Source organism: Kitasatospora sp. NPDC024654, from assembly GCF_055559155.1.
The window spans coordinates 58,010-102,745 of the sequence record NZ_JBVHLF010000013.1 but is presented as its reverse complement, the minus strand read 5'-3'; the positions used below and the strand labels follow the sequence as shown (position 1 = coordinate 102,745).

Annotated in this window: 43 protein-coding genes; 22 read left to right on the top strand and 21 right to left on the bottom strand. The window is 73.3% G+C overall.

The window, feature by feature from the left end; translation table 11 throughout:
- Nucleotides 1-145: 145 nt before the first annotated feature.
- From hemB to ACZ38L_RS10975, 6 genes are all read right to left on the bottom strand, one after another.
- Complete coding sequence (gene hemB / locus ACZ38L_RS11000) at nt 146-1,123, bottom strand: porphobilinogen synthase (protein ID WP_465691445.1); 978 nt, start codon at nt 1,121-1,123, stop codon at nt 146-148.
- Nucleotides 1,124-1,152: 29 nt separating this feature from the next.
- On the bottom strand, nt 1,153-2,796 hold the full coding sequence (locus tag ACZ38L_RS10995; protein WP_465691443.1) for a bifunctional uroporphyrinogen-III C-methyltransferase/uroporphyrinogen-III synthase: 1,644 nt from the start codon (nt 2,794-2,796) through the stop codon (nt 1,153-1,155).
- Nucleotides 2,793-3,803 (bottom strand): hydroxymethylbilane synthase, encoded by a 1,011-nt coding sequence (hemC, locus tag ACZ38L_RS10990; protein ID WP_465691441.1) that lies wholly within the window; start codon nt 3,801-3,803, stop codon nt 2,793-2,795. Before hemC ends, ACZ38L_RS10995 begins: the two co-directional genes overlap by 4 nt.
- Before the next feature lie 41 nt (nt 3,804-3,844).
- Nucleotides 3,845-5,200 (bottom strand): glutamyl-tRNA reductase, encoded by a 1,356-nt coding sequence (locus tag ACZ38L_RS10985; RefSeq protein ID WP_465691439.1) that lies wholly within the window; start codon nt 5,198-5,200, stop codon nt 3,845-3,847.
- The gene (locus ACZ38L_RS10980) at nt 5,197-6,018 is read right to left on the bottom strand and encodes a redox-sensing transcriptional repressor Rex (RefSeq protein ID WP_465691437.1); all 822 of its coding nucleotides are present in this window, start codon (nt 6,016-6,018) and stop codon (nt 5,197-5,199) included. Before ACZ38L_RS10980 ends, ACZ38L_RS10985 begins: the two co-directional genes overlap by 4 nt.
- Before the next feature lie 243 nt (nt 6,019-6,261).
- Nucleotides 6,262-6,540 carry a glutaredoxin family protein gene (locus ACZ38L_RS10975; protein WP_396555721.1) on the bottom strand — a complete coding sequence of 93 codons (279 nt, stop codon included), beginning with the start codon at nt 6,538-6,540 and terminating at the stop codon, nt 6,262-6,264.
- A gap of 82 nt (nt 6,541-6,622) precedes the next feature.
- Here ACZ38L_RS10975 and ACZ38L_RS10970 point away from each other — a divergent pair, with 82 nt between their 5' ends.
- The 3 genes from ACZ38L_RS10970 to ACZ38L_RS10960 all read left to right on the top strand — a co-directional run bounded on the left by ACZ38L_RS10970 (nt 6,623) and on the right by ACZ38L_RS10960 (nt 10,303).
- Nucleotides 6,623-7,546, top strand: a complete 924-nt coding sequence (locus tag ACZ38L_RS10970) for an HAD family hydrolase (protein ID WP_465691434.1) — start codon at nt 6,623-6,625, stop codon at nt 7,544-7,546.
- Between the two features lie 395 nt (nt 7,547-7,941).
- Nucleotides 7,942-8,790: an ECF subfamily RNA polymerase sigma factor, BldN family gene (locus tag ACZ38L_RS10965; protein WP_396555725.1), complete on the top strand. Its 849-nt coding sequence runs from the start codon at nt 7,942-7,944 to the stop codon at nt 8,788-8,790.
- 238 nt (nt 8,791-9,028) lie between these two features.
- Nucleotides 9,029-10,303, top strand: a complete 1,275-nt coding sequence (locus ACZ38L_RS10960) for a DUF5667 domain-containing protein (RefSeq protein ID WP_465691432.1) — start codon at nt 9,029-9,031, stop codon at nt 10,301-10,303.
- A gap of 84 nt (nt 10,304-10,387) precedes the next feature.
- Here ACZ38L_RS10960 and ACZ38L_RS10955 read toward each other — a convergent pair whose 3' ends face one another.
- From ACZ38L_RS10955 to proC, 8 genes are all read right to left on the bottom strand, one after another.
- The gene (locus tag ACZ38L_RS10955; RefSeq protein WP_465691430.1) at nt 10,388-11,401 is read right to left on the bottom strand and encodes a lysophospholipid acyltransferase family protein; all 1,014 of its coding nucleotides are present in this window, start codon (nt 11,399-11,401) and stop codon (nt 10,388-10,390) included.
- A gap of 7 nt (nt 11,402-11,408) precedes the next feature.
- Entirely contained in the window at nt 11,409-12,512 is a 1,104-nt protein-coding gene (locus ACZ38L_RS10950; protein ID WP_465691428.1) for an NAD-dependent epimerase/dehydratase family protein, read from the bottom strand.
- Between the two features lie 151 nt (nt 12,513-12,663).
- Nucleotides 12,664-12,762 (bottom strand): 30S ribosomal protein bS22, encoded by a 99-nt coding sequence (locus ACZ38L_RS10945; protein WP_003948845.1) that lies wholly within the window; start codon nt 12,760-12,762, stop codon nt 12,664-12,666.
- Between the two features lie 130 nt (nt 12,763-12,892).
- Complete coding sequence (locus tag ACZ38L_RS10940) at nt 12,893-13,102, bottom strand: helix-turn-helix domain-containing protein (RefSeq protein ID WP_396555733.1); 210 nt, start codon at nt 13,100-13,102, stop codon at nt 12,893-12,895.
- Between the two features lie 348 nt (nt 13,103-13,450).
- Nucleotides 13,451-14,560 (bottom strand): acetoin utilization protein AcuC, encoded by a 1,110-nt coding sequence (locus ACZ38L_RS10935; protein ID WP_465691538.1) that lies wholly within the window; start codon nt 14,558-14,560, stop codon nt 13,451-13,453.
- 106 nt (nt 14,561-14,666) lie between these two features.
- Nucleotides 14,667-15,902, bottom strand: a complete 1,236-nt coding sequence (locus ACZ38L_RS10930; protein ID WP_465691426.1) for an MFS transporter — start codon at nt 15,900-15,902, stop codon at nt 14,667-14,669.
- Between the two features lie 348 nt (nt 15,903-16,250).
- Nucleotides 16,251-16,904, bottom strand: a complete 654-nt coding sequence (locus tag ACZ38L_RS10925; RefSeq protein WP_465691424.1) for an HAD family hydrolase — start codon at nt 16,902-16,904, stop codon at nt 16,251-16,253.
- A gap of 7 nt (nt 16,905-16,911) precedes the next feature.
- Complete coding sequence (proC, locus tag ACZ38L_RS10920) at nt 16,912-17,739, bottom strand: pyrroline-5-carboxylate reductase (RefSeq protein WP_465691422.1); 828 nt, start codon at nt 17,737-17,739, stop codon at nt 16,912-16,914.
- A 183-nt stretch (nt 17,740-17,922) separates the two neighbouring features.
- Here proC and ACZ38L_RS10915 point away from each other — a divergent pair, with 183 nt between their 5' ends.
- Nucleotides 17,923-18,372, top strand: coding sequence for a hypothetical protein (locus ACZ38L_RS10915; protein WP_396555741.1), 450 nt, complete (start codon nt 17,923-17,925; stop codon nt 18,370-18,372).
- A gap of 206 nt (nt 18,373-18,578) precedes the next feature.
- Nucleotides 18,579-19,838 (top strand): SCO2583/SCO2584 N-terminal domain-containing protein, encoded by a 1,260-nt coding sequence (locus ACZ38L_RS10910; RefSeq protein WP_465691416.1) that lies wholly within the window; start codon nt 18,579-18,581, stop codon nt 19,836-19,838.
- A gap of 1 nt (nt 19,839) precedes the next feature.
- Here the strand turns inward: ACZ38L_RS10910 and ACZ38L_RS10905 are convergent, their stop codons facing one another.
- From ACZ38L_RS10905 to ACZ38L_RS10885, 5 genes are all read right to left on the bottom strand, one after another.
- Nucleotides 19,840-20,328 carry a hypothetical protein gene (locus ACZ38L_RS10905; RefSeq protein ID WP_465691414.1) on the bottom strand — a complete coding sequence of 163 codons (489 nt, stop codon included), beginning with the start codon at nt 20,326-20,328 and terminating at the stop codon, nt 19,840-19,842.
- Nucleotides 20,329-20,365: 37 nt separating this feature from the next.
- A complete protein-coding gene (ilvD, locus tag ACZ38L_RS10900) occupies nt 20,366-22,210 on the bottom strand; it encodes a dihydroxy-acid dehydratase (protein ID WP_465691412.1) in 1,845 nt (614 codons plus the stop codon).
- A gap of 97 nt (nt 22,211-22,307) precedes the next feature.
- On the bottom strand, nt 22,308-23,093 hold the full coding sequence (locus tag ACZ38L_RS10895; protein WP_465691410.1) for a class I SAM-dependent methyltransferase: 786 nt from the start codon (nt 23,091-23,093) through the stop codon (nt 22,308-22,310).
- A gap of 33 nt (nt 23,094-23,126) precedes the next feature.
- The gene (locus ACZ38L_RS10890; RefSeq protein ID WP_465691536.1) at nt 23,127-23,954 is read right to left on the bottom strand and encodes a sugar phosphate isomerase/epimerase family protein; all 828 of its coding nucleotides are present in this window, start codon (nt 23,952-23,954) and stop codon (nt 23,127-23,129) included.
- A gap of 229 nt (nt 23,955-24,183) precedes the next feature.
- Nucleotides 24,184-25,125: a Ppx/GppA family phosphatase gene (locus tag ACZ38L_RS10885; RefSeq protein WP_465691409.1), complete on the bottom strand. Its 942-nt coding sequence runs from the start codon at nt 25,123-25,125 to the stop codon at nt 24,184-24,186.
- Between the two features lie 107 nt (nt 25,126-25,232).
- Between ACZ38L_RS10885 and ACZ38L_RS10880 the strand changes: the two genes are divergently transcribed.
- Nucleotides 25,233-26,213 (top strand): helix-turn-helix domain-containing protein, encoded by a 981-nt coding sequence (locus ACZ38L_RS10880; RefSeq protein WP_465691407.1) that lies wholly within the window; start codon nt 25,233-25,235, stop codon nt 26,211-26,213.
- Between the two features lie 33 nt (nt 26,214-26,246).
- Nucleotides 26,247-27,083 carry a DUF3109 family protein gene (locus ACZ38L_RS10875; RefSeq protein WP_465691405.1) on the top strand — a complete coding sequence of 279 codons (837 nt, stop codon included), beginning with the start codon at nt 26,247-26,249 and terminating at the stop codon, nt 27,081-27,083.
- Between the two features lie 7 nt (nt 27,084-27,090).
- On the opposite strand, the gene ACZ38L_RS10870 is transcribed toward ACZ38L_RS10875, so the two are convergent.
- Nucleotides 27,091-28,245 (bottom strand): NADH-quinone oxidoreductase subunit D, encoded by a 1,155-nt coding sequence (locus tag ACZ38L_RS10870; protein WP_465691534.1) that lies wholly within the window; start codon nt 28,243-28,245, stop codon nt 27,091-27,093.
- Nucleotides 28,246-28,247: 2 nt separating this feature from the next.
- On the bottom strand, nt 28,248-29,270 hold the full coding sequence (locus ACZ38L_RS10865; RefSeq protein ID WP_465691403.1) for an SAM-dependent methyltransferase: 1,023 nt from the start codon (nt 29,268-29,270) through the stop codon (nt 28,248-28,250).
- Between the two features lie 93 nt (nt 29,271-29,363).
- Here ACZ38L_RS10865 and ACZ38L_RS10860 point away from each other — a divergent pair, with 93 nt between their 5' ends.
- From ACZ38L_RS10860 to ACZ38L_RS10790, 15 genes are all read left to right on the top strand, one after another.
- Complete coding sequence (locus tag ACZ38L_RS10860) at nt 29,364-30,563, top strand: sensor histidine kinase (RefSeq protein WP_465691398.1); 1,200 nt, start codon at nt 29,364-29,366, stop codon at nt 30,561-30,563.
- A gap of 17 nt (nt 30,564-30,580) precedes the next feature.
- On the top strand, nt 30,581-31,270 hold the full coding sequence (locus ACZ38L_RS10855) for a response regulator (RefSeq protein WP_396555760.1): 690 nt from the start codon (nt 30,581-30,583) through the stop codon (nt 31,268-31,270).
- A gap of 64 nt (nt 31,271-31,334) precedes the next feature.
- Nucleotides 31,335-32,261, top strand: a complete 927-nt coding sequence (locus tag ACZ38L_RS10850) for a Rossmann-like and DUF2520 domain-containing protein (protein ID WP_465691395.1) — start codon at nt 31,335-31,337, stop codon at nt 32,259-32,261.
- A complete protein-coding gene (gene panC, locus ACZ38L_RS10845; protein WP_465691393.1) occupies nt 32,261-33,157 on the top strand; it encodes a pantoate--beta-alanine ligase in 897 nt (298 codons plus the stop codon). The genes ACZ38L_RS10850 and panC overlap by 1 nt, the downstream gene beginning before the upstream one ends.
- 47 nt (nt 33,158-33,204) lie before the next feature.
- Entirely contained in the window at nt 33,205-33,630 is a 426-nt protein-coding gene (gene panD / locus ACZ38L_RS10840; protein ID WP_396555766.1) for an aspartate 1-decarboxylase, read from the top strand.
- A gap of 19 nt (nt 33,631-33,649) precedes the next feature.
- Nucleotides 33,650-35,326 (top strand): L-aspartate oxidase, encoded by a 1,677-nt coding sequence (locus tag ACZ38L_RS10835; RefSeq protein WP_465691390.1) that lies wholly within the window; start codon nt 33,650-33,652, stop codon nt 35,324-35,326.
- Between the two features lie 2 nt (nt 35,327-35,328).
- Entirely contained in the window at nt 35,329-36,303 is a 975-nt protein-coding gene (gene nadC, locus ACZ38L_RS10830; RefSeq protein WP_396555770.1) for a carboxylating nicotinate-nucleotide diphosphorylase, read from the top strand.
- A 25-nt stretch (nt 36,304-36,328) separates the two neighbouring features.
- The gene (locus tag ACZ38L_RS10825; RefSeq protein WP_396555772.1) at nt 36,329-37,120 is read left to right on the top strand and encodes a type III pantothenate kinase; all 792 of its coding nucleotides are present in this window, start codon (nt 36,329-36,331) and stop codon (nt 37,118-37,120) included.
- A gap of 131 nt (nt 37,121-37,251) precedes the next feature.
- Entirely contained in the window at nt 37,252-37,980 is a 729-nt protein-coding gene (locus tag ACZ38L_RS10820) for a hypothetical protein (RefSeq protein WP_465691387.1), read from the top strand.
- A gap of 97 nt (nt 37,981-38,077) precedes the next feature.
- Nucleotides 38,078-39,652 (top strand): bifunctional lysylphosphatidylglycerol synthetase/lysine--tRNA ligase LysX, encoded by a 1,575-nt coding sequence (lysX, locus tag ACZ38L_RS10815; RefSeq protein WP_465691385.1) that lies wholly within the window; start codon nt 38,078-38,080, stop codon nt 39,650-39,652.
- 4 nt (nt 39,653-39,656) lie between these two features.
- On the top strand, nt 39,657-39,815 hold the full coding sequence (locus tag ACZ38L_RS10810; RefSeq protein ID WP_465691383.1) for a hypothetical protein: 159 nt from the start codon (nt 39,657-39,659) through the stop codon (nt 39,813-39,815).
- 105 nt (nt 39,816-39,920) lie between these two features.
- The gene (locus ACZ38L_RS10805; RefSeq protein ID WP_465691381.1) at nt 39,921-40,349 is read left to right on the top strand and encodes a BlaI/MecI/CopY family transcriptional regulator; all 429 of its coding nucleotides are present in this window, start codon (nt 39,921-39,923) and stop codon (nt 40,347-40,349) included.
- Between the two features lie 9 nt (nt 40,350-40,358).
- Nucleotides 40,359-40,886 carry an amino-acid N-acetyltransferase gene (locus tag ACZ38L_RS10800; RefSeq protein ID WP_396555782.1) on the top strand — a complete coding sequence of 176 codons (528 nt, stop codon included), beginning with the start codon at nt 40,359-40,361 and terminating at the stop codon, nt 40,884-40,886.
- A 116-nt stretch (nt 40,887-41,002) separates the two neighbouring features.
- Entirely contained in the window at nt 41,003-41,353 is a 351-nt protein-coding gene (locus ACZ38L_RS10795) for a histone-like nucleoid-structuring protein Lsr2 (protein WP_465691379.1), read from the top strand.
- Nucleotides 41,354-42,091: 738 nt separating this feature from the next.
- Complete coding sequence (locus ACZ38L_RS10790; RefSeq protein WP_396555786.1) at nt 42,092-44,608, top strand: ATP-dependent Clp protease ATP-binding subunit; 2,517 nt, start codon at nt 42,092-42,094, stop codon at nt 44,606-44,608.
- The last annotated feature ends 128 nt before the right edge of the window (nt 44,609-44,736 follow it).

Sequence of the window (44,736 nt, the reverse complement as noted above, 5' to 3'; positions counted from 1 at the left end):
GAGGAGAGGGGAGGGAGAGAGGGGGAAACAATCAGGGGGGGGGGGGGGGGGGGGGGGTCGGGGGGGGGGGGGGGGGGGGGGGGCGGGGAGGGGGGGGGGGGGGGGGGGGGGACCCCCCCCCCCCCCCCCCGACCCACGCGTCCGCTCAGCGCAGCTGACGGGCCGCCTCGACCGCCCAGTAGGTGAGGATCTGCTCGGCGCCGGCGCGTCGGAGCGAGGTCAGCGTCTCCATGATCATCCGGTCCCGGTCGATCCAGCCGTTGGCGGCGGCGGCCTCGACCATCGCGTACTCGCCGGAGACCTGGTAGGCCGCCACCGGCACCGGGGAGGCGTCGGCGACCTGCCGCAGGACGTCGAGGTAGGCCATGGCCGGCTTGACCATCACCAGGTCGGCGCCCTCCTCGAGGTCCAGCGCGAGCTCGCGCAGCGCCTCCCGGGCGTTGGCCGGGTCCTGCTGGTAGGTCTTCCGGTCACCCTTGAGCGAGGAGCCGACCGCCTCGCGGAACGGCCCGTAGAACGCCGAGGCGTACTTGGCGCTGTAGGCCAGGATGCCGGTGTCCTGGTGCCCGGCCTCGTCCAGCGCCCTCCGGACCACGCCGATCTGACCGTCCATCATGCCGGACGGCCCGACCAGGTGGACGCCCGCGTCGGCCTGGACCACGGCCATCTCGGCGTACCGGGCCAGCGTCGCGTCGTTGTCCACGCTGCCGTCGGCCGCCAGCACCCCGCAGTGGCCGTGGTCGGTGTACTCGTCCAGGCAGAGGTCCGACATCACCACCAGGGCGTCGCCGACCTCGGAGACCACGTCCCGGATCGCCCGCTGCAGGATGCCGTCCGGGTTGGTGCCCTCGCTGCCGACGGCGTCCTGCACCTCGGGCACCCCGAAGAGCATGATCCCGCCGAGCCCGGCCTCGGCCGCCTCGACCGCGGCCTTCCGCAGGGTGTCCCGGGTGTGCTGGACCACGCCCGGCATCGAGGTCACCGGCACCGGCTCGGCGATCCCCTCCCGGACGAAGGCCGGCAGGATCAGCTCGGCCGGATGCAGCCGGGTCTCCGCCACCAGCCGCCGCATGGCGGGGGTGGAGCGGAGCCGGCGGGGCCGGATGGCGGGGAACGGGGTCAAGACTGACTCCTATCGGGTTCAGTGCTGTGTCAACGGGCCTTGCGACGGGAGCCGGGGCGGCGCTCGCTGGGCCGGTAGACCGGTTCGCCCGCCGCGAGGGCGGCGTCCCGGCGGCCCGCACCGAAGTCGGCCAGCGCCTGGGCCAGCGCGGTGGCGGACGGCATGGGCGCCATCACGTCGACCCGCAGGCCGTGCTCCTCGGCGGTCTTGGCGGTGGCCGGACCGATGCAGGCGATGATGGTGACGTTGTGCGGCTTGCCGGCGATGCCGACCAGGTTGCGCACCGTCGAGGACGAGGTGAAGAGCACCGCGTCGAAGCCGCCGCCCTTGATCGCCTCCCGGGTCTCGGCCGGCGGCGGCGAGGCGCGCACGGTCCGGTAGGCCGTCACGTCGTCCACCTCCCAGCCCAGCTCGACCAGGCCGGCCACCAGGGTCTCGGTGGCGATGTCGGCGCGCGGCAGCAGCACCCGGTCGATCGGGTCGAAGACCGGGTCGTACGGCGGCCAGTCCTCCAGCAGGCCGGCGGCGGACTGCTCGCCGGACGGCACCAGGTCGGGCTTGACGCCGAAGTCGACCAGGGCCTGCGCGGTGGTCTCGCCGACCGCCGCGACCTTGATCCCGGCGAAGGCCCGGGCGTCCAGGCCGTACTCCTCGAACTTCTCCCGGACCGCGCGCACCGCGTTGACCGAGGTGAAGGCGATCCACTCGTAGCGGCCGGTGACCAGGCCCTTGATCGCCCGCTCCATCTGCTGCGGGGTGCGCGGCGGCTCGACCGCGATGGTCGGCACCTCCTGCGGCACCGCGCCGTACGAGCGCAGCTGCTCGGAGAGGCCGGTGGCCTGCTCCTTGGTCCGCGGCACCAGCACGTTCCAGCCGAACAGCGGCTTGGTCTCGAACCACGAGTGCGAGGAGCGGTGCGCCACCTGCTCGCCGACCACGGCTATCACCGAGGTGGCCGGGTCGACCGGTGCGGAGACCGGCGAGGGCAGCACCCGGGCCGCCTTCAGTTCGGCCGCGATGGTGGCCAGGGTGGCGGTGAAGGTGCGCTGCCGGGTGGTGGTGCCGGAGAGCGTGGCGCAGAGCGCCGCGTCCGGCTTGCGGCCGTGGCTGACCAGTGCGTTCGCGGTGGCCGGCAGCTGGCCCAGGGTGGTGCGGACGACCAGGGTGGTCTCCGGGGCGCCGAGGTCGACCAGACCGCCGGCCAGCAGGGTGGCGGCGTCCACGAAACGGACGTCGGCACCGTTGCTGCCGCGCAGCGGGACGCCGGCGTAGGCCGGCACGCCGACCGACTGGGCGACACCCGGGATCACCTCGAAGGGCAGCCCGGCCTTGGCGCAGAGCAGCATCTCCTCGGCGGCCCGGCCGTCGAGACCGGGGTCGCCGTCGACGGTGCGGACCACGTGCTTGCCGGCCTCCACGGCGTCGGTGACCAGCTTGGCCAGCGAGGCGGCGTCGAAGGCGGCGCTCTCGCCGTCCACCGCGCCCGGGGCCTGCACCTGCACGCCCTCGGGGCAGTGGGTGCGCACCGCGGCGGCGGTGAGCGGGTCGGCGATCAGCAGGTCCGCCGAGGCCAGCACCTCGACCGCGCGCAGGGTCAGCAGGCCCGGGTCGCCGGGGCCGGCCCCGAGGAAGGTGCAGCGTCCGGACCGGTCGGCGGTGGCGGTGGGGCTCATCGGGCTCGCTCCCCCATCAGACCGGCCGCCCCCTCGGCGAGCAGCCGGGCGGCGAGTGCGTGCCCGAGGGCCCGCGCCTGCCGCTCGGCCGTCCCGTCGAGGACGAGCGGACCGGTGGTGGACATCGTCAGCAGGGTGGCGCCGTCGACGGTTCCGACGACGCCCTCCAGCCGCAGTTCGTTCTCGCTGCTCAGCGTCGCCAACGCGGCGACCGGGGCGGAGCAGCCCGCCTCCAGCGCGGCCAGCAGGGCGCGCTCCGCGACGACGGCGGCGCGGGTGGGAGCGTGGTCGAGGGCGCCGAGGGCGGCGGCCAGCTCCGGGCGGTCGGCCCGGCACTCGATGGCCAGCGCACCCTGGCCGGGGGCCGGCAGCATCAGCGCGGGGTCGAGCGCCTCGGTGCGGTCGGCGGCCCGGCCGAGCCGGTTGAGGCCGGCCGCGGCCAGCACCACGGCGTCCAGCTCGCCGGAGTGCACGAAGCCGATCCGGGTGTCGACGTTGCCGCGGATCGGGACGGTCTCGATCTCGACGCCGCGGGCCGCGGCCCAGGCGTTCAGCTGGGCCATCCGGCGCGGCGAGCCGGTGCCGATCCGGGCCCGGTGGCCGGCGCACTTCTCGACCAGCTGCTCCAGGGTCAGCCCGTCACGGGCGACCAGGGCGTCCCGGACGTCCTCGCGCTCGGGCACCGCGGCCAGCAGCAGCCCCGCGGGGGCCGCGGTGGGCAGGTCCTTGAGCGAGTGCACGGCGAAGTCGATCCGGTCCGCGAGCAGCGCCTCGCGCAGCGCGGAGACGAACACGCCGGTCCCGCCGATCTGCGCGAGGTGTTCGCGGGAGGTGTCGCCGTAGGTGGTGATCTCCACCAGCTCGACGGGGCGGCCGGTGACCCGGGTGACCTCGCGGGCGATCATGCCCGACTGGGCCATCGCCAGCGCGCTGCGCCGGGTACCCAGCCGCAGCGGTATCGCCTCGACCTCCAACTGGCCCTGTTGGGTGCTCAGTTGACCATTCATAACGTGATCATCCCGGTGGTGCTGGTGGGCTGGACGTGGGTTCATCGGGCCGCTCCGCCCGCGAGACTACCCTCGGCGGACGCGGCCTGCGGCCCGACCGGGGTGCCGGACACCGCGTGCACGGCGGCCGGGTCGAGGTCGAACAGCTCGCGCAGCGCCTCCGCGTAGGAGGCGCCGCCCGGCTCGGCGGCCAGCTGCTTGACCCGCACGGTGGGGGCGTGCAGCAGTTTGTCGACCACCCGGCGGACGGTCTGCGCCATCTCGGCGCGGGAGCGCTCGTCCAGGCCGGGCAGCCGGGAGTCGAGGCGGGCCAGCTCGGCACCGACCACCTCGGAGGCCATCGCGCGCAGGGCGACCACGGTGGGCGCGATCCGGGCGGCGCGCTGGGCGGCGCCGAAGGCGGCCACCTCGTCGGCGACGATCCGGGTCACCGCGTCCACGTCGCCGGCGCCGGGCGCGGCGGCGGTCTCGGACTCGACCTCGGAGAGCGACTCCAGGTCGACCAGCAGCGCGCCGGGCAGCGCGCGGACCTCGTGGTCCACGTCGCGCGGCATCGCCAGGTCGAGGAAGGCCAGCGGGCCGGCACCGGTGCGGGCGGCGACCGCCGCGGCGACCTCGGCCGCACCGATCACCACGCCGGCCGAGCCGGTGCAGGAGACCACCAGGTCGACGTCGGCCAGCGCCTGCGGGACCTTGCCGAACTCGACGGTCCGGGCGCCCAGCGTGGCGGCCAGCCGCTCCGCGCGCTCGGGCGTGCGGTTGGCGATCAGCAGGTCGCCGACCCCGGCCCGGGAGAGCGTGGCAGCGGCCAGCGAGCTCATCGAGCCCGCGCCGACCACCAGGGCCCGCTTGCCGGCGATCTCGCCGGCCCCGGCGGCGACCTGCTCCAGACCGAAGGTGACCAGGGACTGGCCGGCCTTGTCGATGCCGGTCTCGCTGTGGGCCCGCTTGCCGACCCGCAGCGCCTGCTGGAACAGCTCGTTCAGGCCCCGGCCGGCGGTGTGCTCGTCCTGGGCCCGGGCCAGCGCGTCGCGCAGCTGACCGAGGATCTGGCCCTCGCCGACCACCATCGAGTCCAGGCCGCAGGCCACCGAGAAGATGTGGTGGACGGCCCGGTCCTCGTAGTGCACGTAGAGGTGCTCGGTCAGCTCCTCCAGGTCCACTCCGCCGTGGTGGGCGAGCAGCAGCGAGAGTTCGGCGACGCCGGCGTGGAACTTGTCCACGTCCGCGTAGAGCTCGATCCGGTTGCAGGTGTTGAGCAGGGCCGCCTCGGAGACGGTGGCGGTGGCCGCCGCGTCGTGCAGCAGCCGGTTCGGGGCCTCCCCGGTCAGCGCGGCGCGCTCCAGGACGCCCACCGGGGCGGTGCGGTGACTCAGGCCGACGACGAGCAGGCTCATGCCGGCATCACCGCCGACCGCTCGGTGTCGCCCTTGGCCTCGACCTTGGCGTCCTTGACCCCGCCGGCGGCGCGGCGCAGCTTGGCCGCCGCCGCGCGGACCGGGCCGGGGGCGCGCTCCAGCATCGACTCCTCGCGGCCGGGCTCGGCCTCGGGCTCCTCGCCGGCCTTGCGCTGCTCGTGGAAGGCCAGGATCTGGAGCTCTATCGACAGGTCCACCTTGCGCACGTCGACGCCGTCCGGGACGGTCAGCACGGTCGGCGCGAAGTTCAGGATGCTGGTCACGCCCGCCTCGACCAGCCGGTCGCAGACCTGCTGCGCCGCGCCCGGCGGGGTGGTGATGACGCCGATGGAGACCTGCTGGCTCTCCACGATGTCCTCCAGTTCGTCCATGTGCCGCACTGGCAGACCGGCCGCGGTGCTGCCGACCACGGCCGGGTCGGCGTCCAGCAGGGCCGCCACCCGGAAGCCGCGGGAGGCGAAGCCCCCGTAGTTGGCCAGCGCGTGGCCCAGGTTCCCGATACCGACGATAACCACGGGCCAGTCCTGGGTGAGGCCCAGCTCGCGCGAGATCTGGTAGACGAGGTACTCCACGTCGTAGCCGACCCCGCGGGTGCCGTAGGACCCCAGGTAGGAGAAGTCCTTCCGGAGCTTGGCCGAGTTCACCCCGGCGGCCGCGGCCAGCTCCTCGGAGGAGACGGTCGGGACGGACCGCTCGGAGAGCGCGGTCAGCGCACGCAGGTACAGCGGCAGCCGGGCCACGGTGGCCTCGGGGATGCCGCGGGCACGCGTCTGACGTCCCACAGGTGTGCGGCGCATGGTGCCTCCGTCGGCGGGGCTGGGGGGCGAGGACTTGGGGGTGGATCGACCGATTGCCACGGCGCTCCTGTGGGTGAAGCTTGGGCTTTGGCTGCCAGGCTAAGTCTTTGTGAACGTGTGCACAAAGATGGTGTCCGTTTTGTCCCGCCACAGTGACGCGCATCACGCTCGGACTTCAGTGCCATCACGCTCGGACTCCAGTACGACGCGGTGCGCGACCCGGCCGGCCGGCCCGACCGCGGGTCAGCGGGTGAGCGCGGTCCGCAGTCGGGTCTCGTCGACCCGCCAGAAGTCGTGCTGCCGGCCGTCGATCAGGGTGACCGGGATCTGCTCCCAGTACGTCCGGTACAGCTCCGGGTCCTGGGTGATGTCACGCTCCTCGAACCGCGCCCCGAGCTCGCCGGTCACCCGCAGGATCACCTCCCGGGCCTCGTCACAGAGATGGCAACCGGGCTTGGCGACCAGGGTCACCGTCCGGTCGGCGGGCTGGGGGCTCTTGTCACGACGCAGCAATGGGCTCACCGACCCATTGTGCGCCCGCGTGCGGAAGCCACCGTTCCGGCCGCCGCGCACGCCGTCAATCCGGCTGACTATGCTCGTGTCCATGGCCGCGCTGCGAAGGCTCACCCAGGCAAGGCGTTCCCCCTCCGAGCGGACCGCGCTGGCCGGCGAGGCCTCGGCCGACGCCGCCGAGCGGGCGCTGCGCGCGCACGCCCCGCTGCCGCAGGAACCCGAGGAGGAGGCGGAGCTGCCGGACCACCCGCAGGCCGCCGCCTTCTTCGACTGCGACAACACGATCCTGCAGGGCGCCGCCGTCTTCTACCTCGGAGTCGGGCTCTACCGAAGGAAGTTCTTCAGCCGGCGGGACGTCGCCCGGTTCGCCTGGCAGCAGGCCTGGTTCCGGCTGGCCGGCACCGAGGACCCGGCGCACATCGCGGACGCCCAGCACACCGCGCTCTCCCTGGTGGCCGGCAAGCGGACCGCGGACCTGGAGGCGATCTGCGAGGAGATCTTCGAGGAGATCGTCACGGCCAAGGTCTGGCCCGGCACCCGGGCCTTGGTGCAGATGCACCTGGACGCCGGCCAGCGGGTCTGGTTGGTCACCGCCGCGCCGCAGGAGGTGGCCCGGATCATCGCCCGCCGACTCGGCATGACCGGCGCGCTGGGCACCGTCGCCGAGGCGGAGGACGGCGTCTACACCGGGCGGCTGGTCGGCGAGATGCTGCACGGCCCGGCGAAGGCGGCGGCGGTCCGCGCGCTGGCCCGGCGCGAGCAGTTGGACCTCGGGCACTGCGCCGCGTACAGCGACTCGTCCAACGACATCCCGATGCTCTCGCTGGTCGGGCACCCCTTCGTGATCAACCCCGACGGCGCGCTGCGCAAGTACGCCCGGGCACAGGGCTGGCGGGTGCAGGACTTCCGAACCGGCCGAAAGGCGGCCCGGGTCGGCATCCCGGCCGCGGTGCTGCTGGGCGCCGCCGCGGGAGCCGCGCTGGCCGGGATCGCACTGCGCCGCCGGCGGAACTGACCGCGACCGGGGAACACCGGGGAGCGCTGACGGGACATCAGCACCGGTTGGCCACTGACCGGTTCTGATCGTTCGGACGCTCCGGAAAGTCTGGGATTGGCACGGCCGCAACCGGGGAAACCGGCGGGACGACCTCGGAAGTGGTCACACTGCGCTGCCGAATGACCCGCCAGAGTGCCCAGCTCGGAGCTTTGTTCGGTCACTTTCAGCTCATATACCACGCAAAGTGGATCCCTATCGACCACTTCGGCCACACGGTGTAGCTGTCATTGCACAAAGCGTTATCCTCTCCTGGATGCACGCCCACCCCACGTGTCCCCCCGGCGGGGTGCCGGGGAGTGTGCTCTCCGCGCAGGCGGAGGTGATCCGTCCACAGTTCTGCCTCTGGGAGTCCCGTGTACCCACCCGTCCGGAACGACGCGCCTGCTCCCGCCCGCCCGTCGCCCGCCGTCACCACCGTCGCCGCCGTCGCCGCCGCCCGCAACCTTCGACAGCTGCGCTCCCTGCTGCACCGGCAGTTACTCCTGGCCACCCCTCAACTCGCGACCGCCGGCGCCCCGTTCGGGCCCGGCCTGGCGCTGCGCAGCACCGCGGCCGGCGGCACCGGCACCCCCACCCGCAGCCGGGGCACCACCGGCGGCGCCGGCTCCCGTGGCCGGACCAGGGCGACCCTGCCGCACCAGAGCACCGAGACCGAGCACAACCCGGTGATGGAACTGGTCGAGCGGGCCCAGGCCGGCGAGAGCGAGGCCTTCGGGCGGCTCTACGACCACTACTGCGACACGGTCTACCGGTACATCTACTACCGGGTCGGCAGCCGGGCCACCGCCGAGGACCTCACCAGCGAGACCTTCCTGCGCGCGCTGCGCCGGATCGGCACCTTCACCTGGCAGGGCCGGGACTTCGGTGCCTGGCTGGTGACCATCGCCCGCAACCTGGTGGCCGACCACTTCAAGTCCAGCCGGTTCCGGCTGGAGGTCACCACCGGGGAGATGCTCGACTCCAACGAGTGCGAGCGCAGCCCCGAGGACTCGGTGCTGGAGTCGCTCTCCAACGCGGCCCTGCTGGACGCCGTCCGGCGGCTCAACCCGCAGCAGCAGGAGTGCGTCACGCTCCGTTTCCTGCAAGGGCTTTCGGTCGCCGAGACGGCCCGGATCATGGGCAAGAACGAGGGCGCGATCAAGACCCTGCAGTACCGCGCGGTCCGCACGCTGGCCCGGCTGCTGCCGCCCGACGCCCGATGACCATCGTTGACTTACCGTCATCCGCCGGACCGTTCCCACACGTCCGGGTGAGAATGCGGTCACATGATCACTCGTGCGTAACCGACGACCGACGCCACTCGTTGCCCAGCGTGCAGACCATCTCGGGACGCACGGTCAAGCCAGACCGCGAACAGTCACCCGATGGAGTGGATTTGGCCCGCCGGGGCAACCGTCCGGCAGGCCGGGGAGTCGACAACGACGAAGGGAGGTGTGGCCCGTGACGGCAAACGTGCTGGAGCACCGGCGGGCGAAGGCCTTCGCCGAGGCGCTGGAGGCCCACCGGACAGGACAGCAGGCGGGCAGCCCCGCGCTGGGCGAACTCGTGGCCACCGCACAGGCGTTGGGCGAGCTCTCGGTGCCCGCCCTGGACCTTGAGGTCCGGACGACCCAACGCGCCCAGCTGATGGCCGCGTTCGAGCAGGCGGTGGCCGGCGGCGGACTGCCGACCGTGCCGCGCCAGCGGCGGCACCGGGCCGACCGGATCGCCCCGCGCGGCCGCCGCTGGGGCCGCCGGTTCGCGATCGGTGGCCTGGTGGCCGGGGTGACGGTGGGCAGTCTGGCCGGGGTGGCCGCGGCGAGTACCGGCGCGCTGCCCGGGGAGACCCTGTACCCCGTCAAGCGCGGCCTGGAGGACCTGCGGCTCGATCTGGCCCGCAGCGACGCCGAGCGCGGCGCGCTGCTGCTGGACCAGGCCTCCAACCGGCTCACCGAGGCGCACGAGCTGGTCGGCCGGGCCGGCGACGGCTCGGCGCTCAGCCCGGAGACGGTGGCCCGACTCGGCGCGGCGCTCAAGGACATGAACGTCGAGGCGGCCAAGGGCGGGGATCTGCTGCGCCGGGTCTACCAGGCCAACGGCTCGCTCGACCCGATGCGCCGGCTGGCCGCGTTCACCGACCGGCAGGACGACCACTGGGCCGCCCTGCAGCGGGAGTTGCCGCCGCAGCTGACCCCGGAGGCCGGCCAGGTGGACCAGCTCTTCGACAACTTCAACGCGGAGGTGGCACCGCTCCACCTCGACCAGGGCACCGGCCGGGGCGGGTCGGGCGCGCCGGCCCAGGCTCCGGGATCGCCGGCCACCGGGTCGTCCTCCCCCACCGGTGGGAACGCCTCGGTCGTGCAGTCCGACGGCAGCCCGGCGTCCTCGACCGGCGGCCAGGCGGGCGGCGCACAGCCGTCCGACGGCTCCGGCACGGCTCAGCGGCAGGGCCAGGGCCCGGCGGCCGGGTCTGCCGGCGGCGCGGTGGGCGGCCTGGTGAACGGCCTGACCGGCAACCTGACGGGGGCCGCCGGCGGTGCGGGGTCCTCGCCCGCGCCGGCGGCCGGTGCGCCGCAGAGCGGTCCGGCCGCGCCGGCGCCGGGCCTTCCGGCCGGCGGTGCTCCCGCCGCCGGGGCCTCGCCGGGCGCGTCGCAGAACGACCCGGGGCTCGACCTGCCGCCGCTGGTCCCCGGCCTGCTGCCGGGACTCGGGGTGATCGGCGGCACCGGCAACTGAGCGAAGGGCTGACGGCCGGGCTCCCACGCGGTGGTGGGGCCCGGCCGTCAGCCCTTCCCGGGGTTCGTCAGACCTTCCCGGGGCTCAGAAGAAGACCGAGCGCCGTTCGACCAGCAACCGGTAGAGGGTGTGCTGGATCGTCTCGCGGACCTCGTCGGTCAGGTTGAAGACCAGCATCGGGTCGTCCGCCGCCTCCGGCGGGTGCCCGTCGGTGCGGATCGGCTCGCCGAACTGGATGGTCCACTTGGTCGGCAGCGGGACCAGCCCGAGCGGCCCCAGCCAGGGGAAGGTCGGTGTGATCGGCAGGTACGGCAGGCCGAGCAGCCGGGCCAGCGCCTTGGCGTTGCCCATCATCGGGTAGGTCTCCTCGGCGCCCACGATCGAGCAGGGCACGATCGGCGCCCGGGCCCGCAGTGCCGAGGCCACGAACCCGCCGCGGCCGAAACGCTGCAGCTTGTAGCGCTCCGAGAAGGGCTTGCCGATCCCCTTGAAGCCCTCCGGCCAGACCCCGACCACCTCGCCGCGCTCCAGCAGCGCCTGGGCGTCCTCGTTGCAGGCCAGGGTGTGCCCGGCCTTGCGTGCCACCTCGTTCACCACCGGCAGCACGAAGACCAGGTCGGCGGCGAGCATCCGCAGGTGGCGGCGGGCCGGGTGGTGGTCGTGGATGGACACCTGGGTCATCAGGGCGTCCAGCGGGAGGGTGCCGGAGTGGTTGGCCACCACCAGCGCGCCGCCCTCGGCGGGGATGTGCTCGATCCCGCGGACCTCGACCCGGAAGTACTTCTCCGCCAGCGGCCGCAGCAACGAGAGGAAGACCTCCTCGGTCAGCTCGCGGTCGAAGCCGAACTCGTCCACCTCGTAGTCGCCGGTGATCCGGCGGCGCAGGAAGGCCAACCCGTTGGCGGCCCGCCCCTCCCAGCCCTTGCCCAGCACCGACTCGGCCACCGGCCCGAGCCGGCCCGCCAGCGCGCCGCCGACCGCCTCGGCCAGCCGGTCGGCGAAGGCGGGGGCGGCACCCGGCGGGGGCGTCCAACTCGGCGCGGACTCGATCGGGATGACCGTGGCCTGGTCCGGAACGCGCCTCGAAGCGGCTGTCATCGGCCCGTCAACTCCTGTCTGCGGTAGGGGAATGCGGGTCGCGCTCGGGGGCGTCCTGCTCGGGGCCGCCGAGCCAGCCGGCCAGCCGGTCGGTGAGCACGGTGAGCCGCTCCGGCGGCAGCAGCCCCCCGGTCTGCGCGGCGGCGAAGTCCGCGAACGCCTCCGGGGTGGTGAACCGCGGCTGGTAGCCGAAGGTCTCGCGCAGCTGCGTGGTGTCCACCACCCGACCGTGGGTGAGCAGGCCGATCTGCTCCGGGGAGAAGTCGGACACCCTGGTCTGCCGGGCCAGCGCGGCCACCCAGCCCAGGGCGGGCCGCAGTATCGGCACGGTCGGCCGGCCGAGCCGGCGGGCGCACTGGGAGAGCAGCAGCACGCCGTCCCCCGCGACGTTGAAGGTGCCGGTGTTGGTGGTGCCGCGGGCGGCGTCCAGCGCGGCCAGCCGGAGCACCTCGACCGCGTCGTCCTCGTGCACGAACTGCAGCCGAGGGTCGTAGCCGAGCGCGGTGGGCAGCACCGGAAGCGCGAAGTACTCGCCGAGCGGGGTGTCGGCACCCGGGCCGACGATGTTGGCGAACCGCAGCACGCTCACCGCGACGTCCGGGCGGCGCCGGCCGAAGCCGCGGACGTACCCCTCGACCTCGGCGGCGTCCTTGGCGAAACCGCCGGCCGGCAGGGTCTTGGGCTGGGCCCGCTCGCCGAAGACCGCCGGATCGCGCGAGGTCGAGCCGTACACCGCGGTGGTGGACTTGACCACCAGCCGGCGCAGACCGGCCGACTGCTGGCAGGCGCCCAGCAGCTGCATGGTGCCGATGACGTTGATCTCCTTGACCGCGGCGCGGCCGGGAGCCCCGGGGTTGGTGGCGCTGACGTTGAGGTGCACCACGGTGTCGACGCCGTACTCGGCGAGCACCCGGGCGATCGCGGGGCGGCGCAGGTCGGCGGGCGCGAAGTGGTACTCGGCCAGCGGGCCGGGGGCGGCCTCGGGGCGGTGCCGCGGGGGTTCGGTGTCCACCCCGACCACCAGCTCCACGCCGGGCTCGCGCCGGATCCGTTCGGCGAACCGGGCGCCGAGATGCCTGGCCACTCCGGTGACCAGCACGACCCTGCCCACGCTGCCCCTCCGCTTCCGACCGGCCCGCCCGGACGGTGTTCCCGCCGGGCCGTGCCTGCACCGTACCGCGTCGGGGCCGGAAAACGGGTGCTGCCCGCCCCGGCCGAGCCGGGACGGGCAGCTGTGCACCTGGAGCGAGGCTCCGCAGGTGTTACTTCTTGTTACGACGCTGCACGCGGGTCCGCTTCAGAAGCTTGCGGTGCTTCTTCTTGGCCATACGCTTGCGACGCTTCTTGATGACAGAGCCCACGGAACAACCCTCGCTCACTGAGACTTCCGCCCGTGAGAGACGGAGTCCATACGACTGACGGAGGGCCTAGCCTACCGTCCGCGCGCCCGTGGCCGTAATCGGGACGCCGACCAGGGCCGTCACCCGGCCGCTACGCGGTCTGCCGACCCACGTAGGAGTCCTTCAGGTAGTCGTGCACCGCCTGCTCCGGAACCCGGAAGGAGCGGCCCACCCGGATGGCCGGCAGCTCTCCGCTGTGCACCAGGCGGTACACCGTCATCTTGGACACCCGCATGACCGAGGCGACTTCCGCCACGGTCAGGAAGTTGACCTCTTGCAGGGGGCGTTCGCCGGAACTCATGACCTCACCCGACCCTTTTCCGTGTGCAAGGCACCGGCTTCCCCTCCGGTGACTCCACCGACACACGCGTATCCCCAGAGTAGTTGCGGGTGGTACCAGTGGGAAGAGGGGGATGCGGAGTCCTTGTACGGTCAGAGATCCGCCTGCTGCAGTAGGTAGTCGCTCCGTGGTCTGGCGCAGCTGGTCTGCGCCCGGACGACCGTTGGCAGGACGGGCCGGGACCGAGTGGGCGCACGGAAGCGCGGCGCTCGGGCAGGCGTACGGACGCGCGCGACCCAGGGCCCGTCCGCGCCCCCGCGCGCACCGTGAGCGCCCGCCGACCGGGTGAGGGCCGACGCGGGGATCGGGTCAGGGCAGCAGGCCGTGGTGCGGGAAGACCGCCCGGCGGGTCGCCAGGATCGCCTGATCCAGCCGGTCACCGGGGTCGTAGCCGGACTCCGCGAAGTCCTTCCAGTGCGGCTCGACGCCGTCGGTCATCCGCAGCGGGGCGAGCTGGCGAGTGAGCCGGTACACCTCGCCGCGCCACACCTCGGGGGTTTCGACGGCCGGGTCGATCGGCCGGCCGGCGGCGATCGCCACCAGGTGGGTCCAGGTCCGCGGCACCACGTCCACCACGGCGTAGCCGCCCCCGCCGAGCGCCACCCAACGGCCCCCGCAGTGCCGGTGGGCCAGCTCGTGGATGCTGGCGGCGACCGCGCGCTGGGCGTCCACGGTGACCGCCAGGTGGGCCAGCGGGTCCTCCAGGTGGGTGTCCGCGCCGTGCTGGCTGACGATCACCTGCGGGCGGAAGGCCGCCAGCAGCTCGGGCACCACGGCGTGGAAGGCGCGCAGCCAGCCCGCGTCGCCGGTGCCGGCCGGCAGCGGGAGGTTGGCCGCCGAACCAGGGGCCGCGTCGCCACCGGTCTCGGTGGACCAGCCGGTCTGCGGGAAGAGCGTGCTGGGGTGCTCGTGCAGCGAGATGGTGAGCACCCGCGGGTCGTCCCAGAAGACCCGCTGCACGCCGTCGCCGTGGTGCACGTCGACGTCCACGTAGGCGACCCGCTCGGCGCCCAGTTCGAGCAGCCGGGCGACCGCCAGCGCGGCGTCGTTGTAGACGCAGAAGCCGGAGGCCCGGTCGGGCATCGCGTGGTGCAGACCGCCGGCGAAGTTGACGCCGTGCCGGGCGGTGCCGTGCCAGACCGCCTCGGCCGCGCCCACCGACTGACCGGCGATCAGCGCGGAGGCGGTGTGGATGGCCGGGAAGACCGGGTTGTCCTCGGTGCCCAGGCCGTGCCGGTCGTCCAGGGTGCCCGGGTGCGTGGCGGCCCGCCGGACCGCGTCCAGATACTCCGGCCGGTGCACCAGCCGGAGGGTCGACTCGCCGGCCGCGGGCGCGGCGGCCACCGCCACCCCGGGAGCGGTGGGCAGGTCGAAGGCCTCGACCAGCCCCATGGTGAGCGCGAGCCGGGTCGGGTCCATCGGGTGGCCGGGGCCGAAGTCGTAGCCGGTGACCGCCGCGTCCCAGCAGAGCCGGAGGGTGCAGGGCTGGACGGGAGGGTGGCTGCCGGACTGCTGCTCAGGCTGCTCAGGCGGCCGGCCGGGCTGGGCTTGGGGCATGGTCCAACCGTAGTGGCTCCGCCGCGGCGGGCGCGAAGTGGCCGGCCAGCGGGACCACCACCAGCACCATCACCATCGGCGCGGTCAGCGCCCAGCGGAACGAGCTGGCCCCGGCGATCGCGCCGACCAGCGGGGAACCGACCAGGAAACCCACGTAGTTGAAGAGGTTGAGCCGGGCCACCGCGGCGTCCGAGTCGTGCGGGAAGAGCCGCCCGCCGGCCGCGAAGACCTGCGGGATGATCGCGCAGATGCCGAGCCCGAGCACGGTGAACCCGGCCACCCCGGCCCAGGGCGCGGGGGCCAGCGCGGCGATCCCGAAGCCCAGCGCGGCCACCGCGGCGCCGGTGCGGACCACCGGCGCGGCGCCGAAGCGCTGCACCCCGCGGTCACCGAAGGCCCGGCCGAGCAGCATCGCCACCATGTAGCCCGCATAGCCGAGCGCGCCCACCCGGTCGCCGCTGTGCAGCGTCTCGGTCAGGTACTTGGCGCTCCAGTTGGAGACCGAGGAGTCGGCGATGTAGGCGAAGGCCATCGCGGCGCAGAGCGGCAGCAGCGGCCGCCACGGGATCGACCGGGCGGCGGCCTCGGCGGCCTGCCGGACCGCGTCGCCGAGCTCGGCCGGGCCGGCGAACCAGCGGCCGGCCACCAGTGCGGCCGGGATCAGCACAGCCACCGTCCCGCCGAAGAGCGTCAGCAGGCTGAGGTGCCCGCCGGCCCCGGCGCTGGCCAGCAGGGCACCGATGATCCCGCCGAGGCTGAACGCGGCGTGGAAGCCGATCATGATCGAGCGGCCGTAGCGGTGCTGCAGGCCGACCCCGAGCATGTTCATCGACGCGTCCAGCGCACCGACCAGCAGCCCGAAGGCGGCCAGCGCCAGGCCGAGCACCCAGAGCCGGTGGCCGATGCCGACCCCGACCAGGGTGAGGCAGACCGCGGGCTGGACGACCCGCAGCACGCCGCGCGGGCTGGTCCGCTTCACCAGTTGCTCGGAGCTGATCGACCCGACCCCGGCCAGGATCGGCACGGCGGCCAGGAAGACGGTCAGGGTGCCGTCGCCGAGCCCGTACTGCCGCTGGATGCCGGGGATCCGGGTGACCAGCAGGGCGAAGGTGGTGCCCTGGAGCAGGAAGCTGACCAGCAGCGCGGCCCGGGCCTGGCGCAGCCGGTGGCTGGGTGCGGGGTGGTGCGGTCTTTCGCTGGCCATCCGGACCTCGCTCACCACCGGGCGGCATACCGGCCGGTACGACGATATTGGCGCGAGCGTAGGGGGCGACGGGCGATTTGGGGAGGGGTCGAACACGACGTTCGGGGGAGACACCGTGCGGTGGCCCCCGAGGCGCTTGCCGGGCGGTGGAGCCGCGGCGGGGACGGGGTCCGGAGGACGCGAGCCGCACACTGACGCCGACGGGAGGGCCCAGCAGCCCCGGCTGGCACGACGGTTCGGGCGAACCGGGGTCACCCTGCCGGCCGGTAGCGGCAGTTGTGCCCGTGGAAGGGGCCGGATCCGCTCCCGCGCGGTCTTCCGACACCGGGTGCCCGCCGCCCCGCGGGGTCAGGCCAGCAGGTCGAGCACCTGGTCCAGCGAGTCGAGCAGGCCGGTGGCGCCGGCCGTGGTGAGGCGGTCGGCCGGGGTGAGCGCGGCGTAGCCGTACACCGGCATGGCCGCGGCGCGGGCGGCGAGGACGCCGTTCGGGCTGTCCTCGATCACCAGGCAGCGGGCCGGGCTGGCATCCAGGGTCCGGGCGGCGTGCAGGAAGAGGTCGGGGGCGGGCTTGCCGGCCCCGACGTCCTGGGCGCTGAAGATCCGCTCCTCGGGGAAGTCGGCGCGCAGGCCGGTCAGGTCGAGCGCGGTGCGGATCCAGGCGTGGTGGGCGGAGGAGGCCAGGCAGTACGGCACGCCGCGCCGGCGCAGCTCCTCGAGCAGCTCGACGGCGCCGGCCACCGGGGTGAGCCGGCTGGTGAAGGCGGCGAAGACCCGATCGTGGAACAGCTCGTCGAAGCCGTCGGGGAGCCGGGCACCGTGCCGTTCGGCGATCACGTCGTGGATCCGGTGCGCGGCACAGCCCAGGTAGTCGCGGTAGGAGTCCTCGACCGTGGTGGGGTAGCCGAGTTCGGTCAGGTACTCGGCGAGCACCCGGTTGGCTATCGGCTCGCTGTCCACCAGCACGCCGTCGTTGTCGAGGATGACCAGGTCGTAGCGGGGCACCGGCGGATCACTTCCCGCCCGAGGCGAGCTCCTGGGAGCGGTCACGGGCCGCCTCCAGGGCACCGAGCAGGGCGGCCCGGACGCCGTGGTTCTCCAGCTCGCGGATGGCCGCGATGGTGGTGCCGGCCGGCGAGGTGACCGCCTCGCGCAGCTTGACCGGGTGCTCGCCGGAGTCGCGCAGCATGACGGAGGCGCCGATCGCCGACTGCACGATCAGGTCGTGCGCCACCTGGCGGGGCAGGCCGAGCAGGATGCCCGCGTCGGTCATCGCCTCGACCAGGTAGTAGAAGTAGGCCGGGCCCGAGCCGGAGAGCGCGGTGGCGGCGTCCTGCTGGGACTCCGGCAGCCGCAGCGCCTTGCCGACCGACTGGAAGATCTCCTCGGTGCGCCGCAGGTGCTCCTCGGTGGCGTGGGTGCCGCCGGAGATGACGCTCATCCCCTCGTCCACCAGGACGGGCGTGTTGGGCATCACCCGGACCACCGGGGTACCGGCCGGCAGCCGGGCCTCCAGCCAGCGGGTCGGGATGCCCGCGGCGGCGGAGATGACCAGCCGGTCGCCGGCCAGGTGCGGGCCGAGCTCCTCCATCAGGGTGCCCATGTCCTGCGGCTTCACCGCCAGGATCAGGGTGTCGGCGAGCTTGGCCGCCTCCTGGTTGCTGGCCACCCCGACGCCGTAGCGTTCGGCCAGCTCGGCGGCGCGCTCCGGGCGGCGGGCGGTGACCAGGACGTCGGCCGGGTCCTTGCCGGCCCGCAGCAGGCCCGAGAGCAGGGCCTCGCCGATCTTGCCGGTGCCGAGGAAGGCGATCCGCTGGGGGTGGACGGCGCTGCTGCTCATGGCTGCTCCTTGATCACCGCGACGGTACTCCGCCCAATCCTCGCACCTGCCCGCCGGGCGCCCGGCCGGCGTCCACGGGACGGACGGCGGAGTGGCGGAGGACGGCGGGCCCGGCTCCCAGTAGGGGAAGACTCGGGGGTTTCCCCTATGGCCCCGGGGCGGCGCGAGGAGCAACGTGGGGGTATGGGACACGCAGAGATGTCACGTGGTGAGAACCGTCAGTTGGCCATCGCGTCGGCGACGACCGGGCCGTGGAAGTCCGCCGCGGCCGTGGGCGCCGTGGTGGGCGGCGCCGCCCTCGGAGTGGACGTGGTGACCGGCCACTGGTCCACCGGAATCCTGGCCGGCCCGGTGAGCCTGGCCCTGTTCTTCTTCTTCCTGGTCGGCACGGTGGGCGGCAAGCTGCGCCGGGACACCGGCGACCGCCGGCTGCGTCGCTGGGCCGAGGCGCACCCCTGGAAGGCCGCGGTCCCGGCCAGCGGCGCGCTGCTGGTGCTGAACACCGTGGCGCTGACCCTGCTCGGCGGCTGGGGTCTGTTCGGCGCGCTCTTCACCTCGCTGCTGCCGGCCGGCCTGCTGCTGGTGATCGCCGGCGTGGTCGGCTCGGTCAAGGCCGCCCGGGGCAGCGCCTGACCCGGCCGGCGTCGTCACAGGTCGGATCGGGCCGCCCGGACCGGGCCGCCCGGACCGGGTCCGACCTGTGACGTTCGCCGCGAGCGAGCTCCCGGGCGTCCGCCGGCCGGGCATCGCGGGAGGTATCGGCACAGAGCGCGCACCGAGCCGCCGTCAGCTGCCCGCCCGGTGCCGGAAAGCGCCTCTGACCTCTGCATACTGACCGCGTGCCGATAGCCGAAGACCCCGATCTCCCGCCCTCCACCGAGGGCGGGCGGGACCCGTTCACCGACCTCGTCCTGGACGAGGAGTTCGTCCGCTCAGCCAGCGTCAGGGAGGAGTCCGGGCGGTCCCGGATGCTCGCCGCCAAGTGGCGCCGCGAGCCCCCGGAGCCGCAGCAGCCCTGGCGCCCGCCGACGGAGGCCCGGCGCCGCCGCTTCGGCCGCCGGTCGAAGGCGGTCGACCCCTGGGGGAACAGGCGGCCCGCCCGGCGGAACTGGCAGGCCCCGCTGTACGTGGTGCTGACCGGCGCCGTGGTGCTGGCCGCGCTGAACGTCAACCGGCTGCACGACTGGTACACCGGCCACCTCGGCGGCGGCCAGGACGGCAGCGGCGTCGCGGCCCCGGTCGTCACCCAGGCACCGGAGACCGCCGCGCCGACCGCCGCGCCGCCGAGCCAGGCCCCCCAGGATCCCACCGTGGACCACCCCTGGGCCGGCTCCCCCGCCGACGCGTGGCCGGCCGGCCCGGACGCCATCGTGCTGCCGGCGGCCCAGGCGACCGGGGTGTTCAGCGGCCAGCAGGTCGCCGCCCAGCTCCAGCTGGTCAAGAACTACCTGGTGGAGAGCAACCTGGACCCGAAGGTGGTGGCCGGAGGGGACCCCGCGCCGGTGCTCGGCCTGCTGAACGGCCAGGAGCACGACCAGCTGTCCCAGGCCCTCGCGCACCCGGACAAGGACCACGACCCGACCAACTGGATCAGCCGCTTCAACCCCGCCACCGCCGTCCCGGTCGGGCCGGACGTCAAGCTCCAGGGCCGGATCACCTTCGAGGGCGACGGGGACCACGGGGTGCTGGTCCACAGCGACTACACCTTCGTCTACGCGCTGACCCCCGGCCCCCAGCAGTACACCCCGCCCGCCCCGCCCGGCGGTGGCGCCACCGCGCGGTCGGCGTCGCTGACGCTGGCCGGCTCGACGCCGGTCACCCGCGAGATCGTCCGTCGGGTCCAGGACTTCCGCTTCTACGATCCCGGGAGCTACGACGTCGACCGCGGCAAGCTGTACGTCGAGAACGCGCAGAGCTCGATGGGCGGCAACTACTGCGAGATGGGCGACGGCTGGCTGGAACCGGAGTTCCCGCAGTACGACTTCGACCTCAACGGCGACGACACCGCGAGCCCGAACGCCGGGCCGACCGTCGACCCGTACGACCGCAGCAAGCCGCTGCCCGACGACGGCAAGTGCGGCACCGAGAGCCGGACCTGATTCAGCGCTTGCGCCGCTTGTCCGGCCGACCCGACCGGCCGGACCGGCGCCGCGCGTGCTGGGCGGCGAGCCGCTCGTAGCGGGCCCGGGCGAGCGCCTCCCCGGGCGCCTCGACCAGGCTGCGCAGGAAGTACGCGAAGGCCGCGCCGACGCAGCCGATCAGCCAGACCGCGCCGAGCGACTTGTCCTCGGCCATCCAGCCGGTCAGCGCGTCGCGGCCGTCCGTGAGCAGTTTCCAGGTGCGCAGCCCGGCCAGGCAGGTGCAGATCGCGATGGCCGCCAGCAGCAGCCCGTTGACGAAGCCGCCGGCCTTGGAGATCTGCACCCCGGCCACCGCGAAGCGCAGCACCAGGGCGCCCACCGCCAGCGTGACCAGCGCCCCGACCGGCACCAGCACGCGCCGCAGCCAGTAGTCGCCGCCGCGCTCGACCCAGCTGGTGCCGAAGAAACGGATGGGCTCGGGGGCGGGGGTGGTGCGGTCGTCGCTCACCCCTCAAGTATCCCCGAGCCCACCGGCGGACCGCGGATCAGCCCAGCTTGCTGACGTCCCGCACCGCGCCGCGGTCGGCCGAGGTGGCCATCGCCGCGTAGGCCCGGAGCGCCTGGCTCACCTGCCGGTCGCGGTTCTTCGGCCGGTAGCCGCCGCCCTCCTCCAGTCGCAGCCGCCGCTCGTGCAGTTCCTCGAAGGAGACCTCCAGGGTGACCTTGCGCCCGGGGATGTCGATCGAGATCACGTCACCGTCCTCGACCAGCGCGATCGTGCCGCCGGAGGCCGCCTCGGGCGAGGCGTGGCCGATCGACAGGCCCGAGGTGCCGCCGGAGAACCGGCCGTCCGTGATCAGCGCGCAGGCCTTGCCCAGGCCGCGGCCCTTGAGGAACGAGGTCGGGTAGAGCATCTCCTGCATGCCCGGGCCGCCCTTGGGGCCCTCGTAGCGGATCACCACCACGTCGCCCTCCTTGACCCGCTTGGACAGGATGGCGTCCACCGCGTCCTCCTGGGACTCCAGCACCACCGCCGGGCCGCTGAAGGTCCAGATCGACTCGTCCACGCCGGCCGTCTTGACGATGCAGCCGTCCTCGGCGAGGTTGCCGTAGAGGACCGCCAGGCCACCCTCGGTCGAGTAGGCGTGTTCGACGCTGCGGATGCAGCCCTGGGCGTCATCGGTGTCCAGGCTGTCCCAGCGCTCGGACTGCGAGAAGGCGGTGGCCGAGCGGACGCAGCCGGGCGCCGCGTGGAACAGCTCGACGGCGGTGGGCGAGGGCGAGCCGCCGCGGATGTCCCAGGTCTTCAGCCACTCGGCGAGCGAGTCGCTGTGCACGGTGTGCACTTCCTCGTTGAGCAGCCCGGCGCGGTACAGCTCGCCCAGGATGGCGGGGATGCCACCGGCCCGGTGGACGTCCTCCATGTAGTACGAGCCGTTCGGCGCGACCTTGCTCAGGCACGGGACGCGGCGCGAGATGGCGTCGATCGCCCGCATGTCGAAGTCCAGCTCGGCCTCCTGGGCGGCGGCGAGCAGGTGCAGGATCGTGTTGGTCGAGCCGCCCATCGCGATGTCCAGCGCCATCGCGTTCTCGAACGCGGCGCGCGAGGCGATGCTGCGCGGCAGCACCGAGGCGTCGTCCTGGTGGTAGTAGCGCTTGGTGATCTCGACGACGGTCCGGCCGGCGTCCTCGTAGAGGGCCCGACGGGCGGTGTGGGTGGCCAGCGTGGAGCCGTTGCCGGGCAGCGAGAGGCCGATCGCCTCGGTGAGGCAGTTCATCGAGTTGGCGGTGAACATGCCGGAACACGAGCCGCAGGTCGGGCAGGCGTTCTCCTCGATGATCGCGATGTCCGCGTCGGAGACGTTCTCGTTGACCGCGTCCGAGATCGCGTTCACCAGGTCGAGCTTGCGCACCGTGCCGTCGACCAGCACCGCCTGGCCGGCCTCCATCGGGCCGCCGGAGACGAAGACGGTCGGGATGTTGAGCCGCAGCGCGGCCATCAGCATGCCGGGGGTGATCTTGTCGCAGTTGGAGATGCAGATCAGCGCGTCCGCGCAGTGCGCGCTGACCATGTACTCGACCGAGTCGGCGATCAGGTCGCGGGAGGGCAGCGAGTAGAGCATCCCGTGGTGGCCCATCGCGATGCCGTCGTCCACCGCGATGGTGTTGAACTCCCGGGCGATGCCGCCGGCCCGCTGGATCGCCTCGGAGACGATCCGGCCCACCGGCTGCAGGTGGGTGTGGCCGGGGACGAACTCGGTGAAGGAGTTGGCCACCGCGATGATCGGCTTGCCGAAGTCCTCCCGGGCTACACCGGCCGCCCGGAGAAGGGCGCGGGCGCCCGCCATGTTGCGACCGTGGGTGACCGTACGGGACTTCAGCTCGGGCACTGGACTCCACTCCTTCGGTTGCGGAACGCTCTCACCGCTGTTCCTGCCGAGGGTACGCGTCACCGGCGGCCCGGCGGACGGACCGTCCGCATGCCGGTCAGCCGCGCTTGACGGCCACCGTGAGGTCCACCGTGTAGGGCTCGGTGACCAGTCCGCCCGGGAACTCGGCGAGCAGCGCGGCCCGCTCGGCGGCCAGCACCGGCTCGCGCTGCTCGGGCGTCAGCACCGCGAAGTACGACTTCGAACGCAGGTCGGTGATCAGGTCGTCCACGCCGATTCGGCGTTCCCAGGGCAGTTGGGCGGTGCGCACCTCGAACGGGTGATGGGCCAGCGCGTCGGTGACCGAGTTGAGCGCGCCGTAGTAGTGGTACGAGGGCAGCGCCGCGGCGAGCCGCTCCTCCTGCTCGCGCAGCCAGCCGCCCGTGCGGTCCTTGACGTTCCAGATCAGCAGCAGCGCCCCGCCCGGGCGCAGCACCCGCAGCGCCTCGGGCAGCGAGCGGTCCGGGTCGGTCCAGTGGAAGGCCTGCGCGTAGGCGATCAGGTCGGCGGTGCCGTCGTGGCAGGGCAGCGCGTTGCCGTCGCCCTTGACCAGCGGGATCTCCGGACTGACCCGGTGCAGCTGGGCGGCCATCCCGGCGCTCGGCTCGACCGCGACGACCCGGGCGCCGCGCTGCTGGAACAGCCGGGTGGCGATGCCGGTGCCGGCACCGACGTCCAGCAGGTCCGCGCCCTCCAGCGACCGACCGGTCAGCCGCTCGATCTCGTCGAACAGCTCGGGCGGGTAGGACGGCCGGGCCCGGTCGTACTCGGCGGCCACCGCACCGAAGGAGTCGGCGTGGGCCTGGTGACTGAAGGAGCCGTCCTGCCGCTGATCGTCCGTCATCTGCGCCGCCTCCCCGAAAGGTTCGTCCGCCACTCAGCCTACGCGCGAGGGAGTGGCCAGGTGCAGCCGGGTGAAGGCCAGCGCCTCGGCCAGATCGGCCTCCCGCTCGGCGGGCGAGCCGGAGCGGCGGGTGTTGACCTCCAGCACCACGTGCCCGGCGAAGCCCGTCCGGGCGAGCCTTTCCAGCAGCTCGGCGCAGGGCTGCTTGCCGCGGCCGGGGATCAGGTGCTCGTCCTTGCCCGAGCCGGAGCCGTCCGCCAGGTGGACGTGGGCCAGCCGCTCGCCCATCCGGTCGGCCAGCGCGAAGGCGTCGATCCGCGAGGTGGCGACGTGCGAGAGGTCGATGGTGAAGTGCCGGTACTCCTCCTCGGTGACGTCCCAGCCGGGGGCGTAGGCGAGCATCTCGCGGTCCCGGTAGCGCCACGGGTACATGTTCTCGACCGCGAAGCGGACCTCGGTCTCGTCGGCCATCCGCTCGATGCCGCGGACGAACTCCCGGGCGTACTGGCGCTGCCAGCGGAACGGCGGGTGGACCACCACGGTGTCCGCGCCGAGCCGGTCGGCGGCGGCCCGGGCCCGCTGCAGCTTGGTCCACGGGTCGGTGGTCCAGACCCGCTGGGTGATCAGCAGGCACGGCGCGTGCACCGCGAGGATGGGCAGCCGGTGCTGGTCGGAGAGCGCCCGCAGGGCGTCGATGTCCTGGCTGACCGGGTCGTTCCAGACCATCACCTCGACGCCGTCGTAGCCGAGCTTGGCGGCCAGCTCGAAGGCGACCGAGGTGCTCTCGGGGTAGACCGAGGCGGTGGACAGGGCGATCTTGGTGTCCGGGATGTGCAGCGCGGGGTGGGCCGGGAGCACCAGCCGGTCGGTGGTGCGCAGCAGCGGGGCGGGCCGCTGCGCGGCGGCCTTCCGGGTGGCGCGCCCCCGGACGGGGACCCGCCGGCGGGCTGGTCCGGGGTCGCCGTCGGAACCCCCGCCGCCGGCCCCACGGCCGCGGCGGCGGGCCGCGCGGGCGTTCGCTTCCTCGTCCGGTCCGTCTGCTTCCACCACGGGAGCAAGCGTATGCGGACCGCGCGCCGGACGGGTCCGCTCAGCGTGTGCCCTGGCCGTCCAGGGTGTCGAGGCGGCGCAGGATGATGCCCTCGCGCAGCGCCCACGGGCAGACGTCCAGCTCGTCCAGGCCGAACAGGTCCATCGCGGCGTCCGCCACCAGCGCCCCGGCCAGCAGCTGCTTGGCGCGGCCCTCGGAGACCCCGGGGATCCGGGACCGCTCGGCCACCGACATGGTGGACAGCCGGGGCACCCAGGCGGCCAGGCCGCTGCGGGTGAGCTTGCGCGGCACCAGCGGGCCCGCCTCGGCCGGGGCGGCGCCGGTCATCCGGGCCAGCTGCTTGAAGGTCTTGGAGGTGGCCACCGCGTGGTTCGGCGGCCCGAGCCGGGCGATCTCGCCGACCACGCCGGCGATCTCGGCCCGGATGTGCCGGCGCAGCTCGCGCACCGCCTCCGGGTCGGCGACGTCACCGGGCAGCCAGCCCGCGGTCAGCCGGCCGGCGCCGAGCGGCAGCGAGACCGCGGCGTCCGGCTGCTCGTCCAGCCCGCAGCCGATCTCCAGCGAGCCGCCGCCGATGTCCAGGTTGAGCAGCCGGCCGGAGGACCAGCCGAACCAGCGGCGCACCGCCAGGAAGGTCAGCCGGGCCTCGTCCTGCCCGGAGAGCACCTGCAGCTCGACGCCGGTCTCGTCCTGCACCCGCTTGAGCACCGCCTCGCCGTTGGCGGCCTCGCGCACCGCGGAGGTGGCGAACGGCAGAAGGTCGACCACGCCCTTGTCCTCGGCGACCCGCAGCGAGGAGGAGACCATGTCGACCAGCCGGGCCACCCCCGCGTCGCTGATCGCCCCGTCCGCGTCGAGCAGCTCCGCGAGCCGCAGCTCCGCCTTGTGCGAGTACGCGGGCAGCGGCGCGGCACCGTGGTGGGCGTCCACCACGAGGAAGTGGACGGTGTTGGAACCTACGTCGAGCACACCGAGTCGCATAATCCACCACGCTACGGCACCGGACCGGACGATTTCCCGCCCGCCCGGGACGGCCACCCCCGCAGCCGCTCTGGAGGCTTTCCCGCCCGCCTGGTTGACTGCTCGTCATGGAGAACAGGCTGTTACGGCTGTTGGCCCGGCAGGCCGGACCGGCCGAGCTGGCCGAGGCGGCCGCCGACGACCCGGAGGCCCTGCGGCTGGCGCTGCGGGTGCACGCGCTGACGGTCCGCCGCCACCGGCGCGAGGCGGGCCTGGCGGGGCTGGTGGACACCGCGCGTGACCTGGCCATCCGGCACGACCTGGACCAGGTGTTGCCCGCGGTCACCCAGCGGGCCCGCCGGCTGCTCACCCTGGACATGGCCTGGCTGACCATCCTGGAGGAGCCGGACGGCCCGGCGACGGTCCGCGCGGCCAGCGGCTCGGTGACCGCGCTGACCGTCGGGATGCCGGTGCCGGGGGACGGCTCCGGGGCGGGCGCCATCGCGCGGCGCACCGGGGCGCCGTTCTGGACCTCGGACTACCTGACCGACGAGCGGATCACCCACTCCTCGTCGCTCGACCCGGTGGTGGACTCCGAGGGGCTGCACGCGCTGCTGGCGGTGCCGCTGCGGCACGGGTCGACCGTCTTCGGGGTGCTCTACGGCGGCGAGCGGTCGGTGCGGCACTTCAGCCCGGAGGAGCTGGGCCTGATGTGCTCGCTGGCCGATCTCGCGGGGGTGGCGCTGGGCACCGCCGAGCTGCTCTCCCGACAGGCGGCCGAGCTGGACGCGCTGCGCACCCGGGGGCCAGCGGCCGAACTGCTGAAGGTCCTGCTGGCGGGCGACATCGACCCGGCCGACTTCCTGCGCCGGACGCTGGGCCCGCTGCTCGACCACGACGCCCGCCGCGGCACCGAACTCGTCCCGACCCTCGCCGCCTACTTCGCGGCCGGCGGCAGCCCGACCCGGGCGGCCGAGGCGCTGTTCGTCCACCCGAACACGGTGGCCCGGCGGCTGGACCGGGTGGCGACCCTGCTGGACGACCCCGCCTGGCACCGCCCGGCCCGCGCGCTCGACCTGCAACTCGCCCTGCGCCTGCACCACGGCTAGGGGCCGGTGCTCCGGCGGCCTTACCCTTGCCGGGTGGCAGCCATCGACATCCCCACCCCGAAGATCAAGAAGCCCGGGCGCGAGGTCCCGCTCGACTTCCCCCGCGCCTGGGTGGAGTTCGCCGACCCCGCCGACGAGGAGCAGGTCTTCCGCTGCGACCTGACCTGGCTCACCTCCCGCTGGACCTGCGTCTTCGGCCGCGGCTGCCAGGGCATCCGGCCCGGCCGGGGCGACTCCGACGGCTGCTGCACGCTCGGCGCGCACTACTCGGACGAGGACGACGAGCAGCGCGTGGCCGGCCACGCCGCCCGGCTCACCCCCGAGAGCTGGCAGTTCTTCGCCGAGGGCACCGACAAGCGCGGCAGGATCCGGCTCGACGGCGGCATCACCATGCTCGACGAGGACGGCGACCGGCAGACCCGCCGGATCGACGGCGCCTGCATCTTCCTCAACCGCCCCGGTTTCGCCGGCGGCGAGGGCTGCGCGCTGCACACCCTGGCGCTGGCCGAGGGCAAGGAGCCGCTGGAGACCAAGCCGGACGTCTGCTGGCAGCTGCCGATCCGCCGCACCTACGAGTGGATCGACCGCCCGGACGACACCCGCTACCTCCAGGTCAGCATCGGCGAGTACGACCGCCGCGGCTGGGGCCCGGGCGGCCACGACCTGCACTGGTGGTGCACCAGCAGCCCGGACGCGCACGTCGGGGCGGACCCGGTGTACCTCAGCTACCGCGCCGAGCTCACCGAGCTGATGGGCCCGCAGGGCTACGCCGCGCTGGTCGAGCTGTGCGAGCAGCGGATCGCCGCCAAGGGCGACCGCAGGCTCGCCCCTCACCCGGCCGATCCGAAGAAGCCCAAGAAGAAGCAGTAGCCGGGAACTACTTGTCGATGTCGCCGACCACGAAGAACATCGAGCCCAGGATCGCGACCATGTCGGCGACCAGGGTCCCGGGCAGCAGCTCGATCAGCGCCTGGATGTTGTTGAAGGACGCCGAGCGGAGCTTGAGCCGCCACGGCGTCTTGTCGCCGCGCGAGACCAGGTAGTAGCCGTTGACCCCGAGCGGGTTCTCGGTCCAGGCGTAGGTCTCGCCCTCGGGGGCCTTCAGCACCTTCGGCAGCCGCAGGTTGACCGGCCCCGGCGGCAGGGTGGCCAGCTTGTCCAGACAGGCGTCGGCCAGGTCGAGCGAGTTGGCGGTCTGCTCCAGCAGGCACTCGAAGCGGGCCAGGCAGTCGCCCTCCTCGCGGGTGGCCACGGCCAGCACCTCGCGCAGCTCGGGCGAGCCGTAGGCCAGGTAGGGCTCGTCCCGGCGCAGGTCGAAGTCGACGCCGCTGGCCCGGGCGATCGGGCCGCTCACCCCGTACGCCTTGACGTGCGCGGCGGAGAGCACGCCGACCCCGGCCGTCCGGGCCCGGAAGATCTCGTTGCCGAGCACCAGGCCATCGAAGACCGGCAGCTGGCCGCGGACCATCGCCACGGCCGCCCGGACCCGGTCCAGCCAGCCGGCCGGCAGGTCCTCCTTGAGGCCGCCGACCCGGTTGAACATGTAGTGCATCCGGCCGCCGCTGGCCTCCTCCAGCACGTGCTGGAGCTCCTCGCGGCCGTGGAAGGCGTGGAAGATCGGGGTGATCCCGCCCAGTTCGAGCGGGTAGGAGCCGGCGAACATCAGGTGGTTGAGCACCCGGTTCAGCTCGGCCAGCAGGGTGCGGATCCAGACCGCCCGCTCGGGGACCTCCATGCCGAGCATCCGCTCGACCGCGAGCACCACGCCCAGCTCGTTGGAGAAGGCGGAGAGCCAGTCGTGCCGGTTGGCCAGCATGATGATCTGCCGGTAGTCCCGGGCCTCGAAGAGCTTCTCGGCGCCGCGGTGCATGTAGCCGATCACCGGCTCGGCGGAGAGGATCCGCTCGCCCTCCAGCACCAGCTTGAGCCGGAGCACGCCGTGGGTGGCCGGGTGCTGCGGGCCGATGTTCAGCACCATGTCGGTGGCCGTCTGCTCCGCGCCGGCGCCGATGCCGACCGTGGTCTCCCTGATGCTCATGGGTTCAGAGTCTGCCATCCCGGCAGGCCTGCCAAGCTCCGCGGTACCGGCATGCGGACGGCCTGGAGCAGCCAGCCGAAGCCGCCCAGGCCGCCGGCCGCGGTCAGCTCGGCCGCCTCGCCGGCCGCGGCCAGCGCGCGCAGGTAGCCGGCCGGGTCGGTGCCGGCCTGGGCGAGCGGCGGGCGGTCGCCGCGCACGCCGAGGGCACGCAGTGCGGCGCGCTGGGTCGTCCACAGGCTGTGGACGGACCCGCGCGCGCCCGCCGCGCCGGCCGCCTCGACCGCGTCCAGCGCCACGTGGCAGGTCAGGTCGCAGCTGCCGTCCGGCACCGGGCGGACCTCACGGCCGGCCCGGAAGCCGGTCAGCGTGCCGAAGGTCGGCCGGTCCGACGCCTGGTGCGCGTAGTCCACCGCCACCGCGAGCCCACGGTCGAGCGCACCGACCGCCGCCGCCCAGGCGGCGTCCCGCGGGCCGCCCAGCTCCACCCGGTCCCCGGCGGCGACCCGCGGCCACCAGCGCTCGGCCCAGGCCGCGTCCGCCGCGTCCAGAGCACCGCCGGGCCGCTCCGCACCGTCCGGCCCGACCTCCAGGTAGCGCAGCCCGCCGTCCTCCCCCACCTCGGCGATGTCCAGCGGCACGTTGTCCAGCCACTCGTTGGCGAAGACCAGCCCGACCGCCCCGGCCGGCACCCGCTCGGTCCACCGCACCGCCTCCGGCAGCCCGTCCGGACGCCCGGCCAGCTCCACCCCGTAGCAGCGCAGCCGTCCGGGCAGCAGGCCGGCCAGCGCGCCGACCAGCTCGCCGCGCCCGGCCCCGACGTCGATCAGCGCCAGCTCCTCGGGACGGCCGAGCGCCTCGTCCACCTCCAGCAGCAGCCGGCCGACCGCTTCGGCATACTGCCGGGAGGCGTGCACCGAGGTCCGGAAGTGCCCGGCGGGCCCCTCCGGCCTGCGGTAGAAGCCGTGCTCCGGCCCGTACAGGGCCCGCTCCATGGCGGGCCGCCAGCGCATCCAGGTCATGCCCGGGACGTTACCGGGCTCCGACCTGCGAACGAGCCGGGATCGCCCTCTCGGCGGACGGGAGGGGGCTTTTCGACTGCCTAGGCTGGGGACGTGCATCGACTCAACGCCTGGCTTCGCGGACACCCCATGGTGGTCGATGGCGGCTGGGCGCTCCTCGTGCTCTTCTTCACCGCCGTCTCCAGCGTCTCCACCAGCGGCTGGCACACCGCCGCCTACTTCACCATCTCGGTGCTGGTCTGCGGGCTGATGGTGGTCCGGCGCCGGCTGCCGAACGCCGCCGTGGTGGCCGCCGCGGTGCTCGCGCTGGCCCAGGTCGGCCTGCACATCGACCCGGGCGCCTCCTCCCTCGCCTACCTGGTCTTCTGCTACACCGGCGCGGCCTTCGGCTCCCGCTGGACCTCCCGGGCCGCGCTGGTCTGCGGCCTGCTGGCCGGGCCGCTCTCGGTACACGGCTTCCAGCTGGCCAAGGAGCCCGACACGGTCCACGGGCTGCTGCAGACCGTCTTCACCGCGGCGCTGCTCTCCACCCCGTTCATCCTCTGCTGGGCCTGGGGCCGGCTCACCCGGGTCCGCCGCGCCTACCTCGAGGAGCTGGAGGACCGCGCCGAGCGGCTGGAGCGCGAGCGGGACGCCCAGGCCAAGGTGGCGGTGGCGGCCGAGCGGGCCCGGATCGCCCGCGAGCTGCACGACGTGGTGGCGCATAACGTCTCGGTGATGATCGTGCAGGCCGACGGCGCCGCCTACGTGATGGACAACTCGCCGCAGCAGGCCAAGGAGGCGCTCGGCACCATCGCCTCCACCGGCCGGCAGGCGCTGGTCGAGATGCGCCGACTGCTCGGCGTGCTGCGCACCGCGGACGCCGCCGAGGAGTACGTGCCGCAGCCCGGCGTCGAGGAGCTGCCGGAGCTGCTGGAGCAGGTCCGCACGGCCGGGCTGCCGGTCGAGTACCGGGCCACCGGCGAGGTGCGCGAGCTGCCGCGCGGGGTCGAGCTGACGGTCTACCGGATCGTCCAGGAGGCGCTCACCAACGTCCGCAAGCACGGCGGGCCCGGCGCCAGCGCCCGGGTCGCGGTCGACTTCGGCGACCGCGACCTCAACGTGCTGATCGAGGACGACGGCCGTGGCACCACCGACGAGCAGGTCAGCCGGGGCGGTGCCGACGGGCAGGGCCATGGTCTGATCGGCATGCGCGAACGGATCGGCATGGTGAGCGGCAGCCTGGACGCCGGGCCGCGGCCCGGCGGTGGCTTCCGGATCCGCGCCGTCCTCCCCCTCAAGACCGCCAAGTAACCCTCAGGAGTTGCACTGTGACCATCCGCGTGATGCTCGTCGACGACCAGGAACTGCTCCGCACAGGCTTCCGGATGGTGCTGCAGTCCCAGGGCGACATCGAGATCGCCGCCGAGGCCGGGGATGGCGCCCAGGCACTGGAGGTGCTCTCCCGCACGCAGGTGGACGTGATCCTGATGGACGTCCGGATGCCCCGGCTGGACGGCGTGCAGGCCACCCGGCGGATCTGCCTGGACGCCGACGGCACCCCGCTGCCGGGCGCGCCGCGGGTGCTCATCCTCACCACCTTCGACCTGGACGAGTACGCCTTCGCCGCGCTCAAGGCCGGCGCGAGCGGCTTCCTGCTCAAGGACGTGCCGCCGACCGAGCTGGTGGCCGCGATCCGCTCGGTGCACGGCGGGGACGCGGTGGTCGCGCCGACCACCACCCGGCGGATGATCGACCGCTTCGCCGAGGTCCTGCCGCTGCCGCAGGCGCCGGCCGGCCCGCCCGCGCTGGAGCCGCTCACCGAGCGCGAGCGCGAGGTCTTCCTGCTGGTCGCCCAGGGGTTGTCGAACGCCGAGATCGCCGCCGAACTGGTGCTCTCCGAGGCCACCGTGAAGACCCACGTCGGCCGGATCCTGGCCAAGCTCGGCCTGCGCGACCGGGTGCAGGCCGTGGTGCTGGCCTACGAGGCCGGGCTGGTCCGGGCGGGCGGCGCCGACTGACCCCGGGGCGGGCCGTAGGATGAGGCGGTACGTCTGGTACCCGTAGAGGACTGGAACGCGAGCCGTGCGCACCTCCGATCTGTTCGACCCCGCCGACCCCACCGACCCGGGCAGCCGGCCGGGGCGACTCGCCGTCGGCGTGGTGGGGACCGGCCGAGTGGGCCCGGCCCTCGGCGCCGCGCTCCAGCTGGCCGGCCACACCGTGGTCGCCGCCTCCGGGGTCTCCACCACCTCCCGCCGCCGGGCCGAGGCGCTGTTGCCCGGGGTCCGGGTGGTCTCCCCGCCGCAGGTGCTGGCCGCCGCGGACCTGGTGCTGCTGACCGTCCCGGACGACGCGCTGGCCGACCTGGTGGCCGGGCTGGCCGCCACCGGCGCGGTGCGCCCGGGCCAGCTGATCGTGCACACCTCCGGTGCCCAGGGGGTCGCCGTGCTCGAACCGGCCACCCGGGCCGGTGCGCTGCCACTCGCCCTGCACCCCGCGATGACCTTCACCGGCACCTCGGTCGACCTGGCCCGGCTGGCCGGCTGCCCGTTCGGGGTGACCGCGCCCGAGGAGCTGCGGACGGTCGCCGAGGCGCTGGTGGTGGAGATGGGCGGCGAGCCCGAGTGGGTGCCCGAGGCGGTCCGCCCCCTCTACCACACTGCCCTGGCGCACGGCGCGAACCACCTGGTCACCCTGGTCGCGCAGGCGATGGAGCTGCTGCGGACGGCCGGGGTGGCCGAGCCCGGCCGGCTGCTCGGCCCGCTGCTCGGCGCCGCGCTGGACAACACCCTGCGCTCCGGTGACGCCGCGCTGACCGGCCCGGTCGCCCGCGGCGACAGCGGGACGGTGCGCCGCCACCTGGCGCAGCTCAGTACGGTGTCCCCGGACATCCCGTCGGCCTACCGGGCGATGGCCCGGGCCACCGCGCAGCGGGCGCTCGCCAACGGGACGCTGAAGGAAGAGGCGGCCGCCGCGCTGCTGGACGTACTCGACGAGGAGATGCACTGATGGCCCGCCCGAAGCCCGCCGCCAAGGCGCCCAAGACCCGCAGCACCGCGCTCACCCACACCGTCGCCGACTTCGAGGCCGCCTTCTGGCCGGACGAGCAGCCGGTCGACAACGCGGTCGTGATGACCATGGGCGCGCTGCACGAGGGGCACGCGGCGCTGATCCGGGCCGCCCGCAAGGAGGTCGGCCGCGACGGCCGGGTGGCGGTGACGGTCTTCGTCAACCCGCTGCAGTTCGGCCCGAACGAGGATCTGGACCGCTACCCGCGCACGCTGGCCGCCGACGTCCGGCTCGCCGAGGAGAACGGCGCCGACGTGGTCTTCGCACCGGTCGTCGAGGAGGTCTACCCGAACGGCGCCCCGCAGGTGACCCTCTCGGCCGGCCCGATGGGCGAGCGCTTCGAGGGCGCCACCCGCCCCGGCCACTTCGACGGCATGCTGACCGTGGTCGCCAAGCTGCTGCACATCACCGACCCGGACTTCGCCTTCTTCGGCGAGAAGGACGCCCAGCAGCTGGCGATCGTCCAGCGGATGGTGGCCGACCTCGACTTCGACGTGGAGGTCATCGGCGTGCCGACCGTCCGCGAGGAGGACGGCCTGGCGCTCTCCTCGCGCAACCGCTACCTCTCCGAGGACGACCGCCGGCACGCGCTGGCGCTCTCCCGGGCCCTGTTCGCCGGCCGGGACGCGGCCGCCCGGGGCCCGAAGGCCGTCCGCGAGGCCGCCGCGACCGCGCTGGACGGCGCGGCCGGCCTCGACCTCGACTACCTCGCCCTGATCGATCCGCACGACTTCACCGAGGCGCCGGACGACTTCCAGGGCGAGGCCGTGCTGGCCGTGGCCGCGAAGGTGGGCGGCACCCGCCTGATCGACAACGTCCGCATGATCGTCCGGTAGATTCCGGCAGCCACTTCGGCATGCACTCAGCTCAGGAGGCGTGACCAATGCTCCGCACCATGTTCAAGTCCAAGATCCACCGGGCCACCGTGACCCAGGCCGACCTGCACTACGTCGGCTCGGTGACGGTGGACCAGGATCTGCTGGACGCCGCCGACCTGCTCCCCGGCGAGCTGGTCCACATCGTGGACATCAACAACGGCGCCCGGCTGGAGACCTACACCATCGCCGGGCCGCGCGGCTCCGGGGTGATCGGGATCAACGGCGCGGCGGCCCGGCTGGTCCACCCCGGTGACCTGGTGATCCTGATCGCCTACGGGCAGATGGACACCGCCGAGGCCCGGGAGTTCCAGCCCAGGGTGGTCTTCGTGGACGCGGAGAACAAGATCGTCGGTACGGGCTCGGACCCGGCCGAGGCGCTGCCCGGCACGGACACCGTCCGCGGGGACGCCGTCCGGACCGCCGCAAACTAGACCAGACCGGAGCACCGCCATGCCTGTGACCCACCGCCTCACCGCCCCCGCGCCCGGCTGGACCGCCAACACCGACGTGGTGGTGGTCGGCTCCGGCGTGGCCGGGCTGACCGCCGCGCTCGGCGCCCGCCAGGCCGGCCTGCGGGTGACGGTGGTCACCAAGGCGATGCTCGACGACGGCTCCACCCGCTGGGCCCAGGGCGGCATCGCGGCCGCCCTGGGCGAGGGCGACACCCCCGAGCAGCACCTGGCGGACACGCTGGTCGCGGGGGCCGGGCTGTGCGACGAGGACGCGGTGCGCGTCCTGGTCACCGAGGGCCCGGACGCCGTCCGCCACCTGATCGCCACCGGCGCCGCCTTCGACCAGGACGCCGACGGCGCGATCCTGCTCACCCGCGAGGGCGGCCACCACCGCCGCCGGATCGCGCACGCCGGCGGCGACGCCACCGGGGCGGAGATATCGCGCGCCCTGGTCGCCGCCGTGCGCAGCGATCCCGGCCTGGAGCTGATCGAGCACGCGCTGGTGCTCGACCTGCTCACCGACGAGAGCGGCCACACGGCCGGCCTCACCCTGCACGTGATGGGCGAGGGCCAGCGCGACGGCGTCGGCGCGATCCGGGCCCGGGCCGTGGTGCTCGCCACCGGCGGCATGGGCCAGGTCTTCTCGGCCACCACCAACCCCGCGGTCTCCACCGGCGACGGGGTGGCGCTCGCCCTGCGGGCCGGTGCCGAGGTGACCGACCTGGAATTCGTCCAGTTCCACCCGACCGTGCTCTGGCTCGGCCCGGAGGCCGAGGGCCAGCAGCCGCTGGTCTCCGAGGCGGTCCGCGGCGAGGGCGCCCACCTGGTGGACGCCGCCGGAACCCGGTTCATGGTGGGTCAGCACGAGCTGGCCGAGCTGGCCCCGCGCGACATCGTGGCCAAGGCGATCACCCGGCGGATGCAGGAGCAGGGCGCCGAGCACATGTACCTGGACGGGCGGCACTTCGGCGCCACCATGTGGCAGGAGCGGTTCCCGACCATCCTGGCCTCCTGCCGGGCGCACGGCATCGACCCGGTGACCGGCCTGATCCCGGTCGCCCCGGCCGCCCACTACGCCTCCGGCGGGGTCCGCACCGACCTGCACGGCCGCACCTCGGTGCCGGGCCTGTACGCCTGCGGCGAGGTGGCCTGCACCGGGGTGCACGGCGCCAACCGATTGGCCTCCAACTCGCTGTTGGAGGGCCTGGTCTTCGCCGAGCGGATCGCCGCCGACCTGGCCGCCCGGCACCGCGCGGGCGAACTGCCCGAGCGCGTGGTGGACGTCCCGGCGGCGCGCGCCGCGCGGCCCGTCCCGCTGCCCGCGCCGGAGGCCCGGGCCGAGGTCCAGCGGCTGATGAGCACCGGCGCCGGCGTGCTGCGCTCGGCCGCCAGCATGGCCGCCAGCGCCGAGGGGCTGGCCGCGCTGACCCTGGCGGCCGAGGCGGACCAGGCCGAACAGAAACCGGCCGACCCCCGGGTGGAGACCTGGGAGGCCGCCAACCTGCTGCTGGTGGCGACCGCCCTGGTGGCCGCCGCGGCGCAGCGCGCGGAGACCCGCGGCTGCCACTGGCGCGAGGACTTCCCCGAGCGGGACGACGAGCACTGGCGCCGTCATCTGATCACCACCCTGGACGCCGTCTCCGGCGTCCCCACCAGCACCCCCGAGGAGCACTGACCATGCCTCACCAGCCGCCGACGGCCCACCAGGAACTGCCGATGGCCGACACCTGCGGGGAGAGCTGTGCCTGCGGGGACGGCGAGGACTACGAGACCGGCCTGGACCCGGCGCTGGCCGAGCTGCTCGAGGCGGCCGGCCTCGACCCGGTCGAGGTCGAGGACATCGCCACCCTGGCGCTGGCCGAGGACCTGGCCGGCGGCGAGGACGTCACCTCGGTCGCCACGGTGCCCGCCGACGCGGTCGCCACGGCGGACTTCACCGCCCGCGAGGCCGGCGTGGTGGCCGGCCTACGGATCGCCGAGGCCGTGGTCTCGCTGATCTGCGAGGAGGAGTTCGAAGTCGAGCGGCACGTCGAGGACGGCGACCGGGTCGAGGCCGGCCAGGTGCTGCTCTCGGTGCGCAGCCGCACCCGCGACCTGCTGACCGCCGAGCGGACCGCGCTCAACCTGCTCTGCCACCTCTCCGGGATCGCCACCGCCACCCGCCGCTGGGCGGACGAGCTGGCCGGCACCGGCGCGGTGGTCCGGGACACCCGGAAGACCCACCCGGGCCTGCGCGCGCTGCAGAAGTACGCGGTGCGGGCCGGCGGCGGCGTCAACCACCGGATGGCGCTCTCCGACGCGGCGTTGGTGAAGGACAACCACGTGGTCGCCGCGGGCGGCGTGGCCGAGGCGTTCCGCGCCGTCCGGGCCGCCTACCCGGAGCTGCCGGTCGAGGTCGAGGTGGACACCCTGGAGCAGCTCGCGCCGGTGCTGGAGGCCGGGGCGGACCTGATCCTGCTCGACAACTTCTCGGTCCCGCAGCTGCGCGAGGCGGTCCGATTGGTCGCCGGCCGGGCCAAGTTGGAGGCTTCCGGTGGCCTGACCCTGGCCACCGCGCGGGAGGTCGCCGAGACTGGTGTCGACTATCTGGCGGTCGGCGCGCTCACCCACTCCGCGCCGATCCTGGACATCGGCCTGGACCTTCGCCCGTAATCGCCCCTCCTCAGGAAAGCGGCCCATGCTCCTCACCATCGACGTCGGCAACACCCAGACCACGCTCGGCCTGTTCGATGGCGAGGAGGTCGTCGAACACTGGCGGATCTCCACCGATCCGCGCCGCACGGCGGACGAACTCGCCGTGCTGATGCAGGGCTTGATGGGCCACCACCCGGTGGTCTCGCGGGAGGACCGGGTCGAGGGGCTGGCGATCTGCTCCTCGGTGCCCGCCGTGCTGCACGAGCTCCGCGAGGTGACCCGCCGTTACTACGGCGACGTCCCCGCGGTGCTCGTGGAGCCCGGGGTGAAGACCGGGGTGCACGTCCTGATGGACAACCCCAAGGAGGTCGGCGCCGACCGGATCGTCAACGCGCTGGCCGCGAACCACCTGTACGGGGGGCCGTGCATCGTGGTCGACTTCGGCACCGCGACCACCTTCGACGCGATCAACGAGCGCGGCGACTACGTGGGCGGCGCGATCGCGCCGGGGATCGAGATCTCGGTCGAGGCGCTCGGCGCCCGCGGCGCGCAGCTGCGCAAGATCGAGCTGGCCCGGCCGCGCAACGTGATCGGCAAGAACACCGTGGAGGGCATGCAGTCCGGCGTGCTGTACGGCTTCGCGGGCCAGGTGGACGGCCTGGTCACGCGGATGGCGCGGGAGCTGTCGCCCAAGGACCCGGAGGACGTCCAGGTGATCGCCACCGGCGGGCTGGCCCCGCTGGTGCTCGGCGAGGCCGCCGCGATCGACGTGCACGAGCCCTGGCTGACCCTGATCGGCCTGAGACTGGTGTTCGAGCGCAACAAGCCGAGCTGATCGCTCGTTAGCCGCAGCGGAAGCGGCTCTCCGAGGACGAACATCCGCTACCCCTCCGACTAACGAGGGATCGGGCGCGGCTCGGCGCGACATTACCGGCAAATCGGATATTCCTCACGTAGGGTCACTTCATGCCTACGCCACACGGGTCCCGCGGCGGCATGGCCTTCAGCGCCGACGAAGTGCGCGTGCTGCGCCGTGCCCTCGCCCAAGCCCTGCACCCCGCTGTCCCCGCCCCACTACCGGCCGGCGCCGACCTGTGGGCGGAGGACGTCCAGGAAGCACTGCGCCTGGCCGAGGCGATCGACGAGGCCGCCCAGGAGGGCGGCCGGCTGCGCGGGTTCCTGCTCGCGGAGTTGGTCCGCTACCGCGGCGCACTGCCCGGCAGTGCCCGCGGCTACCTGGAACGGCTGGAGGAGGCCGTCGCCGACGGCTACCTCCCGACCCCGGAGGACCTGTCCGCGCTGCGCTCGCTCTCCCGGCTGCCCTGCGGCACCGCCGAGCGCAGCCGCCGCTCCCGGCTGGCCGGCCGCTGCCACGCGCTGGCCGAGACCGCGGTCCGGGAACGCCTCGCGCTCAGCACCGGCCTGCCCCGCCCGGCGATCGCCCCCGACGCCGTCCGCGGCGCCGTCCCGACGCGCCATCTGGCCGCAGTTCCCAGCAGTCCCACCGACCGAGCCGGAGGACCGATCCCGATGAGCAGCCCCACGCCCGAGCCCCGCCGCCCCGAGAGTGCCCCCACTCCTCCCCCGCCGGCCCGTCCGCGCAGCCCCCGGATCCCCACCCCCGCCGAACTCTTCGCCCGCCGCGCCAAGCCCGCCGCGCCCGACGAGGAGGAGCTCGCCACCGGCACCGGCTGACCGCCCCACCGGCGGCCCGCCCGACGCCCGACGGACTGCCCCGCCACCCGCGCCAGCCGGTGACGGGGCGGTCCGGTTCGGTCGCTACCCTGGTGAGGTGAGCGATCAGAGCAGCCTCCCCGCGACCGACGACCTTCCCGAGCAGATGCGCGTCCGGCGCGAGAAGCTGGACCGGCTCCGGGCCGCCGGGATCGACCCGTACCCGGTCGGCTTCCCCCGGACCACCAGCATCGCCGACCTCCGCGCCAAGCACCCCGACCTGGCGCCGGACACCGCGACCGGCGAGCGGGTCGGCGTGACCGGCCGGGTGATCCTGGCCCGCACCGGCGGCAAGCTGTGTTTCGCGACGCTGCGGGACGGCTCCGGCGACCTCCAGGTGATGCTCTCCCTGGACAAGCTGGGCGAGGAGCGGCTGGCCGCCTGGAAGACCGACATCGACCTGGGCGACCAGGTCGGCGTCGAGGGCGAGGTGATCACCTCCAAGCGCGGTGAGCTGAGCGTCATGGTGGAGAGCTGGGCGCTCACCGCCAAGTGCCTGCGGCCGCTGCCGGACAAGCACAAGGGCCTGACCGACCCGGAGGCCCGGGTCCGCCAGCGGTACGTGGACCTGATCGTCAACCCCGAGGCCCGGGAGATGCTGCGGCTGCGCAGCGAGGTGGTCCGCTCGATCCGCCGCACCTACGAGGAGCGCGGCTACCTCGAGGTCGAGACCCCGATGCTGCAGCCGATCCACGGCGGCGCCAACGCCCGGCCGTTCATCACCCACATCAACGCCTACGACATCGACCTCTACCTGCGGATCGCCACCGAGCTGTACCTCAAGCGGCTGGTGGTCGGCGGCGCCGAGAAGGTCTTCGAGATCAACCGGAACTTCCGCAACGAGGGCGCCGACGCGACCCACAACCCGGAGTTCACCGCGCTGGAGTCGTACGAGGCCTACGGCGACTACGACACCCAGGCCGAGCTGATCCGGGCGATCATCGTCAACGCGGCCCGGGACGCGCTGGGCACCACCGTGGTCCGCGGCACCGACCCGCACGGCGTCGAGCACGAGATCGACCTGGCCGAGCCCTGGGACGAGATCAGCGTCTACCCCGGCATCTCCGAACGGCTGGGCACCGAGGTCACCCCGGAGACCTCGGTCGAGGAGCTGCGCAAGCTCTGCGACGCGGCCGGCGTGCCCTACGAGCAGGGCTGGGGCCACGGCCAGATCGTGCTGGAGATGATCGAGCGGCTCCTCGAGGAGAACGCGATCCGGCCGACCTTCCTGAAGGACTACCCGACCGAGGTCTCCCCGCTCACCCGCCAGCACCGGTCCATCCCGGGCGTGGCCGAGAAGTGGGACCTGGTGATCTTCGGGACCGAGATCGGTACCGCCTACTCCGAGCTGATCGACCCGGTCGAGCAGCGGGCCCGGCTCACCGCGCAGTCGCTGCTCGCGGCCGGCGGCGACGTCGAGGCGATGCAGCTGGACGAGGACTTCCTGCGCGCCCTGGAGTACGCGATGCCCCCCACCGGCGGGCTCGGGCTCGGGGTGGACCGCCTGATCATGCTGCTCACCGGCAAGAACATCCGCGAGACGGTGCTCTTCCCGCTGGTGAAGCCCGAGAAGACGACCGGCGCGGCCGGCGAGCAGACCACGGGGACCACTGAGACGACCGAGGGAGAGTGACCTGGTGCAGTATGTCAGCGCGATCGTGCCGCCGCTGGTGATGGCGATCGGTTTCGGGTTCGTGGTGCGGGCCATCATCCGCAGCCAGGGCGGGGCCCAGAAGGGCAAGGAGGACGCCGCCGCCGAGGCGATGGCGACCGCCACCCGCACCTCCGGCGAGTAGTCGCCACCGGTTTCCAGGCCGCCACCCCCACCCGGGAGTGGCGGCCTGCGGCGTGCCCCGACGCAATTAGTGCGGTTTGTCGGATTGTTTCCCTAGGGTGGTCCCATGGTGCGGCCACTCGGTGAACTGGAGAACGCCGTCATGACCCGGGTGTGGGAGTGGAACCGCCCGGTGACGGTTCGCGAGGTACTGCTCGATCTGCGCGCGGAACGGGAAATCGCGTACACCACCGTGATGACCGTGCTGGACAAGCTGTACAGAAAGGGCTGGCTGCGCCGGGAGCGCGCGGGCCGGGCCTATCGATATGTGCCGGTCTCCTCCCGCGAGGCCTACACCGCGGCACTCATGAACGACGCCTGGGCGACCAGCGACAATCCGGCGGCCGCACTCGTGCACTTCTTCGGGCTGATGACCGGCGAGCAGCGCGCGGCACTGCGGGACGCGCTGCGGGTGGTCGGGCCGGAGCGCGTCGGGGAAGTCGGGGAAGTCGGGGAACCCGGAACCGGTGAGTCCGAACCGCCCACGACGCGATAGCGTCCCGGCATGGAGGTCACCATCCGCCGGGCGCGGACCAGTGATGTGCGGGCCGTTCGGCGGCTCATCGACGGCTACTCGCGGGACGGCATTCTGCTCGACAAGCCCACCGTCACCCTGTTCGAATCGGTCCAGGAGTTCTGGGTGGCCGAGCGCGACGACAGCGGAACGGTGGTCGCCTGCGGCGCGCTGCACGTGATGTGGGAGGACCTCGCCGAGGTGCGCACCCTCGCGGTGGATCCGATCTGCCGCGGCCACGGCATCGGCCACCTGCTGCTGGAGAAGCTGTTGCACACCGCACGCTGGCTGGGCGTCCGTCGGATTTTCTGCTTGACGTTCGAGGTGGCCTTCTTCGCGAAACACGGCTTCATCGAGATCGGCGAAACCAATGATGGTACGACAGACCCGGCGGTCATCGCTACGGAAGTGTATGAAGAACTCCTCCGGTCGTACGACGAAGGCGTGGCCGAGTTCCTCGACCTGGAGCGGGTGAAGCCCAACACCCTGGGCAACTCGCGCATGCTGCTGCACCTCTGAACGGTGCCCCGGGGTGCTTGCCGGGCTTGCCCGAAGAGACCGGGGTTTGTGTTTTCCGAGAAAAGGCGGTTTCCTTTCCCTAAGGCATTGGGTCTGTTAAGCGGAAAGGGAAGCCCGTGGCACAGAGGGTGCAGGTCATTCTTGAAGACGATCTCGACGGCGGTTCGGCGGACGAGACGGTGACGTTCGCCCTCGACGGCGTTGCCTACGAGATCGATCTGAAGTCGGACAACGCGGAGAAGCTGCGTGGTCTGCTGGCTCCGTACGTCGACAAGGGCCGCAAGCAGAGCGGCCGGCTCACCAGCGCCCGTCGCACCGGTGGCCGGGCCGCCGCCCGGGCGGCCTCCGGCGGCGCGGACACCGCGAAGATCCGCACGTGGGCGAAGGAGAACGGCTACAACGTGAACGACCGGGGCCGAGTCCCCAGCAACGTGCGCGAGGCGTACGAGGCGGCCAACGCCTCCTGAGGGCCGTCGAGGCCCCGCTCCCGACGGTCTCCCACCGGTTCAGAGCGGCCCCAACGGGCGATGAGTCCGCCCAACCGCGCGCGCAGCGCTCACGGGGCGTGGAGGCACCCCTCCGCGCCCCGCGGCTGTTCCGGGGTCGTCTTCCGGGACAGGGGTTCCGGGCTGTTCCGGATCGGGGGCCGCTCGCACTGCGGGACACTCACGGGCTGTGCAACGCTGGAGCGGCGGGCCGGTCACGCCGTCCGCCCCGATTGGCCCCACCAGGGTCCGGAGCGCGAGGACCGGCCGACCCGGGACCGTACCGTCCGCGGCGCCGATCAGCAGACTTCTCGCCAGGCGAACAACGCCACCCGGGAAACTGCACGAGAACGGTCCGAATTTCCGGTATGAATGCAGGTGGGACGGGTCCGACCCCGGACCGGAGGTAGGCCGCGAAGCCGGCGAACCAGGCGAGGGCGCCCTTCTCCCCGAGCGGGACCGGGGGCGTGTTCGCCATTGGCGTAGCGGCAAGACGTGCAATGGGCGTACCGGAGGGAACACCGTCTCCCAGCATCAGGTTGGGAAGGGTGTCGGCCGGTCGCGCAGCACGATTCCTCACAACCGTGAGGGAGTACCTCCCTCTCGCCCGCCATCGGGCAGGAGGGGCCCAAAGCCGCGCCGCTGAGCGGGACTAGCATGCGGAAGGACAGGGCGGGGACCGACCCCGAACTGACCGACCGCTCTGAGGAGCGATTAACGATGTTCGAGAGGTTCACCGACCGCGCGCGGCGGGTTGTCGTCCTGGCTCAGGAAGAAGCCCGGATGCTCAACCACAACTACATCGGCACCGAACACATCCTCCTGGGCCTGATCCACGAGGGCGAAGGTGTCGCCGCTAAGGCCCTGGAGAGCCTCGGGATCTCTCTTGAGGCAGTCCGCCAGCAGGTCGAAGAGATCATCGGCCAGGGCCAGCAGGCCCCGTCCGGACACATTCCGTTCACGCCCCGGGCGAAGAAGGTGCTGGAGCTCTCGCTCCGCGAGGCCCTCCAGCTTGGCCACAACTACATCGGCACCGAGCACATCCTGCTCGGCCTGATCCGCGAGGGCGAGGGCGTCGCCGCCCAGGTCCTGGTCAAGCTGGGTGCCGACCTCAACCGGGTGCGCCAGCAGGTGATCCAGCTGCTCTCCGGCTACCAGGGCGGCGGCAAGGAGTCGGCCACGGCCGGCGGGCCCGCCGAGGGGACCCCGTCCACCTCGCTGGTGCTGGACCAGTTCGGCCGTAACCTGACCCAGGCCGCCCGCGAGGCCAAGCTCGACCCGGTGATCGGGCGCGAGAAGGAGATCGAGCGGGTCATGCAGGTGCTGTCCCGCCGCACCAAGAACAACCCCGTGCTGATCGGTGAGCCCGGCGTCGGCAAGACCGCCGTGGTGGAGGGCCTGGCCCAGGCGATCGTCAAGGGCGAGGTCCCCGAGACGCTGAAGGACAAGCAGCTCTACACGCTGGACCTCGGCGCCCTGGTGGCCGGTTCGCGCTACCGCGGTGACTTCGAGGAGCGCCTGAAGAAGGTACTCAAGGAGATCCGCACCCGCGGCGACATCATCCTGTTCATCGACGAGCTGCACACCCTGGTCGGCGCGGGCGCCGCGGAGGGCGCGATCGACGCCGCCAGCATCCTGAAGCCGATGCTGGCCCGTGGCGAGCTGCAGACCATCGGTGCCACCACGCTCGACGAGTACCGCAAGCACCTGGAGAAGGACGCCGCGCTGGAGCGCCGCTTCCAGCCGATCCAGGTCGCCGAGCCGTCGCTGCCGCACACCATCGAGATCCTCAAGGGCCTGCGCGACCGGTACGAGGCGCACCACCGGGTGTCCATCACGGACGCCGCGCTGGTCGCCGCGGCCACCCTGGCCGACCGGTACATCTCGGACCGCTTCCTGCCGGACAAGGCGATCGACCTGATCGACGAGGCCGGTTCCCGGATGCGCATCCGCCGGATGACCGCGCCGCCGGACCTGCGCGAGTTCGACGAGAAGATCGCCGAGGTCCGCCGCGAGAAGGAGAGCGCGATCGACGCGCAGGACTTCGAGAAGGCCGCCTCACTGCGCGACGACGAGAAGCAGCTCCTGAACGCCAAGTCCAAGCGAGAGAAGGAGTGGAAGGCCGGCGACATGGACGTCGTGGCCGAGGTGGACGAGGAGCTCATCGCCGAGGTCCTGGCCACCGCGACCGGCATCCCGGTCTTCAAGCTGACCGAGGAGGAGTCCTCCCGGCTGCTGCGCATGGAGGACGAGCTGCACAAGCGCGTCATCGGCCAGAAGGACGCCATCAAGGCGCTCTCGCAGGCCATCCGACGCACCCGGGCCGGCCTCAAGGACCCGAAGCGTCCCGGTGGTTCGTTCATCTTCGCCGGCCCCTCGGGCGTCGGTAAGACCGAGCTGTCCAAGACGCTGGCGGAGTTCCTCTTCGGCGACGAGGACGCGCTGATCTCCCTCGACATGTCGGAGTTCAGCGAGAAGCACACCGTCTCCCGGCTGTTCGGCTCCCCGCCCGGCTACGTCGGCTACGAGGAGGGCGGCCAGCTCACCGAGAAGGTGCGCCGCAAGCCGTTCTCGGTCGTGCTCTTCGACGAGGTCGAGAAGGCCCACCCGGACATCTTCAACTCGCTGCTGCAGATCCTGGAGGACGGTCGACTGACCGACTCCCAGGGCCGGGTCGTGGACTTCAAGAACACGGTCATCATCATGACCACCAACCTCGGTACCCGGGACATCTCCAAGGGCTTCAACCTGGGCTTCGCGGCCACCGGCGACACCGCCACCGGCTACGAGCGGATGAAGGCCAAGGTCGGCGAGGAGCTCAAGCAGCACTTCCGCCCCGAGTTCCTCAACCGTGTCGACGACATCGTGGTCTTCCACCAGCTGTCCGAGGACGACATCATCCAGATCGTCGACCTCATGATCGACAAGGTGGACGCCCGGCTGAAGGACCGCGACATGGGCCTGGAGCTCAGTGTCGAGGCCAAGAAGCTGCTGGCGAAGCGCGGTTACGACCCGATCCTGGGTGCCCGCCCGCTGCGCCGGACGATCCAGCGCGACATCGAGGACCACCTCTCCGAGAAGATCCTCTTCGGCGAGCTGCGGGCCGGCCACATCGTGGTCGTCGGCGTGGAGGGTGAGGGCAAGGAGGCCAAGTTCACCTTCCGTGGCGAGGAGAAGTCGGCCGTGGCCGACACTCCGGCCGCGGTGGCGGCCGCCGGTCCGGACCTGACCAAGTAAGCGGCGGCAGGCAGGAAGAGGCGCCGGCCCCGACCGTTCCGGTCGGGGCCGGGGGGCCGTTTTGGTCCTCACTCTTTTTCTTCGTCGGGCCGCTCATGGGGGGTCTTGGGGGGGGGGGGTGAGTTTCT

Coding starts and splice junctions, on each gene's coding strand:
- ACZ38L_RS10955 (WP_465691430.1), bottom strand. CDS start 11,401: ATGACAGCCGCTTCGAGGCGCGTTCCGGACCAGGCCACGGTCATCCCG.
- ACZ38L_RS10915 (WP_396555741.1), top strand. CDS start 17,923: ATGGGACACGCAGAGATGTCACGTGGTGAGAACCGTCAGTTGGCCATC.
- ACZ38L_RS10995 (WP_465691443.1), bottom strand. CDS start 2,796: ATGAGCCCCACCGCCACCGCCGACCGGTCCGGACGCTGCACCTTCCTC.
- ACZ38L_RS10865 (WP_465691403.1), bottom strand. CDS start 29,270: ATGACCTGGATGCGCTGGCGGCCCGCCATGGAGCGGGCCCTGTACGGG.
- ACZ38L_RS10825 (WP_396555772.1), top strand. CDS start 36,329: ATGCTCCTCACCATCGACGTCGGCAACACCCAGACCACGCTCGGCCTG.
- ACZ38L_RS10790 (WP_396555786.1), top strand. CDS start 42,092: ATGTTCGAGAGGTTCACCGACCGCGCGCGGCGGGTTGTCGTCCTGGCT.
- ACZ38L_RS10940 (WP_396555733.1), bottom strand. CDS start 13,102: ATGAGTTCCGGCGAACGCCCCCTGCAAGAGGTCAACTTCCTGACCGTG.
- ACZ38L_RS10800 (WP_396555782.1), top strand. CDS start 40,359: ATGGAGGTCACCATCCGCCGGGCGCGGACCAGTGATGTGCGGGCCGTT.
- nadC (WP_396555770.1), top strand. CDS start 35,329: ATGCCTCACCAGCCGCCGACGGCCCACCAGGAACTGCCGATGGCCGAC.
- panD (WP_396555766.1), top strand. CDS start 33,205: ATGCTCCGCACCATGTTCAAGTCCAAGATCCACCGGGCCACCGTGACC.
- panC (WP_465691393.1), top strand. CDS start 32,261: ATGGCCCGCCCGAAGCCCGCCGCCAAGGCGCCCAAGACCCGCAGCACC.
- ACZ38L_RS10980 (WP_465691437.1), bottom strand. CDS start 6,018: ATGCGCCGCACACCTGTGGGACGTCAGACGCGTGCCCGCGGCATCCCC.
- proC (WP_465691422.1), bottom strand. CDS start 17,739: ATGAGCAGCAGCGCCGTCCACCCCCAGCGGATCGCCTTCCTCGGCACC.
- hemC (WP_465691441.1), bottom strand. CDS start 3,803: ATGAATGGTCAACTGAGCACCCAACAGGGCCAGTTGGAGGTCGAGGCG.
- ACZ38L_RS10835 (WP_465691390.1), top strand. CDS start 33,650: ATGCCTGTGACCCACCGCCTCACCGCCCCCGCGCCCGGCTGGACCGCC.
- ACZ38L_RS10895 (WP_465691410.1), bottom strand. CDS start 23,093: ATGACGGACGATCAGCGGCAGGACGGCTCCTTCAGTCACCAGGCCCAC.
- ACZ38L_RS10935 (WP_465691538.1), bottom strand. CDS start 14,560: ATGGACCCGACCCGGCTCGCGCTCACCATGGGGCTGGTCGAGGCCTTC.
- ACZ38L_RS10985 (WP_465691439.1), bottom strand. CDS start 5,200: ATGAGCCTGCTCGTCGTCGGCCTGAGTCACCGCACCGCCCCGGTGGGC.
- ACZ38L_RS10805 (WP_465691381.1), top strand. CDS start 39,921: ATGGTGCGGCCACTCGGTGAACTGGAGAACGCCGTCATGACCCGGGTG.
- ACZ38L_RS10885 (WP_465691409.1), bottom strand. CDS start 25,125: ATGCGACTCGGTGTGCTCGACGTAGGTTCCAACACCGTCCACTTCCTC.
- ACZ38L_RS10820 (WP_465691387.1), top strand. CDS start 37,252: ATGCCTACGCCACACGGGTCCCGCGGCGGCATGGCCTTCAGCGCCGAC.
- ACZ38L_RS10930 (WP_465691426.1), bottom strand. CDS start 15,902: ATGGCCAGCGAAAGACCGCACCACCCCGCACCCAGCCACCGGCTGCGC.
- ACZ38L_RS10880 (WP_465691407.1), top strand. CDS start 25,233: ATGGAGAACAGGCTGTTACGGCTGTTGGCCCGGCAGGCCGGACCGGCC.
- ACZ38L_RS10970 (WP_465691434.1), top strand. CDS start 6,623: ATGGCCGCGCTGCGAAGGCTCACCCAGGCAAGGCGTTCCCCCTCCGAG.